Annotated in this window: 48 protein-coding genes (1 of these 48 running past the window's edge); 31 read left to right on the forward strand and 17 right to left on the reverse strand. The window is 59.4% G+C overall.

What is annotated here, in order from left to right; genetic code table 11:
- Both ABF757_RS03300 and ABF757_RS03305 read left to right on the forward strand, forming a co-directional pair.
- On the forward strand, positions 1 to 780 hold a 780-nt coding region (locus ABF757_RS03300), incomplete at its 5' end, for a DNA/RNA non-specific endonuclease (protein ID WP_415480891.1).
- 329 nt (positions 781 to 1,109) lie between these two features.
- On the forward strand, positions 1,110 to 1,850 hold the full coding sequence (locus ABF757_RS03305) for a YfdX family protein (protein WP_415480892.1): 741 nt from the start codon (positions 1,110 to 1,112) through the stop codon (positions 1,848 to 1,850).
- A gap of 348 nt (positions 1,851 to 2,198) precedes the next feature.
- Here the strand turns inward: ABF757_RS03305 and ABF757_RS03310 are convergent, their stop codons facing one another.
- Positions 2,199 to 3,620, reverse strand: coding sequence for a helix-turn-helix domain-containing protein (locus ABF757_RS03310; protein WP_415480893.1), 1,422 nt, complete (start codon positions 3,618 to 3,620; stop codon positions 2,199 to 2,201).
- 129 nt (positions 3,621 to 3,749) lie between these two features.
- Between ABF757_RS03310 and ABF757_RS03315 the strand changes: the two genes are divergently transcribed.
- The 9 genes from ABF757_RS03315 to ABF757_RS03355 all read left to right on the forward strand — a co-directional run bounded on the left by ABF757_RS03315 (position 3,750) and on the right by ABF757_RS03355 (position 15,511).
- On the forward strand, positions 3,750 to 5,309 hold the full coding sequence (locus ABF757_RS03315; RefSeq protein ID WP_415480894.1) for an MmgE/PrpD family protein: 1,560 nt from the start codon (positions 3,750 to 3,752) through the stop codon (positions 5,307 to 5,309).
- Between the two features lie 28 nt (positions 5,310 to 5,337).
- Positions 5,338 to 6,504, forward strand: coding sequence for a bifunctional 2-methylcitrate synthase/citrate synthase (prpC, locus tag ABF757_RS03320; protein ID WP_415480896.1), 1,167 nt, complete (start codon positions 5,338 to 5,340; stop codon positions 6,502 to 6,504).
- Entirely contained in the window at positions 6,501 to 7,433 is a 933-nt protein-coding gene (gene prpB / locus ABF757_RS03325; RefSeq protein WP_415480897.1) for a methylisocitrate lyase, read from the forward strand. Before prpC ends, prpB begins: the two co-directional genes overlap by 4 nt.
- A 66-nt stretch (positions 7,434 to 7,499) precedes the next feature.
- The gene (gene acs / locus ABF757_RS03330; protein ID WP_415480899.1) at positions 7,500 to 9,482 is read left to right on the forward strand and encodes an acetate--CoA ligase; all 1,983 of its coding nucleotides are present in this window, start codon (positions 7,500 to 7,502) and stop codon (positions 9,480 to 9,482) included.
- Positions 9,483 to 9,978: 496 nt separating this feature from the next.
- On the forward strand, positions 9,979 to 11,253 hold the full coding sequence (locus ABF757_RS03335; RefSeq protein ID WP_415480900.1) for an MFS transporter: 1,275 nt from the start codon (positions 9,979 to 9,981) through the stop codon (positions 11,251 to 11,253).
- An 80-nt stretch (positions 11,254 to 11,333) separates the two neighbouring features.
- Complete coding sequence (locus ABF757_RS03340; protein ID WP_415480902.1) at positions 11,334 to 11,894, forward strand: DUF1643 domain-containing protein; 561 nt, start codon at positions 11,334 to 11,336, stop codon at positions 11,892 to 11,894.
- Between the two features lie 178 nt (positions 11,895 to 12,072).
- Complete coding sequence (locus ABF757_RS03345; protein WP_415480978.1) at positions 12,073 to 13,293, forward strand: aminopeptidase; 1,221 nt, start codon at positions 12,073 to 12,075, stop codon at positions 13,291 to 13,293.
- A gap of 26 nt (positions 13,294 to 13,319) precedes the next feature.
- Positions 13,320 to 13,910: a hypothetical protein gene (locus ABF757_RS03350; protein ID WP_415480904.1), complete on the forward strand. Its 591-nt coding sequence runs from the start codon at positions 13,320 to 13,322 to the stop codon at positions 13,908 to 13,910.
- A 65-nt stretch (positions 13,911 to 13,975) separates the two neighbouring features.
- Positions 13,976 to 15,511, forward strand: a complete 1,536-nt coding sequence (locus ABF757_RS03355) for a hypothetical protein (RefSeq protein WP_415480905.1) — start codon at positions 13,976 to 13,978, stop codon at positions 15,509 to 15,511.
- A gap of 38 nt (positions 15,512 to 15,549) precedes the next feature.
- Here ABF757_RS03355 and ABF757_RS03360 read toward each other — a convergent pair whose 3' ends face one another.
- Positions 15,550 to 16,434, reverse strand: coding sequence for an EipB family protein (locus ABF757_RS03360; protein WP_415480907.1), 885 nt, complete (start codon positions 16,432 to 16,434; stop codon positions 15,550 to 15,552).
- A gap of 407 nt (positions 16,435 to 16,841) precedes the next feature.
- Between ABF757_RS03360 and ABF757_RS03365 the strand changes: the two genes are divergently transcribed.
- Entirely contained in the window at positions 16,842 to 18,650 is a 1,809-nt protein-coding gene (locus tag ABF757_RS03365; protein WP_415480909.1) for a diguanylate cyclase, read from the forward strand.
- A gap of 90 nt (positions 18,651 to 18,740) precedes the next feature.
- Here the strand turns inward: ABF757_RS03365 and aspS are convergent, their stop codons facing one another.
- On the reverse strand, positions 18,741 to 20,537 hold the full coding sequence (gene aspS, locus ABF757_RS03370) for an aspartate--tRNA ligase (RefSeq protein ID WP_415480910.1): 1,797 nt from the start codon (positions 20,535 to 20,537) through the stop codon (positions 18,741 to 18,743).
- A 198-nt stretch (positions 20,538 to 20,735) separates the two neighbouring features.
- Between aspS and ABF757_RS03375 the strand changes: the two genes are divergently transcribed.
- From ABF757_RS03375 to ABF757_RS03405, 7 genes are all read left to right on the forward strand, one after another.
- A complete protein-coding gene (locus ABF757_RS03375; protein WP_415480911.1) occupies positions 20,736 to 21,362 on the forward strand; it encodes a 50S ribosomal protein L25/general stress protein Ctc in 627 nt (208 codons plus the stop codon).
- A gap of 104 nt (positions 21,363 to 21,466) precedes the next feature.
- Entirely contained in the window at positions 21,467 to 22,048 is a 582-nt protein-coding gene (gene pth / locus ABF757_RS03380; RefSeq protein WP_025861032.1) for an aminoacyl-tRNA hydrolase, read from the forward strand.
- Positions 22,048 to 23,142: a redox-regulated ATPase YchF gene (gene ychF, locus ABF757_RS03385; RefSeq protein WP_415480913.1), complete on the forward strand. Its 1,095-nt coding sequence runs from the start codon at positions 22,048 to 22,050 to the stop codon at positions 23,140 to 23,142. Before pth ends, ychF begins: the two co-directional genes overlap by 1 nt.
- 81 nt (positions 23,143 to 23,223) lie before the next feature.
- Positions 23,224 to 24,540, forward strand: a complete 1,317-nt coding sequence (locus ABF757_RS03390) for a glutamate-5-semialdehyde dehydrogenase (RefSeq protein ID WP_415480915.1) — start codon at positions 23,224 to 23,226, stop codon at positions 24,538 to 24,540.
- Between the two features lie 55 nt (positions 24,541 to 24,595).
- Positions 24,596 to 25,297: a nicotinate-nucleotide adenylyltransferase gene (locus ABF757_RS03395; RefSeq protein ID WP_415480916.1), complete on the forward strand. Its 702-nt coding sequence runs from the start codon at positions 24,596 to 24,598 to the stop codon at positions 25,295 to 25,297.
- A gap of 89 nt (positions 25,298 to 25,386) precedes the next feature.
- Positions 25,387 to 25,839, forward strand: a complete 453-nt coding sequence (rsfS, locus tag ABF757_RS03400; RefSeq protein ID WP_025861067.1) for a ribosome silencing factor — start codon at positions 25,387 to 25,389, stop codon at positions 25,837 to 25,839.
- A gap of 31 nt (positions 25,840 to 25,870) precedes the next feature.
- Positions 25,871 to 26,326 carry a 23S rRNA (pseudouridine(1915)-N(3))-methyltransferase RlmH gene (locus ABF757_RS03405; protein WP_025861066.1) on the forward strand — a complete coding sequence of 152 codons (456 nt, stop codon included), beginning with the start codon at positions 25,871 to 25,873 and terminating at the stop codon, positions 26,324 to 26,326.
- Position 26,327: 1 nt separating this feature from the next.
- Here ABF757_RS03405 and ABF757_RS03410 read toward each other — a convergent pair whose 3' ends face one another.
- Positions 26,328 to 27,260 carry a LysR family transcriptional regulator gene (locus ABF757_RS03410; protein WP_415480979.1) on the reverse strand — a complete coding sequence of 311 codons (933 nt, stop codon included), beginning with the start codon at positions 27,258 to 27,260 and terminating at the stop codon, positions 26,328 to 26,330.
- A gap of 239 nt (positions 27,261 to 27,499) precedes the next feature.
- On the opposite strand from ABF757_RS03410, the gene ABF757_RS03415 reads away from it, so the two are divergent.
- The 6 genes from ABF757_RS03415 (at position 27,500) to ABF757_RS03440 (ending at position 34,382) form a co-directional block, all read left to right on the forward strand.
- Positions 27,500 to 28,993 carry an FAD-linked oxidase C-terminal domain-containing protein gene (locus ABF757_RS03415; RefSeq protein ID WP_415480918.1) on the forward strand — a complete coding sequence of 498 codons (1,494 nt, stop codon included), beginning with the start codon at positions 27,500 to 27,502 and terminating at the stop codon, positions 28,991 to 28,993.
- A gap of 20 nt (positions 28,994 to 29,013) precedes the next feature.
- Positions 29,014 to 30,213 (forward strand): FAD-binding protein, encoded by a 1,200-nt coding sequence (locus ABF757_RS03420; protein ID WP_415480919.1) that lies wholly within the window; start codon positions 29,014 to 29,016, stop codon positions 30,211 to 30,213.
- A 10-nt stretch (positions 30,214 to 30,223) separates the two neighbouring features.
- Positions 30,224 to 31,546: a glycolate oxidase subunit GlcF gene (glcF, locus tag ABF757_RS03425; RefSeq protein ID WP_415480920.1), complete on the forward strand. Its 1,323-nt coding sequence runs from the start codon at positions 30,224 to 30,226 to the stop codon at positions 31,544 to 31,546.
- A 105-nt stretch (positions 31,547 to 31,651) separates the two neighbouring features.
- Positions 31,652 to 32,395, forward strand: a complete 744-nt coding sequence (locus tag ABF757_RS03430; protein ID WP_415480980.1) for a (Fe-S)-binding protein — start codon at positions 31,652 to 31,654, stop codon at positions 32,393 to 32,395.
- Positions 32,392 to 33,795: a lactate utilization protein B gene (locus tag ABF757_RS03435; protein ID WP_415480921.1), complete on the forward strand. Its 1,404-nt coding sequence runs from the start codon at positions 32,392 to 32,394 to the stop codon at positions 33,793 to 33,795. The genes ABF757_RS03430 and ABF757_RS03435 overlap by 4 nt, the downstream gene beginning before the upstream one ends.
- A complete protein-coding gene (locus ABF757_RS03440; protein ID WP_415480923.1) occupies positions 33,792 to 34,382 on the forward strand; it encodes a LutC/YkgG family protein in 591 nt (196 codons plus the stop codon). Before ABF757_RS03435 ends, ABF757_RS03440 begins: the two co-directional genes overlap by 4 nt.
- Positions 34,383 to 34,451: 69 nt before the next feature.
- Here ABF757_RS03440 and qhpR read toward each other — a convergent pair whose 3' ends face one another.
- Positions 34,452 to 35,516 carry an AraC-like transcriptional regulator QhpR gene (qhpR, locus tag ABF757_RS03445; protein ID WP_415480925.1) on the reverse strand — a complete coding sequence of 355 codons (1,065 nt, stop codon included), beginning with the start codon at positions 35,514 to 35,516 and terminating at the stop codon, positions 34,452 to 34,454.
- Positions 35,517 to 35,764: 248 nt separating this feature from the next.
- Between qhpR and ABF757_RS03450 the strand changes: the two genes are divergently transcribed.
- From ABF757_RS03450 to fabG, 3 genes are all read left to right on the forward strand, one after another.
- On the forward strand, positions 35,765 to 37,039 hold the full coding sequence (locus ABF757_RS03450; RefSeq protein WP_415480927.1) for a class-III pyridoxal-phosphate-dependent aminotransferase: 1,275 nt from the start codon (positions 35,765 to 35,767) through the stop codon (positions 37,037 to 37,039).
- Positions 37,040 to 37,041: 2 nt separating this feature from the next.
- Positions 37,042 to 38,064 carry a phosphotransferase enzyme family protein gene (locus tag ABF757_RS03455; protein WP_415480928.1) on the forward strand — a complete coding sequence of 341 codons (1,023 nt, stop codon included), beginning with the start codon at positions 37,042 to 37,044 and terminating at the stop codon, positions 38,062 to 38,064.
- Between the two features lie 113 nt (positions 38,065 to 38,177).
- Positions 38,178 to 38,951, forward strand: a complete 774-nt coding sequence (fabG, locus tag ABF757_RS03460; protein ID WP_415480929.1) for a 3-oxoacyl-ACP reductase FabG — start codon at positions 38,178 to 38,180, stop codon at positions 38,949 to 38,951.
- A gap of 59 nt (positions 38,952 to 39,010) precedes the next feature.
- On the opposite strand, the gene murA is transcribed toward fabG, so the two are convergent.
- The 10 genes from murA to dxs form a co-directional block, all read right to left on the reverse strand.
- Positions 39,011 to 40,273 (reverse strand): UDP-N-acetylglucosamine 1-carboxyvinyltransferase, encoded by a 1,263-nt coding sequence (gene murA, locus ABF757_RS03465; protein ID WP_415480931.1) that lies wholly within the window; start codon positions 40,271 to 40,273, stop codon positions 39,011 to 39,013.
- A 4-nt stretch (positions 40,274 to 40,277) separates the two neighbouring features.
- Positions 40,278 to 40,832 (reverse strand): dCTP deaminase, encoded by a 555-nt coding sequence (dcd, locus tag ABF757_RS03470; RefSeq protein ID WP_415480932.1) that lies wholly within the window; start codon positions 40,830 to 40,832, stop codon positions 40,278 to 40,280.
- Entirely contained in the window at positions 40,823 to 41,080 is a 258-nt protein-coding gene (locus tag ABF757_RS03475) for a hypothetical protein (RefSeq protein ID WP_415480934.1), read from the reverse strand. Before ABF757_RS03475 ends, dcd begins: the two co-directional genes overlap by 10 nt.
- Positions 41,081 to 41,203: 123 nt before the next feature.
- A complete protein-coding gene (locus ABF757_RS03480) occupies positions 41,204 to 41,839 on the reverse strand; it encodes a MarC family protein (protein WP_415480935.1) in 636 nt (211 codons plus the stop codon).
- 213 nt (positions 41,840 to 42,052) lie between these two features.
- The gene (locus tag ABF757_RS03485; RefSeq protein WP_415480936.1) at positions 42,053 to 43,774 is read right to left on the reverse strand and encodes a carbohydrate porin; all 1,722 of its coding nucleotides are present in this window, start codon (positions 43,772 to 43,774) and stop codon (positions 42,053 to 42,055) included.
- 322 nt (positions 43,775 to 44,096) lie between these two features.
- Complete coding sequence (gene hpnK, locus ABF757_RS03490) at positions 44,097 to 44,954, reverse strand: hopanoid biosynthesis-associated protein HpnK (protein ID WP_415480938.1); 858 nt, start codon at positions 44,952 to 44,954, stop codon at positions 44,097 to 44,099.
- A gap of 166 nt (positions 44,955 to 45,120) precedes the next feature.
- The gene (gene hpnJ, locus ABF757_RS03495) at positions 45,121 to 46,548 is read right to left on the reverse strand and encodes a hopanoid biosynthesis associated radical SAM protein HpnJ (protein ID WP_025861050.1); all 1,428 of its coding nucleotides are present in this window, start codon (positions 46,546 to 46,548) and stop codon (positions 45,121 to 45,123) included.
- Between the two features lie 128 nt (positions 46,549 to 46,676).
- On the reverse strand, positions 46,677 to 47,855 hold the full coding sequence (gene hpnI / locus ABF757_RS03500; RefSeq protein WP_415480939.1) for a bacteriohopanetetrol glucosamine biosynthesis glycosyltransferase HpnI: 1,179 nt from the start codon (positions 47,853 to 47,855) through the stop codon (positions 46,677 to 46,679).
- A gap of 83 nt (positions 47,856 to 47,938) precedes the next feature.
- Positions 47,939 to 48,592 carry an ABC transporter substrate-binding protein gene (locus tag ABF757_RS03505; protein WP_415480940.1) on the reverse strand — a complete coding sequence of 218 codons (654 nt, stop codon included), beginning with the start codon at positions 48,590 to 48,592 and terminating at the stop codon, positions 47,939 to 47,941.
- Positions 48,593 to 48,596: 4 nt separating this feature from the next.
- Positions 48,597 to 50,663, reverse strand: a complete 2,067-nt coding sequence (dxs, locus tag ABF757_RS03510; RefSeq protein WP_415480941.1) for a 1-deoxy-D-xylulose-5-phosphate synthase — start codon at positions 50,661 to 50,663, stop codon at positions 48,597 to 48,599.
- A 373-nt stretch (positions 50,664 to 51,036) separates the two neighbouring features.
- Here dxs and hpnH point away from each other — a divergent pair, with 373 nt between their 5' ends.
- The gene (gene hpnH, locus ABF757_RS03515) at positions 51,037 to 52,248 is read left to right on the forward strand and encodes an adenosyl-hopene transferase HpnH (RefSeq protein ID WP_025861705.1); all 1,212 of its coding nucleotides are present in this window, start codon (positions 51,037 to 51,039) and stop codon (positions 52,246 to 52,248) included.
- A 279-nt stretch (positions 52,249 to 52,527) separates the two neighbouring features.
- Positions 52,528 to 53,826, forward strand: coding sequence for a hemolysin family protein (locus ABF757_RS03520; protein WP_025861704.1), 1,299 nt, complete (start codon positions 52,528 to 52,530; stop codon positions 53,824 to 53,826).
- Between the two features lie 96 nt (positions 53,827 to 53,922).
- Here ABF757_RS03520 and ABF757_RS03525 read toward each other — a convergent pair whose 3' ends face one another.
- Together ABF757_RS03525 and ABF757_RS03530 are read right to left on the reverse strand one after the other, a co-directional pair.
- Entirely contained in the window at positions 53,923 to 55,875 is a 1,953-nt protein-coding gene (locus ABF757_RS03525) for a transglycosylase SLT domain-containing protein (protein WP_415480943.1), read from the reverse strand.
- A 213-nt stretch (positions 55,876 to 56,088) separates the two neighbouring features.
- The gene (locus ABF757_RS03530; RefSeq protein ID WP_415480944.1) at positions 56,089 to 56,958 is read right to left on the reverse strand and encodes a uracil-DNA glycosylase; all 870 of its coding nucleotides are present in this window, start codon (positions 56,956 to 56,958) and stop codon (positions 56,089 to 56,091) included.
- A 155-nt stretch (positions 56,959 to 57,113) separates the two neighbouring features.
- Between ABF757_RS03530 and ABF757_RS03535 the strand changes: the two genes are divergently transcribed.
- A protein-coding gene (locus tag ABF757_RS03535) for a tetratricopeptide repeat protein (protein ID WP_415480945.1) crosses the window boundary here: on the forward strand, positions 57,114 to 57,671 show its 5' portion. 1,299 nt of this gene lie beyond the right edge of the window; 558 of the gene's 1,857 nt are visible here — the first part of the coding sequence; it begins with the start codon at positions 57,114 to 57,116; its stop codon lies beyond the right edge, outside the window.

Raw genomic sequence — 57,671 nt, forward strand, 5'->3', positions numbered from 1 at the left:
AGTGCCAGTGCCAGTGCCAGTGCCAGTGCCAGTGCCAGTGCCAGTGCCAGTGCGGAGACGGGGGCAGGGGCGGCGTGCGCCTTTCTGGCCCCGGGGGGGAGTCTGCCAGTTGTTACCCGGCCTTTCATGCTGCATGACACGCAGGTTTTGTGTAATCACGGTTATGCCGTGCTGGTTTCCGCTGTAACGCACACGCCCTTATGGGCGGCAGAGCATCTGTCGCGTGAGAGCGTGCGGTCGGCATCCCACCTGCATCGGGCGGGGTCGTTTTATGAAGATACCCGTTGGCCCGGTACTAGCCATTTGAGCGACTTCGCCCATTCAGGCTACACGCGCGGGCATCTGGCCCCCAGTGCGGACCAGCCCGACCCGACGGCACAGTTTGAAACCTTTGCCCTCTCCAATATCGTGCCGCAGACGGCATCGCTCAATCAGGGGCAGTGGGCACGGATCGAGCGAACGGTGCGAAGTCTGGCCCGTAAGGAAGGCGAGCTTTATGTGGTGACAGGGCCAGCCTTCCACACCAGTCCTATTCCTACCATCGGTCAGAGCGGTGTTTTTGTGCCGAGTTCGACCTGGAAAGCCGTTTATTCGCCCCGTCGCGGGCGGGCTGGGGTGTATGTATGTAAGAATGTTAAAGGCCCACCACGCTGCGATACGGTGTCGGTGGCAACACTGATCCGCAATACAGGTGTGAACCCTTTCCCCGCTTTGCCCGATACGGTGCAGAATACTTTCTGGCATCTGCCATCGCCCCGCCGTCTGGATGAGGGTGGCTGAGGCGACAGAACGAGCACACACGGTATCCACGTCGGATGTACCCGTTATTCACAGACTTACCCGCCGGAGTATCCACGGAATCTGTGGACGAATCGCAATGGGGCCCTACGACGCCGTAAAGGCATGGTAAATCACCGTGCATTGTGGTGAGAAGCGCTTGCAAAATAAAACTCAAATTGAGTTATAGAAATATTAAATAATGTCCCTGTAATATTTTTTTTAGATTGCACGCAATTGAATGGCGTGGGTCAGGACACTATGTTTTCACAGGGTGGGGTAGGGAGTTTTGCTGTCTGCTCCCGATTATATGCTGAGATGGAATAAATATCATGCGTCTTAAATTCTCCCTTCTGGCTGCGGCAGCTCTCATGGTTAGCGTTGTTCCGGCTCAGGCTGAAACCCTTCATGCCCGGTGGGAGGAATACAAGGCTGGTCGGGCCATGCGCCATCTCTCAGCAGACGGGCAGAAAGCCATGGCAGACGTTTTGCAGGCACGTGACCTTTTGAGTCAGGGCAAAACCGATGCGGCAATCCCGCTTCTGTATGACGCGCAGAAGCGCTTTGCAGCCGCGGCTACGGATAACCATCGTTTCATGGCGGCGGAAAGCCAGTTGCAGCCCGCGCCGAGCCACCCGACCGCAGCAGACCACAAGCCGGTAACCGGGTCGGTGACATGGGTTCCTGTCGGTGGAGAACTGGTCGTAACCGATACGCTCGCACCTGAGAAAAAAGCTGCAATCCAGACTGCTAACAAGCAGTTGAAGGCCGGGCAGACCCAGCAGGCACAGGAAACACTGGCCGTTGTTGGGCAGGATACGGATTTCATTATTGCTCTGGCACCGCTTGAGCCCTCGCAGGGCGCTCTGAACCGTGCGAAGGTCTTTACGGAAGGGCGCCTGAGTTCGCAGGCGGTTGATGCCCTGAACGACCTGCTGGATGGAGTCGTGTTTGTGTCTGATGACTTTGTGGAACAGCAGGCTGCTTCTCCCACGGCATCGGCCCCTGCCAACACAGCCCCTGCGACTCCTGCTGCCTCTGCTCCAGTAGCCGCTCCGGCTGCGGCTCATTAATTCAGTCAGATAAGGTTCAGGCATGCGGGCGTTATGTGCCTCATGCCTGAATACTGGCGGTTAATCGCTATTTTTTCACGACGAAATGGCGGTGTAACCAGGAATCAGGCCCGAGAAAAAGGGCCTGATTTTTTTTGTTGCATTAGATGAGAATGTTTCTTATTATCAAAAAGTCACGGCGATGATGGTATCAAGCTGGTGGGGCAAGGGGCATCGCCGTGACACGCCATCCCCGGCGTTTTATCAAGCGATCTCGTACCCCCGAACCCTGCGGTCAGGCTTGCATCCCCGTCAAAGCCGCAGGGGTGTTGCACTCTCCTTGCCCCACCAGATTTTCCTTTCAGTTTTTCAGCGTTTGCCTTCAGGCAGGGCGCGATAGGGCACAACGCCACGGGCATCATTGCCTGTATCGAGCGCGCGGCCCGATACAGGTAGCGAGCGGTGGCTGCAATTATCCCGCACGCAGGCCCGGCAACCGGGGCCGATTGGTACCACAAGGCTGTGGTCTTCCATGTTCAGGCCCGCCGCATAAACCGTCTCCTGACCATTGGCGATGGTGCAGCCCAGTACGATGGCAATCTGGCGTGGCTTGTCGGCATAGGTCAGGCCTTCGCGGCTGACGGTGCGAGCAATGTTGAGGTAGATCGAATCATCGGTTGTTTGGGAAAGCTGCACCTGTATCTGTCCCGGCGTGGCAAAGGCCCGGAAAACATTCCACAGCGGGCAGGGGCCACCAAAGCGGGCCAGTGCAAAACGGTTTCCTGAAAAACTTTTGAGAATATTGCCTGCTATATCCAGTTTAAGAAAATAGAACGGAATGCCTTCCTGCCCCGGCCTTTGCAGGGTGCTGAGCCGGTGGCTGACCTGCTCGAAGCTCACACCAAAATGGCGGCGGATACAGTCAATGTCGTGGCGGGTCTGGTCTGCCACGTGCAGGAGCCGCGTGTAGGGCAGCAGCAGCGCTCCGGCAAAGTAATTGCCCAGATAAACGCGGGCCAGCGCAATGGCGTTGGTATCTTTGGGGCCTTCGCGCCGTAGAATGCGCGTAATAAGGGTATTGTGCTCAAGCTGGCCGATAATCTGGGCCAGATAGAACAAGGTGCTTTCCGGTGGCTGGTTGGGGGGCAGCAGGATACGGCGCTTTTGCCGGTCTATGCGCCAGACCAGACCTCTGGCTTCCATATCGGCATCTGGTGCCAGTGTCAGGCCGTGCTGGCTGAGTAGGTGGGCGGCAAGGGCTGTGCCGAGTGAGCCATCTTCTATCTTCAGGTTTTCGTAAAAGAGTTCGGCGGCGCGGTCGAGTTCATGAAAGTAGTTGCGGTGCTCCTGCACCCAGTCGCCCACGGTTTCGTAAGGTTCCTGCGGAAGAGAAAACGTAGCTTCATCCTCGCGGCGTTCGCGTTCGGCGGCATAGGCACGGTAGAGAGACAAAAATGCATCGCACAGGTCTGGGCTCTGGCGTACGGCCTCAGCCATTTTGACCAGCGGTAGCGGGCTGTTCTTGAAAAGCGGGTCGGCCATGGTTTCGCGCAGGGCCTGCACCTTATGCGCCTCGCGGGTATCGCTGAACCATGCCGGGGTGATGGTAAAATGCTCGCACAAGGCCTGTAGCAGATGGTCGGGCACGGGGCGGTGGTCACGCTCCATCTGGTTGAGATAGCTGGGCGAAATATCAATAATTTCCGCTAAAGAGGCCTGAGTAAGGCTTTCGCGCTGGCGGAGCTGGCGCAGGCGCGGGCCTGCAAAGAGTTTGGTCTTGTTCCTGGGCATGGGACGGACTTCGCAGACTTTGCAAACGGGAAAATTCCCTTCGCCTCTTTTTACTCTTATCTGCCTCCTGTTCCACACAACAGTCTGCGACATTTGGCGTGTCGTCATACCAGACCAAAGGTTGGACCAATGCAGTATCATGATGTTCGAGTGCATCCGGAAAGTGATCGTCTGCCGCGCGCGGATCAGCTTGCGTGGAAGATTGCCGAGGTTGCGGCGGACCCCGTGGCGGTGGAAGAGTCTGTCACGGACATGATCATCAACCGCGTGATCGACAATGCATCGGTGGCGGTTGCCTCGGTCAACCGTCATCCGGTCATGAGTGCGCGGGCCGAGGCACTGGCGCACCGCCGGGCTGATGGCGCAACCCTGTTCGGTATGGGGCCGGATGTGCGCGTGCATGCCGAATGGGCAGCATGGGCCAACGGTACCGCCGTGCGTGAGCTGGACTACCACGATACATTTCTGGCGGCGGAATACTCCCATCCGGGCGATAATATTCCGGGTATTCTGGCCGTGGCGCAGCAGTGCCGCCGGAGTGGCGCGGATCTGATCCGCGGCATTGCAACGGGTTATGAAATCCAGATCGATCTGGTGCGGGCAATCTGCCTGCACAAGCACAAAATCGACCATGTAGCGCATCTTGGCCCGTCGGTTGCCGCGGGTATTGGCACGCTGCTGCGTCTGCCCCCCGCTATTGTCTATCAGGCAATCGGGCAGGCCCTGCATGTAACAACGGCCACGCGCCAGAGCCGCAAGGGCGAGATTTCCTCATGGAAAGCCTACGCTCCGGCCCATGCAGGCAAGATGGCAGTTGAATCCGTTGATCGCGCCATGATGGGTGAAACATCGCCCACCCCCATCTATGAAGGGGAAGACGGCGTGATTGCCTGGATGCTCGATGGTAAGGACGCCCGCTACAGCGTGCCGCTCCCTATGGCGGGTGAGCCCAAGCGCGCCATTCTGTCGTCCTTTACCAAGGAACATTCGGCCGAATATCAGAGTCAGGCGCTGATCGACCTTGCCTTCCGCATGGGCAAGAAGATCACGAACTGGGATGATGTCGCCGATATCCTGATCGAAACCAGCCACCACACCCATTACGTGATTGGCACTGGCTCCAACGATCCGCAGAAGTTCGACCCCGGTGCCTCGCGCGAGACGCTGGATCATTCGATCATGTATATCGTGGCCGTGGCGTTGCAGGATGGTGAATGGCATCAGGTGCGTTCCTATGCCCCCGAGCGGGCGCGCAGGCCGGATACGGTGCGGCTGTGGCAGAAGATCCGTACGGTGGAAACACCAGACTGGACGGCCCGCTATCATGAAGCCGACCCCAACAAGAAAGCCTTTGGCGGGCGCATCATCATCCGCATGAAGGATGGTTCCGTTCTGGAAGATGAACTGGCCGTGGCCAATGCGCACACGCTGGGGGCCACGCCGTGGGTGCGGGCAGATTATATCCGCAAATTCCGCATGCTGGCCGAAGGTGTCGTGCCGGAAGCGGAAGTGGCGCGGTTTCTGGAAATCGTCCAGCGCCTGCCTACGCTTGAGGCGGGGGAACTGCATCTGCTTGAACTGCTCATTCCCGCACAGGACATGCAGCAGAATACCGCGCAGGGCATTTTCAATTTCGGGCAGGTGCAGGGGGCTGCGGCCATCCGCCAGCCTGCCGAGCTGACATCCTGACACAGGAAAAGAAGAGGGGAGCAGAACAGTGACCGCCGAACTGCATAAAAAACCCAAGAAATCCGTGGCTCTTTCAGGAACAGCCGCAGGCAATACGGCGCTGAGCACGGTCGGCCATAGCGGTAACGACCTGCATTATCGCGGTTACGATATCCGCGATCTGGCCAGCACCTGCACGTTCGAGGAGGTTGCTTACCTGCTCATACACGGCTACCTGCCCAATAGCGCCGAGTTGGAAGGCTACAGGCAGCGCCTGTGCGGCATGCGCGATATTCCTGATATCGTAAGGGCTGCACTGGAGCGTCTGCCTGCGGCCACCCATCCTATGGATGTGCTGCGCACTGCCGTATCGGTTCTGGGCTGCGCCCTGCCGGAGCGGAGCGACTGCCCCGCCGCCGGTGCGCGAGAGATCGCGGACAGGCTGGTGGCCAGCACGGGGTCAATGCTGCTGTACTGGTATCACTACTCCAATCACGGCAAGCGGGTTGAAACCAGCACGGATGATGAGAGCGTAGGCGGGCACTTCCTGCACCTTCTGCACGGCAGAAAACCGCAGGAGGACTGGGTGCAGGCCATGCACACATCCCTCATCCTGTATGCCGAACACGAGTTCAATGCCTCTACTTTCACGGCGCGTGTGGTGGCGGGAACGGGGGCGGATATGTATTCGGCCATTACGGGGGCCATTGGTGCCCTGCGTGGCCCCAAGCATGGGGGGGCCAATGAGGTGGCGCTGGATATCCAGCAGCGCTACCACACGGCCGATGAAGCCGAGGCGGATATACGCCGCCGTCTGGCGGAAAAGGAAGTGATCATCGGTTTCGGCCATCCGGTTTACACGATTGCCGACCCGCGCAGCGATATCATCAAGGATGTCGCCCGTGACCTGTCGCGCCGCAACGGCAGCATGCGCCTGTATAACGTAGCGGAGCGCATAGAGCGGATCATGGCTCAGGAGAAAAGGATGTTTCCTAATCTCGACTGGTTCAGCGCCGTTTCCTACAACGCCATGGGTATCCCCACGGCCATGTTTACGCCTGTGTTTGTCATGGCGCGTGTTACGGGCTGGTGCGCGCATGTCATGGAACAGCGTGTGGACGGCAAGATCATCCGGCCTTCGGCCAATTATGTCGGCCCCGATGTGCGGCCATTTATTTCCCTGCGCGAACGCGATGGGTTGGAGAACGCAGCATGACCTACCTGATCGGAGCGGATATGAACGCAATCCCCGCGGGGAAGCGGTTTCGCGCTCTCATGAGCCAGAAAGGCATTATGCAGATTCCGGGTGCCCATAACGGGCAGGCGGCCCTGCAGGCGAAAGATAACGGGTTCAATGCCCTGTATCTGTCAGGGGCGGCTATGACCGCCAGCATGGGGCTGCCTGATCTGGGGATCATTACCGTGGAGGATGTCTGTTTTTTCATCCGCCAGATCGTGCGTTCAAGTGGGTTGCCGCTGCTGGTTGATGGCGATACGGGCTATGGCGAAACCCTCAACGTCATGCACATGGTGCGGGCTTTTGAAGATGCGGGTGCGGCTGCGGTCCATATCGAGGATCAGATACTGCCCAAGAAATGCGGCCATCTGAACGATAAAAAGCTCGTTTCGCCGCAGGATATGGCGCAGAAAGTGGCTGCTGCTGCAAAGGCCCGACGTGATATGGTCATTATCGCCCGTACGGATGCCGCAGGCTCCGAAGGGATCGATGGTGCGGTGGCCAGAGCCCGCCTGTATTACGAGGCCGGGGCGGATGCGATTTTTCCAGAAGCCCTGACATCTGTTGAGATGTTCAAGGAGTTTGTCAGACGTCTGCCTGATGTGCCGCTGCTGGCAAACATGACGGAGTTTGGCCGCACGCCTTACCTGAGTGCCAGCGAGTTTGAGGAAATGGGCTACGCCATGATTATCTGGCCTGTCAGCTCCCTACGGGCAGCCAACAAGGCGCAGGATGAGCTGTACAAAACTATTGCCCGGACAGGTGGCACTCGTGATATGCTTGAAAACATGCAAACCCGCGAGGAACTTTACAAGACTATCCGTTATTATGACTATGAAGCTCTCGATGCGGGTATTGTTTCTACCGTGTTGCCGCATATTGGTCAGCCTGATCGGAGTGCCGCCTGAATATCGGCTGACTGTGTAAACATTTTTTCTGTCCCGAACAAAAATAATAAAAAGGGGAACGGAGTCATGACAGACACAACAGTGATACCTAACGGTTTTTACGAAAGCTATCCCGCTCTCATGTCCGCTCAGGGGCTGGATTCCATGCGTGAGCATGCCAGCCGTGACCCTGACGGGTTCTGGCTGCAACAGGCCCAGCGCGTGCACTGGCATAAAAAACCCACGCGCGGGTTTAGCGGCAGCTTTACGGGTGATGTCTCAATCCGTTGGTTCGAGGATGGGCAACTCAACGTGTCCGTCTGCTGCCTTGACCGGTTCCTGACTGAAAAGGCCGATCAGGTTGCGCTGATCGCCCATCGCGAAGGGCATGGCCCGGCTGAAAAACTGACCTACACCATGCTGCATGAGCGTGTGTGCCGCCTTGCCAATGCCCTGAGCCATCTGGGGGTTGAAAAAGGCCAGCGCGTGGCGATCTGCCTGCCCATGTGTTCCGAGGCCGTTGTGGCCATGCTGGCCTGCGCGCGTATCGGGGCTGTGCATGTGGTGCTGTTCGGTGGTTTTTCCGCTGAAGGCATTGCAGAGCGGCTGGTGGACAGTCAGGCGGTGGTGGTCATTACCGCCAGCACCGCACGCCGTGGCGCGAAAATGGTGTCGTTCAAGGAAACTATGGATGCAGCGTTGCAGCGGGCTGGTGCGTCCAGTGCCGTACATTCCATGCTGGTGGTGCGCACATCGGACGAACCGGTGATGATGCTGCCGGGGCGTGACCATGACTATCATGGTTTTGTCGATCATTTCGAAGCGGATTTCGTGCCGGTGATCATGAAGGCGGAAGACCCGCTTTTCATGCTTTATACCTCTGGTAGCACCGGCAAGCCCAAGGCCGTGGTGCATAGCTGTGGCGGCTATATCGTGTGGGCAGCTTACACCATGGGCATGGTGTACACCTTCCGCCCTGACGATGTGCTGTGGTGCACGGCGGATGTGGCATGGATTACGGGCCATACCTCGGTTGTGTACGGGCCGCTGGCCAATGGCGGTACCACCATGATTTCCGACAGCCTGCCCGGCCACCCTTACCCCGGCCGGTGGTGGGATCTGGTGCAGGAAAACCGGGTGACCATGCTGTTCACGGCCCCGACAGCCGTGCGGAGCATGATGGCCGAAGGGGATGAGGTGGTGAAAAAGCGCGACCTCAGCTCGCTGCGTCTGCTCGGGGTGGCAGGCGAGCCGATCAGCCCGGATGCTTGGCTGTGGTACCATGACGTGGTGGGCCAGAAGCGCTGCCCCGTTGCTGATACATGGTGGCAGACCGAAACGGCAGGGGTGGTGCTGGGGCCGGTGCCGGGTGCGCAGCCGCTCAAGCCGGGTTCTGCCAGCACGCCACTGCCCGGTGTGGCCATGCGGGTGATCGACCCGCAGGGCAAGACTGTGGAAGGAGCCGGGGAGGGAGCGCTGTGCATTGCCCGTTCATGGCCCGGTCAGGCGCGGACAATCTGGGGGGATCATGCACGGTTCGTGCAGACCTATTTCAGTGCTGCTCCCGGCCTGTATTTTACAGGGGATGGCGCGCGGCGTGATGCGGACGGCTATTACTGGATTACCGGCCGTATGGACGACGTGATCAATATTGCAGGCCACCGTCTAGGCACGGCAGAGGTGGAAGACGTGCTGGGTGAAGACCATCGTGTGGTGGAGAGTGCCGCGGTGGGGATTCCTCATCCCGTCAAGGGCGAGGCGCTGGTGGTGTTCGTCATTCCGCGTAAGGATGCGGCGGGTGAGCTGACGGAAGACGGCATAGGGCGTTTTGTGGCCAAGCAGCTTGGCCGCTATGCAGCACCCGAGGCGGTCTATCTGGTACCTGATCTGCCCAGAACGCGTTCGGGTAAGATTGTCCGCCGCCTCCTGCGTAAGATCGCACAGGGCGAGACGGAAAATTTTGGCGACCTGTCGGCACTTAACGACATGGCGGTGGTCAAGATCCTGTGCGACAGGGTGTGGGCGCAGTCCACTTTTGGAATGGGGGTTCCCGAGCAGGCCAGGGCTTGAACCTCAGCTAAAGTCCTGCATGACGGGCTTGCCAGGCGCGGCAAGAGTGAAAGGTCAGGGAGTGTTCCCTGGCCTTTCCATTTATGCGGTGTTCAATCCTGTAATGTAGCGATGTCCAGGCGGCGCACGGATAGAAAAGGCGGGCGAACGTTTTTTTTGGTGGCGGGCAGGGGCGGTAGTATGTCCAGCACACTGTCCCGTGGGGAGTAGCGCGACCCCACCATGACAGGAAGTTGACTGGAACTGGGAACAGAGCCCAGTGCTATAAGTGTCGAGATAGCTGGTAGAAGTCGGAACATAAAGCACGCCTTTTCGCTGCCGCTCGTCCATTCTGCGCGTTTATCATTTAATGAAGCATTAAAAATGTTTTTGTGAAACTATTTCCATCGGTTTTGTTCTGCCTATTCAGTAATACGCTTTTTACAATTCGTGTTCAGGCAGGGCAGAGCGGGTGCGCTCCGTCTTTCAGGCTACAGGGGCGGGAGGAACTGGTGTAATGGTGCTCTCACTGCCAAAACCGGACGAGCGTAGCACGGCCCGTCATGTCGTTATCGCCTCTTTTCTGGGGTGGATGCTTGATGCCTGTGACTTCTTTCTTGTGCTGTTCACGCTTGATAATGTCGCACATGGCTTTGGTGTATCCCTTGAAGCCATTCTGCTGGCCCCCACGCTGACACTGGTGACAAGGCCTATAGGGGCCTTTCTGTGCGGGCGTGCAGCGGACCGCTATGGGCGCAAGCCGGTATTGCTGGCAACAATCTGTGTCTATTCGCTGATTGAACTTCTTTCTGCTCTGGCACCGGGGCTGGGGGTGTTCCTGTTCCTGCGCGCGCTGTTTGGCGTGGCGTTGGGAGGGGAATGGGGTGTCGGGGCTTCGCTGATGATGGAAAGCGTGCCGCCCGGCTGGCGTGGCACGGCTTCAGGCATTTTGCAGGCGGGGTATCCTGCTGGCTACCTGCTGGCCTCGTTGCTGTTCCTGCTGCTGCCGGTGATTGGCTGGCGTGGCCTGTTTGTGCTGGGAAGCTGCGCTATCTTCTCGGCGCTGTATATCTGGCTATGCGTGCCGGAGAGCCCGGACTGGCTGGCCCGCCAGAAAGCCGGTGCTGGCGCGCCGGCAGGTGAGCGCGCCCCCGGATTGCTGGCCGTGGTGCGTAACAATGCCATGCTGTGCGTGTTCGCCGTGGTGCTGATGTCCGCCTTTAATTTCATGAGCCATGGTTCACAGGATTTGTACCCCAAGGTCTTCCTGGGGCTGGAACGGGGCCTGCCTGCCCCCACCATTACCCTTATGGTGGTGCTGTACACGCTAGCGGCCATGGCGGGAGGCCTGTGTTTTGGCATGCTTTCACAGCGCATAGGGCGGCAATACGCCATTGCTCTGGCGGTCTGTCTGGTGTTGCCGGTTCTGCCGTTATGGACCTTGCCGCATTCAGCTCTGTGGCTGGGTGTAGGGGCGGTGTGCATGCAGTTCTGTGTGCAGGGAGCATGGGGGGTGGTGCCTGCTTATCTGAACGAGCTTTCTCCGGCTTCGATCCGGGCGACGTTTCCGGGGCTGGCCTATCAATGTGGCAACCTGTTTGCTGCCAGCACACCTTTGCTGCAAACGGGCATAGCCCGGCTGTGCGGTGTGGGGCTTGCTCCTGCGCTGATGGCGGTTGTAGGCGGTGGCGCGCTGGCCGTGCTGGTGCTGACCTTGCTCAATGCTCGGAGGCAAAAGGCTGAATCGGGCCTGTATGAGGGGTCACCCTTTGCTGATAGTGCGGAGGTTTGAGGGATGGTGCAGGCTGCATTTGTGCCGGTGGTCCAAGCCGCCTAAACAGGGGGCACTGGTAACGCTCGGCATGGGAAGTCATGAAGGATCTGTTTGAAGGACATCATGTAGGGACCTCGCGCCCGCTGAAACTGTCTGATGATGTCGTGAGTACGGCCACGTATGGCGGCCCGGAAAAATGTTACCGCTATACGCTCCGGCGCGTATGGGACCCGACACGGCCCCTGCTGATGTGGTTGATGATGAACCCTTCCGTGGCGACAGAGCAGGGGGATGACCGTACGGTGGCCAAGTGCCAACGCTATGCCCGGGCCTGGGGGTATGGAGGCATGCTGGTGGGCAACACCTTTGCCTATCGCTGCACGGATCAGACACGCCTGCTGGAAACGCCGGACCCCGTGGGGCCGGATAACGATGCCGCCCTGCTGGCCATGGCGCGCGAGGCCGATAAGGTGATCGCGGCTTATGGTTCGCCACATCATCGGGAATTGCGCGCGCGCGGGCCTGAGGTTGTGCACGGCTTACAGGCCCATGGCATTGCGGTTTATGCGTTGCGGCTCAGCACATCGGGGCGGCCGTGTCATCCGCTCTATCTGCCCGCCAGCCTGACACCGGTTCTGCTGCCTGAACAGGTAGGATAGGCACAGGCCCGATATGGCCCGTGTTGACGGCAACGGCGCATCGGTATCGGATGGGGCATGTAATGATGATGGGTAACAGAAGGAACGCAGGATCGTGACGGAACAGGGCAGCGCGCAGAGTGAAAACGGGCAGGGTGTGGCGCAGGGTGGCTATCTGGCCTCGGCTGAGTTCAGCACCATGCTGGACCGGCTGGGAGCCGTGGCCGCGCGTACCGGGCTGAATGTCGCGCCGGGCCAGCAGGTGATCCTGACAGCGCCACTCAGCGCCGTGCCGCTGGTGCGCCGGATTACCGAACACGCCTACAAGGCCGGTGCTTCGCTGGTTACGACTTTCTACTCGGATGATGAGGCCACGCTGGCCCGCTACAAATATGCAGCGGAACCCACTTTTGATACGGCCGCAGGCTGGCTGGCGCAGGGTATGGCGGAGGGCTTTCGTGCCGGGGCTGCGCGTATGGCGGTTACAGGCTCTAACCCGACCCTGCTGGCAGGCCAGAACCCCGATCATGTCTCTCGCGCCAGCCGTGCGGCCTCCGCAGTTAATCGTCCGGCCATGGAAATCATCACCAATTTTGATGTGAACTGGTGCATTGTCGCGGCGGCGACTCCGGCTTGGGCCAGTCAGGTTTTTCCCGATATGGCGCCAGATCAGGCGCTGGAAGCCCTGTGGCAGGCTATTTTTTCTGTCTCGCGCCTGACCGGGGCTGACCCGGTAGCAGATTGGGCTGCCCATAACGCTATCCTGCATAAACGTGCATCCGCGCTGAATGATGCCCGTTATGCGGCGTTGCATTTTTCGGGGCCGGGCACGGATCTGACGGTAGGGCTGGCCGATGGTCACGACTGGGCCGCAGGTTCGGAACTGGCGGGCAATGGCGTGTTGTGTAACCCCAATATTCCTACCGAGGAAGTCTTTACCACGCCGCACCGTCTCAAGGTGGAAGGTACGGTGTGCAGCACCAAGCCGCTTTCCTATCAGGGGTCGCTCATAGACGGGATTCAGGTGCGGTTCGAGCAGGGGCGCATTGTGGACATGCACGCAGCACGCGGGCAGGAAACGCTCATGCGGGTACTGGACACGGATGAAGGGTCGCGCAGGCTGGGCGAGGTGGCCCTTGTGCCGCATTCCTCTCCTATTTCGCAAAGCGGTATCCTGTTCCAGAACACCCTGTTTGATGAAAACGCCGCGAGCCATATTGCGCTTGGGCAGGCCTATACAAAGTGCATGCGCGATACGCAGGGGCAGGATCAGGCAGCCCTTGCCGCGCGCGGTGCCAATAGCAGCCTTATTCATATCGATTGGATGATTGGCTCAGGTGCCATTGACGTGGATGCCCTGACGGCGGACGGTACGCGCGTGCCGCTCATGCGTAAGGGTGAGTGGGTTTCAGACGTTTGATGGAACAGATGAAAGAGGGGGTGGGGATGTCTTTTCTCCGTAAGGCAATGCAGCAGCGTCAGGATACTGGGCGTGGTTTTGGCCGGTTCTGCCGTGTGGCGCTGGGTGTAACCGTGCTGGCAGGGAGTGTGGTTGCAGGCGCGGCGCAGGCGCAGACCACCGCACCGGTAGGCGCTGGCGGGCAGGCTTCGGGCCTGACCCCCGAGCAGGTTGCCACCATGCAGCATGATATGGAAACGGCGCTGCATTATCATCTGGCACCCGATGTGCTGCCACGCCTGTCGGCCACCCTGCGGGGTATTCAGGCAGCGGGTATTCTGCCCCCGGCGCGCTATGGCATGTCGCTGGACCAGCAGGTGGGGCTGGTGGAGCAGGTTCCGGGGCTGGAGGCCATTCTCAAGGCGCACGGCTTTACGGCACATGACTTTGTCATGAGCCTGACCTGTGTGGGGCTGACCACCAATTTCATGAATGTTCCGCCCTCTCAGGCCAAAGGCAACATGCCCACGCCTGATGCGCAGAATGTCGATCTGCTCAAGAGCAACCCCAAAGCACTTCAGGAGTTGGTAGGGGTGCTGCGCGGCGCACGACAGAGTAGCAGCACGTCCGTGCATTAAAAAAACGACAAGCGGGGTGTTAGCCTGTTCTTAACATCTGTCTGGTCTGATCCAGACAGACCCCCGTGTTCGTTGGCACTCAGGTGGAGGATGCGACAGTGACCGGTTTTACCTCCGCCGATTCCACCGCTGCCGTTATGCGGGCCACCGCCTATTCCGGGCAGGTTGATGCAACCGACCGCGTAGGGGCTGTCACCCCAGTCAGCAGCGCCACACAGGCTAAAACAGGCAACGATACGGTTGTGCTCTCCAACCTGGCTCTTGAAGCGCTGGGTGATCTGGGGGCGACGGGCACGGTGTCTTCCAGCACGCTGGATAGCGTTCTGTTAGCCGCCACCCGCTTTACAGAGGGTGCGGTGCTGGTTGATGCGCTCAATAGTGCCCAACGCTCTGAAGCCACCGCCCTGTTGCAGGCCATGCCGCAGCCCACTGTCAGTATTGGAGATGCGGTGGCGCAGCTCGTTCAGGCTACCCGTCTGGCGGGGCTGGAGCAGATGCTTTCCTCCGGGCTAGGACTGGCGGCAGAAACACAGCTTTTTCCCGCTCTGGCTGAAACGGACAGCGTTGCTCTGCTGTTGCAGGCCATAGCGACTGACACTTCCGCTACCAGCACGCAGGGCACACAAGGCGGAGGGCAGACACTTCCAATCCAAACCGGGCAGGCCCAGACTGCCGCGGCTTCAACTGCATTACAGGCTTTGGCGGGTGCGCAGGCCAGCGCGGAGGCCGCAGCGGTGGTTGCACTTCTGCCCGCCTTGCTGGAAACGGTTGCCCTGAGCGAAGACAGCTTTCTGTCATCAGTTTTTTTTGCATCGGGGCTCCGGCCTTCGATTACCCTGCCGGGGCTTATGCTTTCAGGTACGGCACTGACATCGGTTGCCACAGCACTGGAAAATGCCCTGTCCGGCACGGAACTGACTGATACACAGAAGGCCGTTTTGCTGAACGCATTCAACATGATGCAGGCAGAGGCCGAAACCGGCGGCGTAATCGGCGGGCCGGGAGGCGGTGCGCAAACCGGTGGACTTTATGCTCCACCGGCTCTGTATCACCCGACTGGCACCAACTGGCCCCTGTACAATCAGGTATCGCAAGCCGGGCTCTCTTTGCCCGAAGGCCCGGCAGAACTTGCCGCCAGCATGACCATGGAGGCCGTGGCGTATGAAAATGCCCTGCATCCCGGCCTTGCGGGCGAGGTGCGGCGGCATGATGGCACGCTGTATGCACAGACCCAGCAGGGCTTGCCCCTGTCCAGCCTGGAAGAAATGGGTCGGAGTGCCTCTAGCGCTGCTTCCAACGAAATGAACAGTTCCGTGGCGCTGGCAGCACTTATGTCTGGTCTGGGTGGCAGTGGTGCAGAGATGGAGGCAGCGTCTTTCTCTAACGCCATGTTGAATAGTACCGCCCTTACATCAGTTATCAATGCAGGCTGGACGGTGCTGCTTTCAGGTTATCAGTTCCGCCTGTATCCGCCCTATGTCCGGCGCAGGCCAAGCTGGTGGCGCAGGCTGCGGGTTTGGCGGACTTCGCCAGCTGACCCCAACCCGCAGGATGATGCCTTTTATGGCGGTGGCACCCATTCGGGTGGATACACGGCCTAGAACATTCGTTTCGACCGCCTGGTTCGTCAGAAGTCGGGTCAGGGAAGCGCCTTTGGCGCGGTTTCAGACGGTTGTGGGCAGGTTGGCTCCGGGGGCAGCTCGAGGCTGCGCAGGGTGCCGTTCATGCGGAAATCACCAAAATCCAGATCCAGCCTGTCCACGACCCCATTGGCGTAGGAATGCATGCCAATGGAGTAGGTTGGCGTCATATCCTGCCGGGAGCGATCATAATACGCGACATGGATATGCCCCGCAGGCAGCATGCGCAGGGCAGGCGGGCTGTTGGGCGCGGGAGTAGCTGCCCAGCCTACCAGCGTTGCGTAGCTGTCCTGCGCACCATCGGGCAGGGTGCCGTCAAAGAGCGGGGTGGCCAACTCGCTCTGCTGTGCCATTGCTGCGCTGATCAGTGCACCGGTATGTGCCATGGGAAACATGGTGCCGGGTGGCAGGTTGAGTTTTTTGGACAGTGGGCGGTCATAGGTCACAGAACCGGAGCCATCGGTATTGATCTGGGCCTGCCCGCTAACGGTTTGCAGGATATGGCCATTCACCTGTTCCTGCGTATGGAATGTCAGATGCCGTCCGTCCAGACTTTCGCTGGTGGTGTAATCGGACAGCATGTGTTCGGGGCCATGTTCGCGCGTAATGCTCTGGATTTCCAGCTTCTGCACGGTTTCCCATGCGGCGCATGTGCGGTGGACGGAATAGCTCATGCTGCCAGAGGCATCGGTTGTGCCGCCCCCGGCGGTTTCCACCAGATCGAGGCTGTACCGCACATTCTGTGATGCGAGTGAGGCAGGCCGTGCGGCCGCGCACACGGCGGCGGGCAGAAAGAAACAGGATGCAAGCAGCAGGCAAAGGGCAGGCGTAGCGGAAGAGCGGGCCGTAAACAGGTAAAAAGTCATGAGGGCAAGGGAAAGCATCTGACGGTTTTATGCAACCGTAAGGTGTATAAAAAATCGCGTGAGACATATGGTGTCTGGCTGGAAATGCTGCGTCTAGAGCGGATATCGCTAATATGGTTGCGAGTTGTCGTGGCCATTACTGTTGGGTGTATGGCCCCCTGTTGAGCAGCGCAGAGGCGTTGCGGTCATGAAGGTGCTTGTATTCTCAAACGTTAATAGTGTGCTGAACAGACTGTCCTGAATGAAGTGCAGGATAAGTTTTTCTGTACAAGAGTATTTAATACCAAAACAATTGAGACTCTCTGGTTGCTAGGTTAGGGGAATTTATCAATTAATTACGGATAAAAAATGTATTTATACATATTTTTCTATTATCACGTTTTTCGGAGCATGATAAATGTTAAAAAAGTGATAGAGAGTGTAAAATGCTAGGTAATAGCAAGCGATATATTTCTATAGAAAAAACAAAAACATATATTTATTTTTTGTTTTTATATGTCGTTATTGCATCTCTTTCCATTACTTACACATCGTATCGGGTCGGACACGCTACGATATGGCCAGCGGATGCTCTCATGCTGGCTTCCATTTTTTCAAGAAAAATAGATAATATACAAAGCGCTACGCTGATCACCTTTCTGGCGAGCCTTATTGCCCAGACCATCTGCGGATACCATGGTTTTTATATGGTTCTGTATGCTTTGGTCAGTTCAATCCAGATTTTTCTCTCATGCCATGCTTATAGAATTTATATCAGAAAAGGCCTGATTTTTTCGGACTACAAGTCCATTTTGGTTTTTAATATCAGTTCAGGAGTCATTTTTCCGTTTATCTGCGCGATACTGGGCGGCACATTTAATGCCCTTGAGGCTGGTAGCCCTTTTCTAGGTGATTTTGTGGACTGGTTTTTCAGTCTGTCTCTGGGTAACGTAACATTTGCACGGCCCTTTACTTATATTCTCAGCGGTGCACTGCGCGACAATATCAGAAATGCGTTTTCGACAGAAAAAGGTATTTTTGTATCCTGTCTGTCCATTCTGATTGCGGTTGTCTCGTCATATCTCGTGTTCAACCAGAGTGCTTATCCTTTTCTGTTCATTCCCACGTCATTAGTTATTGCAAATTCACTGCTCTGTGGTGAGGTTCTGGGTTCCAGCACGGTCATGCTCGTGTCTATGCTGGCAATTCATTTCACGTTCAGGAATTCCGGCCCGATCGTGCTGATGCATATCGGTTACCTGGGGCAGGAAGCCATTTTGCAGATCTATCTGCTGTTTCTGGTTTTCACTGAGCGCGCGGTGTCCATCATTTTCATGCGCAATGAAAGCCTGATGCAGGGTGTGGCCGCCAGAGAGCAGATGCTCAATGTGATGATGTCAAACGCAACGGATAGTATTGTCAGTATTGGTTGCGATGGTCTGTGCCGCTGGGCAGGTGGGGCTTCGCTCGATCTTCTGGGATGTAGTGCTTCGGATGTCGTGGGGGAGAACATCATTCATGTTCTGGGTGCGGATGAAGTGAATGAAGGGGTTCTACGGTCATTTTTTGAAGATGACAGTAAGACTATCTATACGTTCTCCTACCGTTCCGCTTACAGGAAGATGCTGGTTCTGAATGTCAGTTTTAGAAAATTCTGGACAGGTGGTGTCGTGTCAGGGGCAATCGTGACCGTGCATGATATTACCAAGGAATCAGAAAAACTGGCCGATGCGATACAGCGTTCTGAAAAAGATCAACTGACAAGGCTGCTGAACCGCGCGGGTTTCAATGAAAAAATGAAAACCCTGATCGGTTCGAATATCAAAACTTTCTGTCTGTCTTATATCGATATTGATCACTTCAAGACCATCAATGACACCTATGGTCATGAAGTCGGTGATCTTGTTCTAACCAAAATATCCAAACTCATGCTCACGGAAATGCGCGAGGTCGATATCGTTTCCCGTTTTGGGGGAGATGAGTTTGTTATTGCCGTGCTGAGCGATGAGGAAAAGGCGGGCGAGGTTTTTGAACGTCTTGCTCAGCGTGTAAGTGACGAGACTTTTGAAATCAGCCCGGCTCAGAACATCAAAATTACAATAAGCTGCGGGTTTGCCAGATACGCGCGGGGCAAAATGCTCGATCTTCTGATACAGGAGGCCGATACCGCCCTGTATGATGCCAAACGCACCGGGCGTAACCGGGTCTGTGCCTTCAATAATCAGAAAATGGTGCTGCAACCGCTGGAGGCATGATCCGGCCCGAGAGGGCGGAGGTGTCTATGCGGTCAATGGCGCGCGGGCCAGCGTCCCGCCCTGTTTTTACAGGGCGGGGTATTGTTGTCTTCAGTCTTTGACAGTGACTGGCTTGGGCTTGGGAAGTGCGAGCGCAAGTGACAGTTCCTTGATACGCTCGGCAGGCACCGGGGCAGGGGCGCCCATCATCAGATCTTCGCCCTGCTGGTTGAGCGGGAACAGGATGACTTCGCGGATATTGGGTTCATCTGCCAGCAGCATGACAATGCGGTCCACACCGGGGGCGGAACCACCATGGGGCGGCGCACCGTAGCGGAAGGCGTTCAGCATGCCGCCAAAGCGGGCTTCCACTTCGCTTTCGGGGTACCCTGCAATTTCAAAAGCCCGCACCATGACTTCGGGTAGATGGTTACGGATCGCGCCGGAAGACAGCTCAATGCCGTTGCATACGATATCATACTGGTACGCCAGAATATCGAGCGGGTCTTTGCTGTTCAGCGCATCCAGCCCACCCTGAGGCATGGAGAAGGGGTTGTGCGAGAAATCGACCTGCTTGGTTTCCTCGTTGAGTTCGTACATCGGGAAATCGGTAATCCAGCAGAACCGGAAGGCATTTTTCTCGATCAGGTCGAGTTCTTCCGCAAGGCGGGTGCGCACAAGGCCGGAGAACTTGGCCACGTCATGCCCTTTGCCTGCGGCAAAGAAAACGGCATCGCCCGGGTTTAGGCCCAGTGCGGTGCGGATGCTTTCCACGCGGCTGGCCTCAAGGTTTTTGGCAATGGGGCCCTGACCACCGTCTTCATTGAAGGTGATGTAGCCAAGCCCGCCCGCGCCGTTTTCACGCGCCCAGGCATTGAGCTTGTCAAAGAAGGAGCGCGGACGGTCGCCTGCACCCGGTGCCGGGATAGCGCGGATTTCGCCACCATCTGCGGCAATTTTTGCAAACAGCCCAAAGCCCGAACAGTCAAAGGCTTCCGTGACGTCGGTAATCAGCAGCGGGTTGCGCAGGTCAGGCTTGTCCGAGCCATACACTTTCATGGCGCGGGCATAGGGAATGCGTTCGAAGGGGGCGGTGCTAACGGTGCGGCCATTGCCGAACTCCGTGAACAGACCGCTCATGACCTCTTCCATCACGGCGAAAATTTCGTCCTGTGTGGCGAAGGCCATTTCAAAATCGAGCTGGTAGAACTCACCGGGGGAGCGATCCGCGCGGGAGGCTTCGTCACGGAAGCACGGCGCGATCTGGAAGTAACGGTCGAAACCGGCCACCATGGCAAGCTGCTTGAACTGCTGCGGGGCCTGCGGCAGGGCATAGAACTTACCGGGGTGGTTGCGCGAAGGCACCAGAAAGTCGCGAGCCCCTTCGGGGGATGAGGCGGTCAGGATCGGGGTCTGCAGTTCCACGAAGCCCAGCTTGGTCATGCGGTGGCGCATGCTGGCGATCACGGAGGCGCGCAGGCGGATGTTGCGGTGCACTTTGTCGCGGCGCAGGTCGATATAGCGGTAGCGCAGGCGCAGTTCGTCGGAATAGTGTTCCTGTCCGGCCACCTGCAGCGGCAGCACGCTGGCAGCGGACTGGAGCACGAATTCACGCGCCCGCACCTCGATATCTCCCGTGGCCAGATCCGGGTTGCGGGTGCTCTCTTCGCGCAGAACCACTTCGCCAGTGACGGTTATCACGCTTTCAACGCGCACATGTTCGACCGTTTCCATCACGGGAGAACCCGCGGGGATAACAATCTGGGTAATGCCGGTCTCGTCGCGCAGGTCAATGAACAGCAGCCCGCCGTGGTCCCGCTTGCTGTGTACCCAGCCGGACAGGCGGGTTGTGGCGCCCGCATCGTGCGCGCGAAGGGCCGAGCAGCTATGGGAACGGTAGGGGTGCATGGCTGTGTCCTGAACTCTGGCCCGTTGTGCGGGCATGGCTGTGACCGGAAAAAGAGAATGCTCTAGAAGGCGGAGGAAGCAGGGGCGGGGCCGATATGTCAAGGCTGCATTCGGCTGTAATGGCGCGCCAAGCTTGCTTTGAGGGGGCTTTTCCTGTAAGGCGCAGCCACCACACGGGCACCCCTGGAGGCACGTGTGATGACAAGTTCTTTAGGAGAGACCAACGTGTCCAAGATTACATCGATTGAAGCTTCGGCGCGCGCGAGGGCTGGTAAGGGGGCAGCGCGGGCGACGAGGCGTGAAGGTCTGGTGCCGGCTGTTGTTTATGGTGGCAACCAGGAACCCGCTCTGATCGCGCTTGATCCGCGCGTTATCGTCAAGGGCCTGCAGACGTCCGGCTGGCGTTCACGCGTGTATGAAATCACGGTGGACGGCAAGGTTGAACGCGCCCTGATCCGTGACGTGCAGCTGCACCCGGTGAAGGATTCGCCGGTTCATGTCGACTTCCTGCGTCTGGCCGCTGGCTCGCGCGTGCATGTTGAAGTGTCCGTGCATTTCGTGGGTGAAGACAAGTCCCCCGGCATCAAGCGCGGTGGCATGCTGAACGTTGTGCGCCACACGGTTGACGTGGAAGTGGAAGCGGATCGTATTCCCGAGTTCTTCACGGTTGATCTGTCCGCGCTCGACATCAACGACAACGTGCGTTGGGAAGACGTGAAGGGCACCGAGGGCGCGAACCCGGTCTCTCACGAGCCTAACTTCGTGATCGCCAGCATTGCCGCGCCGAGCGTGGACACCACGGCGACCGAGGAAGCCAAGGCCTGATTGGTCCGGCTTTTTTAAGGTCACTGGCTGAATAGCACGAATGTGGGGGCATGCGCGGTGCGTATGCCCCCCGTTGTGTTAAGGATATGAGGTAAAAGCAGGCTATGCTGCTCTGGGTCGGACTTGGCAATCCCGAGTCCTCCATGCGTCGGCACCGGCATAATGTCGGTTTCATGGCGGTGGAAGCCATCGCGGCGCGTTACGGGTTTTCACCCTGGCGCAACCGCTTCAGGGGCGAGGTGGCCGAGGGCCGCGTGGGCGGGCACAAGGTGCTGGCGCTGCTGCCCATGACTTATATGAACCGTTCGGGTGAGAGCGTGCAGGACGCGGCTGCGTTCTATAAAATCCCGCCTGAGCGGATCACCGTTTTCCATGACGAACTCGACCTTGCGCCGGGCCGGCTGCGTATCAAGCAGGGTGGCGGGGCCGCTGGGCATAATGGCCTGCGCTCGACGGATCGCATGCTGGGCACGCCCGAATACTGGCGTGTGCGGATCGGCATTGGCCATCCGGGCGAAAAAGCGCGGGTGCATGGCTGGGTGCTGGGAAATTTTACGGACTCTGACCGCCAGGAATGGCTGGACCGGACGCTGGAGCGCATGGCGGATGCCGCGCCCCTGCTGGCCGATGGCCGGGCGGATCAGTTTATGACGCGTGTTGCATTACCGGATGGGAGCAAGGGCTGATGGGTTTCAACTGCGGGATCGTGGGGCTGCCCAATGTGGGCAAGTCCACTCTGTTCAACGCGCTGACGGCTACGGCCACGGCGCAGGCGGCCAATTATCCGTTCTGCACCATAGAGCCCAATGTGGGCCGTGTTGCCGTGCCTGACCCCCGGCTGGATGCGCTGGTGCGTATCGGCAAATCGCAGCGCGAGATACCGACCAGCCTCGAGTTCGTCGATATTGCCGGGCTGGTGCGTGGTGCCTCCCGTGGTGAAGGGCTGGGTAATCAGTTTCTGGCCAATATCCGCGAGGTGGATGCGGTCATTCATGTCCTGCGCTGCTTTGAGGATGACGACATCACCCATGTCGAAGGTGGTGTGGATCCGGTGCGTGACGCTGAAATCATTGAAACCGAGCTGATGCTTGCGGATCTGGATTCGCTGGAAAAGCGTCTGCCCAACCTGCAGAAACGCGCCCGGAACCGTGACGCCGAAGCTATGGCCCAGATCGAAGTCATGGAACCGATCATGGAGGCCCTGCGCGAAGGGCGGCCCGTGCGCGCCGTTATTCCGGCGGGGCAGGAGGAAACGGTGCGCCGCCTCCAGCTTCTGACCAGCAAGCCGGTTCTGTATGTCTGCAATGTTGAGGAAGATTCAGCGGCTGAAGGCAATGCCTTTTCGCGCAAGGTGCAGGCTATGGCCGAGGCGCAGGGTGCTGCGGTCGTGATCGTATCTGCTGCGATTGAGGCGGAAGTCAGCCAGCTTGAAGATGCAGAACGCCGTGAATTCCTTGAAGGGCTGGGCCTCAAGGATAGCGGGCTGGACCGCGTGATTGCGGCCGGTTACGGCCTGCTGGGGCTGCGGACCTATTTTACGGTCGGCCCGAAGGAAGCCCGTGCTTGGACCATTACGGCAGGCACGAAGGCACCGCAGGCCGCGGCTGTCATTCACAATGACTTTGAACGCGGCTTCATTGCCTGTGAAACCGTCGCATACGAAGATTATGTTCGCTATGATGGCGAGGCCGGGGCGAAAGAAGCCGGGCGTCTGCGTATTGAAGGGCGTGAATACGTCGTGCAGGATGGTGACGTGCTACTGTTCCGCTTTAACGTCTGAAGCGCGCAGCCTTATTAATTTTACTGGAACAGGGCCGCAGGGTGCGGCCCGCCAAACCGGAATGGAGATAGGAACACCGTCATGATCACGGAGGGAGACAGTCTGCAGCATGTGGCGCAAGGGGCCGTACCTGTTCAGCAGGGTAACGGTTTGCCAGATGCGGGACCGATGATCGCACTTGCCCGACGCGCCCGGCATGCGTCGCGGGTGCTGGCCCAGAGTTCTTCTTCTGATCGAGACAAGGCGCTCTGGGCTGCTGCCGCAGCCCTGCGCGAGATGGCCCCAGCCATTCTGGAGGCCAATGCCCGTGATCTTGACGCTTCTACCGCCACCGCTGCTTTCCGTGACCGCCTGACCCTTACCCCCGAGCGGGTGGAGGCCATGGCGCAGGGGCTGGAAGCCATAGCGGACCTGCCTGACCCCGTGGGGCAGGTTCTGGAAGAATGGACACGCCCGAACGGGCTGCGCATTCGCCGTGTGGCAACCCCGGTTGGGGTGATTGGCGTTATTTACGAAAGCCGCCCCAACGTGGGGGCTGATGCCGCAGGTCTGTGCATTAAATCTGGCAATGCGGTGCTGCTGCGTGGTGGTTCTGAAAGCCTGCAGAGCGCGCGGGCCATTCATGCCGCTGTTCAGGCTGGCCTGCGTGCTGCCGGTCTGCCGGAAGACGCGGTGCAGATTGCTCCCGATGCAGACAGGGGGCATGTGGCCGATATGCTGGGGGCCGCTGGTCTGGTGGACCTGATCATTCCGCGCGGCGGGCGTTCGCTGGTCGAGCGGGTGCAGGCCGAGGCCCGCGTGCCGGTGCTGGCCCATGCGGAAGGGCTGTGCCACACCTATGTGCACGCGGCGGCAGACCCGGCCATGGCGCGCCGGATTGTGCTGAATGCCAAGATGCGGCGCGTGGGCATTTGTGGTGCCACGGAAACCCTGCTGATTGACGCGGCGATAGCTCCCTCTCTGCTGCCGCAGATTGTGGCGGATCTGGCTGATAAGGGCTGCACGTTCCATGCAGATGAGCGCGCACGCGCCATTGTGCCGGAACTGCCCGCCGCGACAGAAGAGGATTTCGCGACGGAATGGCTCGATGCGGTGCTGAATGTGGCGGTGGTTGATGGCGTGGAAAACGCGCTTGATCATATCGTGCAGTTTGGCTCATCCCATACCGAAGCCATTGTGACATCGGATGAAAGTGTTGCCATTCGCTTCATGAACGGCGTTTCCAGTGCTGTGGTGATGTGGAACGCTTCCACCCAGTTCTGCGATGGCGGGGAGTTCGGGTTCGGGGCCGAGATCGGTATTGCCACAGGGCGTTTCCATGCCCGTGGGCCGGTGGGTGTCGAGCAGTTGACGACCTTCCGTTACGAAGTGATCGGGAACGGTCAGGTCCGGGCCTGAAAGCCCCGGCCTGGCGGATAACACAAGCGGGCAGGCCGTGCGGCAGGGAGTAGACATGCCTTCTGATCTGCTTCCGCCTGCGTTGTCCGCTTCTGTAGGGCGTTCCATTCCTACATGGGGTGATGGGCGTCGGGCGCGGATCGGCCTGCTGGGGGGGTCTTTTAACCCCGGACATCTGTGGCACCGCACGATTGCGCGGCGCGCGTTAAAGGTGCTGGGGCTCGATCAGGTGTGGCTGATGGTCTCGCCGGGCAATCCGCTCAAGGCAGGGCAGGCTATGGCCGCGTTCGATGCCCGCATGGCCACTGCCCGCGCGCTGGGTGATGGCCGGAAAATTGTGGCAACGGATATCGAGGCACGACTCGGCAGCCGTTATACGGTGGATACAGTTGGGCTCTTGCGGCGGCGTTTTCCGCATGTGCGGTTTGTCTGGCTGATGGGGGCCGATGGCCTTGCCTCACTGCCACGCTGGAAAAGCTGGCGCGTTCTGGTGCATGATCTGCCCATAGCGGTGTTCCCACGGCCGGGGCAGAACGCACCAGCACTAAACGGGGCTGCCGGTCGGGCCATGGCGCGCTGGCGGGTGCCCGCGCGCAGGGCCAGCGCACTCGCGTTACTTTCTCCCCCGGCATGGGCTTTCCTTGCAGGGGCACAAAACAGTATATCAGCAACGGCCATCCGAAAGCGCGGCGGTTTTCCCGCAAGCGCACGCTCCACGGCGGGGCAGGATGGGCAGAAGACAGGAGAACAGTCATAGCCATAAAGCCCCCCGCCGATACCCCGGCGCGCCCCCGTTCGTCTACCGCTTCCAGTCGGGCGGAAAAGGCGGCCTCGTCCCGTGCCGCTGTGTCCGGCGCGACTGCAGCACCGGGCTCGGTGCGCAAGAAAGCGGCCGCCGCAGGCCCCAAAACCCGTGCCAAGCGCGCGGTGGTGGCTCCCGACCTGCTTGAGCAGTCGCTTGCGATCATTACGGCCAGTCTGGATGACGATAAGGCAGAGAATATCGTCGTAATCGATCTGGCCGGGCGTGCGTCCTTTGCGGACAGGATGGTGATTGCCACCGGTCTGGCAGACCGGCAGATTGCCGCCATGGCCCAGCATATCGAACGCAAGCTGCGTGATATCGGTATCAAGCGCGTGCTGGTGGAAGGGGCGAATGGCTCCGACTGGGTGCTGCTCGATACGGGCGATATTGTCGTGCATCTGTTCAAGCCCGAATCCCGTGAGCTGTACGGGCTGGAAAAAATGTGGGGCGCGGAGCTGGATGACAGCAACGAAGAGAGCGTAACCCGGCTTTGAAAAAAGCCGGTTCCGTTAAAGGTCAGGGCTGATGCGGCTTGTGGCGGTAGGCCGCATGAAGGACAAGGCCGAACTGGCGCTTGTTGATCGGTACCGCAAACGCCTGCGACCAGCGCTTGATATTGTGGAACTGCCTGATGGTCGGGGTAGTGCCGAGGAAATCAAGCGGCGTGAGGCACAGGCCATTCTGGCGGCCTGCCCGGCGAACAGTTTTGTGCTGGCGCTGGATGAAGGTGGACAGTCATGGGGTAGCCCCGCGCTGGCCAGCGCCATGCAGGGCTGGATGACCGATGGCCGGCAGCCCTGTTTTGTTATTGGCGGTGCGGAAGGGCTGGATGCCTCCGTGCTGCGCCGGGCCGATGCCACGCTTTCGCTCGGGGCTCTTACCTGGCCGCATATGCTTGTGCGCATCATGCTGGTGGAACAGATTTACCGGGCACAGGCCATTCTGGCTGGCCACCCTTACCATCGTTCCGGCAGGCCCTGATTTACTCCGTTTCAAAAAACGATTCGGCAACCAGTTGTTTTTCCCATGCTTTGCAGGCGCTGCGCAGAACGTGTACCAGCCGGGTCACCAGTGGCATGTTCTGTCCCGCCCGTATGGCCACGGCCAGCGTGGCACGTGGGGCGGGTGCGCTGATGGCATGAAAGGTTACGCCGCCAGCATGGATCTGGCTGAGTGAACGCGGCACGACACTGACACCAAGCCCTGCGGCCACCAAGGGCACGGTGCCAGCAATCTGCGGCGCCTGTTGGCCGATCACAGGTGTTACTCCCGCCGACTGATAGGCGGAGAGAATGGCGTCATGAAAACCCGGCCCCAGTTCTCGCGCGAAAATGATCAGAGGCTCGTCGGCCACCATATCAAGGCTGATGACCGGGCAGGTTGTCAGCCTGTGCCCGCGCGGCAGGGCAATGACGGTGGGTTCGTCCAGCAGGTGAAAAACCGAAAGCCGTGCCGGGTCAGGGGCAGGGGGACGGATAATGGCCAGATCGACCGTGTGGTCATGGAGTGCTGCGCACAGGGCGGGCGTATTACTCTCTTCCAGCGAGAGCGTGACATTGGGCACCATTTCCCGAAAACGGCGGATAGTCAGCGGAATAACCGGCAAAAGCGGCACGGCTCCGGCAAGCCCCATGCGGATATGCCCGGCCTCGCCTCGGGCGAGTTCCTGCGCGGTTGAGAGAAACTGCCCTTGCAGGTCTAGGATCGTGCGGGCGCGGGGCAGGAGGGCTTGCCCGATATCCGTCAGCCGCACACCGCGTGTCTGGCGTTCAAACAGCACGACACCCAGATTGCGCTCCAACTGGCGTATCTGCTGGCTGAGCGGGGGCTGTTCCATGCCGAGTGCTTCGGCAGCACGGGTGATGCTTCCATGCTCGGCCACGGTTACAAAATAGCGCAGGTGCCTGATATCCATCACCCATACGTATAGCATATGGCAGTTGTCTTGAAGATATAGTGGCAGGCGTGGCGTTCTTGTTATATCAAAAGCGCGCCATGGACGGGTCGCTGGCTGGCATGCTGATCCGGCTGTGATATTTCGTTTGTCATGGCAAATTGAAGACTGTAACCGAACCGGGGGCAGGTGCGGGAAAAGCGTCATGTCTTTTCCCTTTTTTGTGCCCTGTGGCGGTTCAGAACGGAAGAGATGACGCAATGCAGATGCCCGAGCCCAGTCAGGACATTATGAACCAGCGCGAAGCTCTGGCGGTGGCGCTGCGCCAGATTGTCGGGCAGGAATGGGTCATTTCCGATGAGGCGGAAAGGCGGCCCTATCAGTGCGATGGTATTACGGCTTACATGGCCATGCCGTTGCTGGTTGTCCTGCCCGGTTCGGCGGCGGAGGTGCAGCAGATCCTGCGCTTCTGTCATGCAAAAGGTATCAAGGTGGTGCCGCGCGGTTCTGGCACGTCGCTGTCCGGCGGGGCGTTGCCGCTGGAAGATGGCATTCTGCTGGTAACATCACGCCTGTGCAACGTGCTGGAAGTAGATGCCGCCAACCGCGTTGCGCGTTTGCAGCCTGGCGTGCCCAATATCAAAATCAGCGAGGCGGTGCAGCATCTTGGCCTGTGTTACATGCCTGATCCGTCCAGCCAGCTTATTTCCACCATCGGTGGCAATGTCGCGGAAAATGCCGGTGGTGTGCACTGCCTGAAATACGGTGTGACAGCCAACCATATTCTCGGTCTTGAAGCCGTGCTGATGACGGGCGAGGTCATTCGCCTGGGTGGTGCCTATCTGGGTGCTGCGGAAGGTGAAATGGATCTGATGGGCGTGCTCACAGGCTCCGAAGGGCTGCTGGCCATGGTGACGGAAATTGCCGTGCGGCTGGAGCCGGTGCCTGAAGTCGCGCGCGTGATTTCCATGAGCTTTGCATCGGTAGAGGAAGCCTGTGCCTGCGTAGGGGCCATTGTCGGGGCGGGGATTATTCCAGCGGGGCTCGAATTCATGGACCGCAAGGTGCTTGATGCCGTGTCTGTGCTGATCCGTGAGACCTTTGACAGCAATACGGCGGCCCTGCTGCTGTGCGAACTTGACGGCACCGCCGTAGAGGTGGACGCGCTGGTGGATGTGGTGAGTGACGTGGCGCGCACTCAGGGGGCGATTGAAACCAAGGTCAGCACCACGGAAGAGGAACGGCAGAGAATATGGAGCAGCCGCAAGCTGGCTTTCTCGGCCATTGGCAAGCTGTGCCCGGACTATTACTGCACGGACGGCACCATTCCGCGTAACAAGCTCCCTGAAGTGCTGAACAAAATGGCCGATATGTCGGTCAAATACGGGCTCGATTACGCCAATTGTTTCCATGCGGGTGATGGCAACCTGCATCCGATTATCATGTATGACGCCGCCAAACCCGGTGACCTTGAAAAAGCCGAGGCTTTCGGCGCTGATGTGCTGATCGCCTGTGTGGATGCGGGCGGTGTGCTGAGCGGCGAGCATGGGGTGGGGGTCGAAAAACGTGACCTCATGACACACCAGTTTACTGACATCGATCTGAACCAGCAGCAGATGGTCAAATGCGCTTTTGATCCTGCCGAACTGCTGAACCCCGGCAAGGTGTTTCCCACCGCATGCCGGTGTGCCGAGTTCGGGCGCATGCATGTGCGCAATGGCGTTGTCCGTTTTCCTGATATCCCGCGTTTCTGAGCGAGGCGGAGTTTTCTGACATGACACAGACAGAGACAGCATGTTTGCGGCCTTCCACCACGCAGGATGTGGCGGATATCATTATGGATGCCGCAGCGGCCGGGCACACGCTGGCGGTCACAGGCAATGGCACCCGGCGGGGGTTTGGCAACCCTGTTGCCGCCAGCCGGGAACTGACACTTGGCGGGCTTGATCAGGTCGCATTTTATGACCCCGAGGATCTGGTGATCCGCGCCGGGGTTGGCCTGACGCTGGATGAGCTGGAAAGCATGCTGGCACAAAAGGGCCAGTATCTGCCGTTTGAACCGCCCCGCTATACTGGCCTGTATGGAACGGACGGACAGCGCAGCACGCTGGGTGGTGCGGTTGCCACGGCCCTTTCCGGGCCGCGGCGTATTCTGAGCGGTGCCGTGCGGGATTTTGTGCTCGGGGTTGAGGGCGTTAACGGTCAGGGTGACGTGTTCAAGGCTGGTGGCCGCACCATGAAAAACGTGACCGGTTACGACCTGAGCAAGCTGGTGACAGGTGCCTGCGGCACGCTGGCGGCGCTGACGACGGTAACCATCAAGGTACTGCCAGCCCCCCGTGCGGAGTTGACGCTTGTTCTGCCTGCCAGCACGCTTGAAGAGGATCGCGCCCTGTTTGAAAAAATCCGCGCCCTGCCTCTGGGTGTCGGTGGGCTTGCCCGCCGGGTGGCTGTGGATGGAAAGTGCGAGGTCGTGATCCGGGTGGAAGGGACGGTGCCGGGCGTTGCCGGTAACCGGCAGGTGCTGGAAGCCCTGCTGCCCACGCCACCCCACGTGGTCGAGCAGGAAGAAAGTCAGGCCCTGTGGCGTGACATTCGCGAGTTGTCCTGCCTAGCACCAAAGGCGGATGAGCTGGTCTGGCGGGTAAACCTGCCGGCTACCGCCATGCCCGCCTTTGTGGATGAAGCCCGCAAGGCTGGCTGCATCAACCGCTTTTTTGTGGACTGGGCAGGGGGCGTTGTATTTTCCACCATGCGCGGAGTACAGCCGGAGGTGGACGCCCTGCGTTATCGCAAAATGGCGGAAAAAATTGGTGCGCGGGCAATGATCCTGCGTGCACCGGATGCCATACGCAGCCAGCTCGGCGCTTTTCCGCCAGTGGCGGCAGGCGTTGCAGCGCTTGAACAGCGCACGCGTGCTGCCTTTGACCCTGCCGGTATTTTCAATCCCGGTCGCATGACAGTGCAGGCATAGGAGACGCACAATGCTCAGCCATATTCCCGAGGCCGCGCAGGATGCGGATGCCAATATCAAACTGGCAAAAGAGATTATCGGCAACTGCGTGCATTGCGGTGTCTGCCTGTCACGCTGCCCAACCTATGCTGTCCGTCATGAGGAAAATGATAGTCCGCGCGGGCGTATTTTCCTTATCAAAGGCATGTATGAAAAAGGGGGTGTGCCGGATGCCCGCACGGTCGAACATCTGGATCGCTGCCTGACCTGTCTGGCCTGCGAGGCCATTTGCCCGTCCGGGGTGGAATATTCGAAGCTGATTGCCCATGGGCGCGAATATGTCGAGCAGCATTACCGCCGCCCGCTGTTTCAGCGTGTGGTGCGCGAAAGTCTGATAAGGCTGCTGCCCAATGCCGGGCTGTTTCGCAAGGCGATTGCGCTGGGGCGTCTGGCGCGGCCTGCGCGGGGGCTGTTTTCAGGCACATTGCGCGCCATGATGGATATGGTGCCTGCCAGCCCGCTGCCAGCACCCAGCCCGGTGGATCGGCCCCAGACATTTACCGTCACACCTGGCACGATACGGCGCAAACGCGTGGCGCTGCTCAATGGGTGCGTGCAGACTGCTCTGGATACGGCCATTAATGAGGCGACAATCCGCCTGCTCCAGCGCCATGGGGTGGAAGTTGTCGTGGCGCAGGGTTCAGGCTGCTGTGGCGCACCTGCCGAGCATATGGGCGCAGAGGACAAGGCCCTGCCGTTGGTCAAGGCCAATATTGATGCATGGCTGCGTGAGGCCGATGGTCCCGAAGGGCTGGATGCTGTCATTATCAACACCTCGGGTTGCGGAACATCGGTCAAGGCTTATGGCCATGCCATGCGGCTTGACCCGCAATGGGCGGACAAGGCGGCCCGCGTATCGGCCATGGCGCGCGATATCAGCGAATTCATGACCGAAATCGGGTTGATGCCGCCTGCACGCCCCACCGGCCAGCGGATTGTCTATCACTCCGCCTGCTCCATGCAGCACGGTCAGCGTATTATCAACCAGCCAAAAGACCTGCTGCGCTCAGCCGGTTTTACGGTTCTGGATGTGCCTGAAGGCTATCTGTGCTGTGGCTCGGCGGGCACGTATAACCTGCTCCAGCCCGAGATTGCGCAGCAACTCAAGGAGCGCAAGGTGCGCAATATCCGCTCGGTTAACGCACTGGTTGCGGCTAGCGGTAATATTGGCTGCATGACACAGCTTGCCGGAGATGTTGGGATTCCGTTTGTGCATACAGTCGAACTTCTGGACTGGGCGACTGGCGGCCCCGAGCCCGCAGCACTGGCGAAAGCCCAGATTGCAGCCGGGTAAGAGGGGTGTGAGACCCGCGCGTAAGACTGATCGCGGGTTTCAGGTTTTTATTTGTGAGTGATTTATTCGATTGCGGGCATCGCTATGCCCGGCACGGGGGTGCGTATGAAAATCGGGTTGTTTGTTCCTTGTTATATTGATGCGTTTTATCCCAAAACAGGGATCGCTACGCTGGAACTTCTCGAAAAACTGGGACAGGATGTGGAATACCCGCTGGACCAGACCTGCTGTGGCCAGCCCATGGCCAATTCCGGCTGCAACAAGGACGCAGCGGCAGCCGAGGCGCTGTTTGTGAAAAATTTTGCGAAATATGATGCTATTGTCATGCCTTCAGGCAGTTGCGCGCATCATGTCAAAGACAATTTCGACGCCATTCCCCAGACGGATGAAGTGCGTCATGTTCGCAAAAACACCTATGAACTCGTCGAGTTCCTGCATGACGTGCTGAAGGTTGATGCGTTCCCGTGGGCTGAATTTCCCCACAAGGTCGGGCTGCATAACAGTTGCGGCACGCTGCGGGCTCTGCGCACTGCCAGCATGTCTGAACTGGGTGAGCCGTTTTTTTCCAAACCCATGGACCTGCTTTCCAAGGTTCGGGGCATTTCCTTTGCCACGCCACGTAGGCCGGATGAATGCTGCGGTTTTGGCGGCACGTTTTCGGTAACGGAAGAGGCGGTTTCAGCCAAAATGGGTGTGGACAAGGTGCGTGACCACCATCAGGCAGGGGCGGAATACATCGTGTCGGCCGATACGTCGTGCATGATGCACCAGCAGGGCTGCGCGGAGCGGGCAGGCGTGCCAATCCGCTTTATTCATATTGCCGAAATCCTGAACGGAGCACGGGCATGAAGGTCAAGCCAGTCAATCACGCGCGGGCGGCGGAGGCGTTCATAAAGGACACGCCGCACCTGACATTCCATGATGAACGTCTGTGGGATTTGCGCCAGAAGCGTGACCAGCAGATGCACGAACTGCCCGAATGGCAGGAACTGCGGACTCTTGCCTCGCAGATCAAGGAACACACGCTGGCTAACCTGCCCGACTATCTCGAGCAGTTTGAAACCAACGCGAAAAAGAATGGCATTCATGTCCACTGGGCAGCCGATGCCGCGGAACATAACCGGATCGTGGGCGAAATTCTTGAAAAGCATGGCGTAAAGTCGCTGATCAAGAGCAAGTCCATGGTGACGGAAGAGTGCAACATGCGCGAATATCTGGAGCCGCGCGGCGTTGTCGTTACCGAAACCGATCTGGGCGAGCGTATCCAGCAGCTTGATAACCAGATGCCCAGCCATATCGTGGTGCCAGCAGTGCATAAGCTGACGCCTGATGTGGCCAAGATTTTTGCAGAACACTACCATACCGACCCCAATGATGATGATCCGCAGTCCCTTGCGTGGTCGCAGCGTCTGGCGGCGCGGCCGGTTATTCTGGCGGCGGATGCGGGCATGACGGGCGGTAATTTCGTGGTGGCAGAAACCGGCTCTTTCGTGGTCTGCACCAATGAAGGCAATGCCGATCTGAGCGCTACCGTGCCGGGCCTGCATATTGCAACGCTGGGGATCGAGCGTCTGGTGCCGCGCATGGCCGATCTGGGTGTGTTCGTGCGCATGCTCTCGCGCAGTGCGCTGGGTTCGCCCATTACGCAATACACAACGCATTTCCGTGGCCCGCAGGATGGTAGCGAAATGCATGTGGTGCTGGTCGATAACGGGCGCTCGCACCGGCTGGGCATGGAAGATTTCTGGACTTCGCTCAAATGTATCCGTTGTGGGGCGTGCATGAATACCTGCCCGGTGTACAGGCGTTCGGGCGGACTGTCCTATGGGGCGGTATATTCAGGCCCTATCGGTGCGATTATTGATCCGACCTTCAATGAGCGTAAATACAGCACATTGCCTTTTGCCTCGACCATGAACGGCAGTTGCACCAATGTATGCCCGGTCAGGATCAATATTCACGACCAGCTTTACAAATGGCGGCGCGTGTTGGCCGAGCATCATGAACTGCCTTTCGTCAAACGTGAGGTCATGAACATGGCCGGGCGGCTGATGGGCCAGCCCAAGCTGTACCGTGCGGCCATTAGTGGCACGGAAACAGCGCTGGGAGTGTTGCCACGTTTTGCGCTGTATAACTGGCTCAACCCATGGGGCAAGAACCGCGAACTGCCTCACCCGGTCAAACAGACATTCCATAGCTGGTATAAGCAGAACCGCCTGAAGACCAAAAAGAAAGGGGAAGACGCATGAGTTCGCGTGATGCCATTCTGGCCCGCCTGCGTGACAACCGGCCTGACCCTGCGGCCCATCCCCTGCCGCCTGTTGCACGGCTGGGTAATATGGATGCAGGCCGCGCACGCTTTGAAAAAAGCCTGGCCCTGCTGGGCGGACAGGTGCTTGAGCCGCAGGTCGGTGAAAGCCTGAGCGCTGCTATTGCCCGCCGCTTTGCCGATGCGAAAATCATCTGTTCGGCTGTGCCGGATTTTGAAGGCACGGTGCGGATAGAAGAACTGGGCACCCCACAAAAAGCTGCCGAAGTGGATGTGCTGGTTGTGCGCGCGCCATTTGGCATTGCGGAAATGGGTTCTATTTTCCTGAGTGAAGCACAATTGCCGACGCTGAATTCCGCAGCACATCTGACGCAGCATATTGTGGTGATCCTCTCGGAAGCTACGCTTACGGCCAATATGCACACTGCCTATATCGAGCGGCCTGAATTTCATACCGCGCGTTATGGGGTGCTCATGAGCGGGCCTTCAGCCACAGCCGATATTCAGGGTGTGCTGGTGCGCGGCGCGCAGGGTGTGCGTACGCTCAGTGTCTGGTGGGAACCATAAGCGCCCGTAGCAACCGGGTGGGGGTTGCCTGCTGTTCGCGCTCTGATTGTATCGGGGCCGGGTGGCAGGTCAGTCCTGTGGGGTGACGCCCGGCAGTAGGCTGCTGGGTGCGTGGCCATGCCAGCGTGTGAAGGCGCGGGTAAAGGAGCTGCTTTCCGCATAGCCCAGCATGAAGGCGGTCTGGGCGACGGAAAAACGGCCTGATTGCAGGTAATGCACGGCCTGTTGCTGGCGTGTTTCCTCAACAAGCTGGCGGTGGCTGGCATTTTGGTCTGCCAGCCGCCGCTGGAGTGTCCATGGCGGGCAGCCCAGTTCTTCGGCTACGGCGGTAATAGATGGATATCCCTGCGGCAGAAGGTGGATAATAACCTGCCGCGCCGTTTCCAGAATATTGCGTGTTTGTGTGCGTGTAGTTTTTTCCGCCTGAATGTTCAGCAGGCTGCTTCTGGCAGTGCAGAACAGGATACTATCCGCATCGGGCATGGGGGTGCTGAGCACCGATGCCGGAAACAGCAGGGCGTTGGAACGCCTGCCGAAATGCACTGGGCAACCGAAAGCCTGCCCGTGGTCCTGCCTGTCCTGTGCTGCGGCTTCGTGGCGGAAATGCACCTCGGTGGGGGCCCATGTCGGGCCCATGGCGGCTTTGATCAGGTTGCAGAAAACCGCCAGAGAGAGTTCGCTATCATGGCGGTGGTTGCTCAGGTTGGGCGCGTCCACACTATATTCCAGCACACAGACCCCGCGCCGGATCTGGCTGCTGACAGTGCTGTTGTCCTGATGAACGGAAAAGAAGCTGGCCAGATTGTCCAGCGCATCGCCCAGAGTGGGGGCTGACAGGGCCAGATAGCCCAGCAGGCCCAGACGGCTGGGAGCAAACTGGTGGCCGAACCACAAGCCAAAATGAGTCGTGCGCGTGCTGTGTGCCGCGTAGTCCAGTGCCTGACAGTAGGTGTCCAGAAAGACCATGTCCGAGGGGGCGCACTGGCGCGGAACAGCCAGTCCGGCTTGACCGAAAACGTCAGTCGGGTTTCCGCCACGCTGGCGGATGAACGTGTCGAACCCGTGAACAACGGAGGCCAGAACAGTGGTGGAAAACCTGTCCGGGCCAAAGGGGGCCTGTGCCAGTTGTGTCATGTTCAAGCCTGCAAGGTCATGTCTGCCTGATGCAAGGGACAGGCATGCAGGATAGCGCATGAGAGGCAGGCTGCGTCAAATCATTTCTATCATGGAACATGTGGCGGCGTGGCAGAGGGTCATAGTCACCGGCATTCTGTCATCAAATGGCATGAGATTGTGACCGTCTGCCATTAAATGCCAGCACGGCGGAGGCATACACTGAATGCATCATCAGCCTCATTACGGGGCAAGGCAGGGAGTGTAAGATGACCGATCCGTATCTGGCGGGATTCAGCGACAAGGCAGCGGTTCTCGCGGCCTCGGAACGGTACTGGAACCCGGACAAAACCCGTTTCTGGCAGGAGGCTGATGTGCCGCTCGTAATCGGGCGGCGCGAAGGCTATGTCCTGACCGATATCAACGGGCATGAACTGATCGATGTGCACCTTAATGGGGGCACCTATAACCTTGGCCACCGTAATCCCGATCTGATCAAGGCGCTGACAGACGGGCTGGCGTATTTTGATATCGGTAACCACCATTTTCCATCGCCCTCGCGCACCGCGCTGGCTATGAAACTGCTGGCCCTGTCAGGGCAGCCTTTCGAGCGTGTGGCCTATGCCACAAGTGGGAGCGAGGCGATTGACCTTGCTATTAAATCCGCGCGGTTTGCGACTGGACGGCGGCGGATCATTTCCATCCGCAAGGCCTATCATGGCCATACAGGGCTTGCCGTTGCCACGGGCGATGAGCGCTTCAGCCGCCTGTTCCTTGCGGACAGGCCAGAAGAGTTCGAGCAGGTGCCCTTTAATGATCTTGACGCCATGCGCACGGCCCTGCGGGCGGAGCCAGCCGCGGCTGTCATTATGGAAACCATTCCGGCTACCTACGGTTTTCCGTTGCCTGAGCCGGGTTACCTCGCCGCGATCCGCGCCCTGTGCGATGAAACGGGTGCATTGTACATTGCCGATGAGGTCCAGACCGGGCTGATGCGTTCTGGCGCGTTGTGGGCCATTTCGCGCCAGAATGTGCAGCCTGATATTCTTGTGACATCCAAAGGGCTAGGTGGGGGTATCTACCCGTTTGGCGCACTGTTGATGACAAAGGCAGCCGGTGGCTGGCTTGACCGTGACGGCTTTGCCCATATGTCCACCTTCTCCGGGTCTGAGGTTGGGTGCCATGTGGCATCCGCCGTGCTGGATATCACCACCAGTGAGCAGACCGTGGCCAATGTGCATGCTGTTATCAAGCAGTTTGCGCAGGGGCTTGCGGATATCCGTTCGCGCCATGCGGACTGGTTTGTTGGTATTCGTCAGGAAGGGCTGATTATCGGTCTGGAATTCAACGATGCGCAGGGCGCCAAACCCGTCATGCGCGAGCTTTACAAGCGCGGGGTCTGGGCCATTTTCTCCACGCTTGATCCGCGCGTCTTGCAGTTCAAGCCCGGCTTGCTTCTGACATCCGGGCAGGTGGGAGACATTCTGCAACGGCTGGAAGATGCCGTGGTGGCCAGTGCCCCTGTCATGAGCGAAAGGGTGTGAGCATGAGAGACGCCGCTTGGCAGGAAACATCATGGAAGTGGTATGAAAACACGCAGGCGTTTTTGCCGCTCTATGGTTTGCATGAAAACTCACGCTGTACATTGCTGAGCTTTTCTGAAAATGCCGTCTACCGGGTAGAAGGGCCCGGTGGTGTGGTGCATGTATTACGCCTGCACCGGCCACATTACCGCGAAATTGCTGAAATTCAGGCTGAAATCACGTTTATCGACCGCCTGATAGAAGACCGCGTGTTGCAGACTCCCCCGGTTTTGCCCGCTGTGGACGGCAAAAAACTGGTTATTATCGGGAGTGGTGAGCGCGAACAGCATGCGGTTCTGTTCCGGTATTTTGAAGGCCATATGCCTCAAGCCGATGGTCTGGACAGGGATTTTTTCAGACTTGGGATCATTTCCGCCCGGCTGCATGACTATACGTATGCCAATGCAACCCTTAACAGCCTTGAGCGCCCGCAATGGACGGTCGCTACCACCATTGGCGAACAGGCCATGTGGGGGTGCTGGAAACATAACCATGCCATGAGTGCCGAGCAGCATCAGGTTCTGGAGGCGGCAGACCAGATGGTGCGCCGCAGGCTGGCCGCCTATGGCAGGCCGGATAATCGCTGGGGACTGCTGCATGGGGATATGCGTCTGGCCAATATCCTGTCCAACAAGGAAGAGATGTGCCTGATCGATTTCGATGACTGCGGGTTTAGCTGGCACATGTATGAGCTGGCCTGTGCCTGCACGTTTAACGAATACGGGCCGGATATAGAAAGCCTGTGCAGCAACTGGGTGCAGGGTTACCAGAGCCAGCGCGCACTTGATGATGCGGATGTGGCCATGATCCCGACCATGCTCATGCTCCGCCGGCTGCTGATGGTTGGCTGGTTTGCAACCCACCGCCATTCGACCGAAGCACAGGCGCTGGAAGATGGTTTTGTGGAAACATCGGTGGTTATGGCGAAAGACTATTTGAGCGGTGGTTTTCTGTCGGATCTGGTGTCGAGATCCGCCGCAGCCTAGAGCATATGTTTTTTGTTATGCATTATATTTCCATATCGTAATAATATGTGACTGTCGGCAGGCATGCTGCATCATTGGCCATGCCTGCGGGGTTTGTGCGGCGGAGGGTAAGCATGTTCAGGTCTCTCGAAGGGCGTACGGTGCTTGTTACAGGCGGCACCCGGGGCATCGGGCGCGGTATTGCCGAGCGTTTCGGGCAGGTAGGCTGTCAGGTGGCCGTTGTTTCGCGCAAAGCGGAAGATGCGCAGGCGGTTGCCGCTGCCATTGGGCCAAAAGCCTTGGGATTTGGTGTGGATGTATCGTCCGGCGCTGACTGTGAAACGCTGGTCGAGCAGGTTGTAAATGCTTTCGGGAGTGTGGATATTCTCTGTGCCAATGCGGGGATTTTCCCATCTGCCACGCTGGAGACCATGACCGAGGAAGACTTCGATCATATCATGGCGGTCAATCTGCGCAGTTTGTTTACCTGCACGCGCGCGGTGTTGCCGGTCATGAAGAAAAAAGGCTGGGGGCGTATCGTCGCAACATCGTCTGTGACTGGCCCTATCACCGGTTTTCCGGGCTGGGCGCATTATGGGGCGTCCAAGGCTGGGCAGATGGGTTTTTTACGCACGGCAGCGATAGAACTGGCCCCGCATGGCATTACCATCAACGCGGTCATGCCCGGTAATATCCGTACCGAAGGGCTGGATAGTCTGGGTGATGAATATCTGAGCGCCATGGAGGCATCCATTCCCATGGGGCGTTTGGGCTCGGTTATGGATATTGCCAATACCGCGCTGTTTCTTGCCTCGGAGGAGGCAGGCTATATTACCGGGCAGGGTATTGTTGTTGATGGTGGGCAGGTTTTGCCGGAATCTGCCATGGCTTTACCTCAGCATCCATAACCTGTTACGCGCAGGCCACGCTGCGGGGCTAACCCGCGCCGCGTGGTCTGCGGAGTGTATCAGTCGCGCACGCGTTCGATTTGCGCACCGCAGGCTGCGAGTTTGCGTTCCACAGCTTCATAACCACGGTCAAGATGGTAAACGCGGCTCAGGATTGTCTCGCCATGGGCGGCAAGGCCCGCGAGAATGAGCGAGAACGAGGCCCGCAGGTCTGTCGCCATGACAGGAGCGCCCGAAAGCCCATGCACGCCACGGATAATGGCGGATGATCCATGCACGTTGATGCGCGCGCCCATGCGGTTGAGTTCAGGCACATGCATGAAACGGTTTTCAAAAATCGTTTCCGTGATCATGGAAGCCCCGTCCGCCACAGAAAGCAGCGCCATGAACTGGGCCTGCATGTCCGTGGGGAAGCCGGGATAAGGCTCGGTCATGATATCGATACCACGCAGGGCGCCGGTGCGCCGCACCCGCATGGTGTCGCCTTCCTGCGTGACTTCCACGCCGGTTTCTTCCAGTGCGCGCACCACAGCACCCAGATGGTCGACATGCCCACCCACCAGACGCAGGTCACCACCGGTAATGGCGGCAGCGCAGGCATAGGTGCCGCACTCGATACGATCAGGCATGATCCGGTGCTCGGCCCCGTGCAGTGCTTCCACCCCTTCGATGGTGATGGTACCGCTGCCAGCGCCCTGAATACGCGCGCCCATGGCGTTCAGGCAGTTAGCCAGATCAACCATTTCAGGCTCGCGCGCGGCGTTAATGATTTCCGTGCGGCCTTTTGCAAGGGTCGCGGCCATCATCAGGTTTTCGGTCGCCCCGACAGAGGCAAAGGGCAGGATAATGCGCTCGCCCTTCAGACCGTGTGGGGCGCGGGCGTTGATATAGCCGTTTTCGAGGGTGATTTCGGCCCCGAGCGTTTCCAGCCCTTTCAGGTGCAGGTCAACCGGGCGGGTGCCAATGGCGCAGCCTCCGGGTAGGGACACCCGCGCATGGTGGCAGCGCGCGAGCAGCGGCCCCAGCACGAGAATGGATGCCCGCATTTTGGAAACAATGTTGTAAGGCGCTTCTGTATTCGTAATATCGCCACCCACGGACAGGGTGGAGCCATCGCCCTTTACGTCTTCCACGCTCAGCCCATGCTGTACCAGCAGGGCGCGCATGGTGGCGATATCGGCAATATGCGGCACATTGGACAGCACCAGCCGTTCAGGCGTGAGCAGCCCTGCGACCAGAAGTTTCAGCCCCGCGTTTTTGGCCCCACCAATCACGATTTCCCCATGCAGGGGGCGACCACCATGGATAATGAAACGATCCATCGGGTTACATCCGGGGCGTGGCAACGCCACGCTGGCCCATATATTTGCCGGCCCGGTCCGCATAGCTGGTCTCGCACGGAGAGTCGCCCTTGAAGAACAGGAACTGGCAGATGCCTTCATTGGCGTAGATACGCGCGGGCAGGGGGGTGGTGTTGCTGATTTCTATCGTAACCTGCCCTTCCCACTCGGGCTCAAGCGGGGTCACGTTCACGATAATGCCGCAGCGCGCATAGGTGGACTTGCCCAGACACACCACCAGCACATCGCGTGGGATACGGAAATATTCGATCGTATGCGCCAGCACGAAGCTGTTGGGTGGGATAATGCACTCATCAGCCTTGCGCGAGACAAAGCCTTCAGGGCTGAAGTTCTTGGGGTCGACAATGGCGTTGTTCACGTCGGTAAAAATACGGAAATCATCCGCCACCCGCGCATCATACCCGTAGGAAGACAGGCCGTAGGAAATCACGCCCTCGCGCTTCTGGTTTTCCACGAAGGGTTCAATCATCCCGTGGTCGGTGGCCATTTTGCGGATCCAGGTATCAGGCATCACGGGCATGGTTTGGGCTTTCCTGTTTCAGGGCGGGCGGAAGAAGTGGGGGCGGCGGCGCTGTCGTTTTCCTGCCTGCTGCGGGCCTGCGCCTTGCGGCGGAGCAGGTTGGCGCGCAGGGCGGCGGCCTGTCTGTCCAGACGTTCAGCGTGGGCGGCCTGTCCTCTGGCGGAAAGGCGCGAAGTCGTATCACGCCCGGTGGATGGATCGCTGCTTGGGGCCGCTGCGGGCGCTGTTTTGTCTGTGGGTTTGCTCATGAAGGGAGGCGGCAGGCCAGTCGCGCGCGGTTAAAGGGAAACAGTCTGCTGAGTAGCAGAGGTGGCCTGCCATGCCTAGAGCGTGTCGTGTGTTGTCCTGTCGGGTACCATGTTCTGCGCGGTTTAGTGCGCAAGCCCCGGAAAGGTCGCCTTAAGCCCGGCAATGACCATGCCAACGGAAATGGCTAGCAGGATCATCCCCATAAGCCGCGTTGTAATCGTGCGCATTGTCTCGCTCATGACCCTGCCGATTGCGGCGGCAAAAAACAGCGTCACAAACAGGATCAGCAATATGCCCGCGATAATGCCGCCTATTTCCATCATGTCGGTTACGGAGCTGCCGGACCCGGTATAAATGATGGTGGTAGCGATGGTTCCCGGTCCGATCACCAGCGGGAAGGTAAGGGGGTAAAACGCCAGACTGGACAGGTTTTGTGCCTGTGCCTGCTCGTGATCACTACCCTGATGGGACGTAATGGTGCTGCCATTGAGCATGGACCACGAAATCTGTGCGAGCACGATCCCTCCCGCCACGCGGAACTGGTCAATGGTAATGCCAAAAAAGCCAATGATCTTTTGCCCGGCCAGCAGAATGATCAGACACATGATGGCGGAATAGACCGTAACCTTGAAGGCCAGAGCGCGCTGCTGGCCCGCAGAAAACCCCGCCGTCATGGCAAGAAAGACGGGCAGACTGAGAAACGGGTTCATGACGGCCAGAAATGTGCCGAGCGCCTTGATAATTTCCGTATGATCCAAGGGTACGTATCTTTCGCGTTCTGTGTTTACGCGCTGGACGATGGCATAAGATACGTATGAGAGACCACCCGCTTTGTGCGGTGTGGCGCCGTTACATGGCTCTCTGGCAGGGCCGGATAGGCTGCGGATCTGTCTTTTGGCCCTGCACTAGCCCATTGCCGGGCATGGTGCAGGGTTTTGTGGCCCCGGGTGGAAAAACCCGGAGCATGGTGTTTACAGGTTGGCGATAACTTTCAGCCCCATAGCGGCGGAGTTGGGAATGTTATGCGTCTCGCCGGGGTGGATCATGTACTGGAATTCCGGCTGGATGATCAGGCCCGGCAGCGCGTCAATGCTGTAATAGGCTTCAATCACGTGAGAGTCGTTCTGCACGCCATGTACCCCCAGAGAAAGGTTCATGTCCTGCGCGATCATCTGGCTTTCACGCCGGCGGTCGCTGACCTTGTACCAAGAATACAGCACGCCAAACCGGTCCGTCAGGCGTGAGGGAATGACCCCCACCATCGAAAAGCCGCCATAGACTTCGTCAGACACGTTTACGGCGCGTGGTGTCACATGCACATAACCGGCCATCAGATACCCACCGGCCATCTGGTTACGGCCACCAAGGCGGTAGACCATCTGATCGGTTTCAAGCCAGAACATGTCGCTCGGCCCTGAGTGGACACCGGGCATGCTGTTCACCACGGCGGCAGGCAGCGCGGTGCTGATCTTGTCCGCATAGCGGGTCGTGTCATGCGCGTAACCCAACACGTAATGTCCGGGCAGACGGTTACGTGTGAGGAAGGGTTCCCATGTGAACTCAATCGGCAGCGACAGGCCGGTTGCATTTTCAGCACCCCATGCCCAGCCCGAAGGGTTGTCGCTCAGCGCGCTTACAGAATACGCACCCACCTGCAAAGCCGTATCCCGCGTGGGGCGGAAGCGCAGCCGTGCGCCCCATGTAGCCTTGGGATACACGCTGAAACCGGGGTTCTGCTTCAGAGCCACAGGGGCCGAGCAGGTGACCTGGAACGAGCACAGCAGTGGCGATGTCGCAAACACATGGGTGAGCGACATACGACCAAAGATCAGGTCCATGGTGTTGTTGCGGAATTTTTTCTCGGCATACATGTCCACCAGATGGGCGGCCACGTTGCCTGAGAGGGTATACACTTCCTGCAAAGCCACGAACTGCTCACCCACGCGGTTCTGGTAAGCCTTGCCCGCGCGTTCCATGACGAGCGTATGCACGGACCAGCCGTTCAGGCTGGGTGCCATCTTGCCGAGGTCGAACGTGCTCTGCAGGGTCAGTTCATGCACATAGCTGTTGCCGTGTTCGTTCGGCAGCCCGCCTGAAAACAGCCCCATCCATTCACCCTTGTAGGATAGGGAGAAGGAAAAGCCCTTGTCTTTCAGTCGGTTGCGGAACGGCATCAGCGGTTCCACAAGGTGGCCGGTACCTGCGGTGGGCACGTAGTAGGGGTCGTCCAGATCCTTGTCGCGCTGGGCGTCGAGCCATGCGGGCAGCAGGGCGGAAGGCCCTTCACCCTTGGAGATGGCGTCGAGTTCGATCTGGTGGAAAGAGTGCTTGATTTCAGATGGCACGATCGGGAGCATGCCAAATGGCGACTGACCGCTGATCGGCAGCACGGGCACGCCGCTTGGCGGAATGGGCGTATTGGCCGGGCGCTTGATAGCGGCGGGGTCCGGGCCAAGCATTTCCGCATCAAGCGGCGCTGCGGTGACGTGCACAATGCTCACTGGTTTGCCAGATGCCGCGGTGGCTGCCTGTGTTGTTGTGGTGGTCGCCAGAGGTGCCGTAGGTGCGGCAAAGGCAGCAGGCATGTGCCACAGGGCGGCCAGCGCCAGTGAACTGCAGCCTGCGTTACGTGTTGAAAAAGCACGGGGAGCAGCCGCGCGCCGAGCAGCGCGGCTTGAGAAGAAACGAGACATTCCGCGTCCTGTTGCTATCTGCGTCTGATGAAAATCGAGGGCGTTCAGAACCGTCTAGGCTGACGGCAAACAGACAGGGACGACACCGGCAGGTGCCGTACACAGAGTGAAGAGTAACGGGCGGAACAAAAATACCTGAGCCATGGAACCAACTTTCATTATTGTTTTTTTGGTATGTCGGCCCTCAGAAAAAACCAGAACTCCGGGTATGGGTCAAGGGGAGTTGCGCAATAATATTACAAAAAACAAAAAAATAAGGACATAAAATTAAAAATATTACGCTAATTAGGTTTTTATGGCAAAATTACAACAGTCGGCGTGACTACCCTGCACGGGCCAGATCCTGCCAGCCGCACAATTGCGTGTGCGTGCGCGCCAAAGCCTGCCGAAAGCCATCCGAACAGAGGGCTTCCAGTTCCTTGTCATGTTCATAGGTGGGCATCAGCCGTTGCAGCAGGGTATTTTTATGCGTGGCGGGATGGAAATAGATCTCGGACACGCCTTCTGGCAGGTGCATTGCCAGTGCCGCCATGCGCTCGGGGGTCATATGCCCACTCCAGGCCAGACCAAAGCACCAGTCATTGGTCATCATGCCCGCTTTGCGGGCCTGATAGCGCAGGAGCTTTGTCCAGCGACGCAGGATGGCATCGCCCAGCGTATCAGGCTGCGTGCCGGATGCGAAAGCTAGCGGGCCGGGGGGTTCAATGGGAATGCGCACGGCATTCAGCCCGTAGCCTTTGCCAATCTCGATCATCAGGCGGCCAACAGTCGGGTGCAGGTGCATGTGCTTGTGGGCGTTGGCATGGTCCAGCCGCAGGCCTGTACGCCTGAAAGCTTCAAACTGGGCGGTAATTTCGCGCCTGAGTTCCCGCCGGCCCTCGGGGAGAAAGAAATACTCGACTCCCAGCCCCAGTTGCGAGGAAGACAGCCACCCGTCCGGGCCGGTAATCAGGGGGAGTTCGGCATGGCTGAGCGTGGCCGGGCCTTCGATCGTGACAAGGTGCAGCCCGACATTAAGCGTGGGCAGGCGCTTTGCGCGCTCCACGGCGTCCTGTGCGGCAGCACCGGCGACCATCAGGCTGGCAGTGGAAAGCAGCCCCTGACGATGTGCGATTTCAATGGCTTCATTCACTTCGACAGACATGCCGAAGTCATCAGCGGAAATAATGGCGCGTTTCATGGCGGGAACTCCGTGCGCCCGCTATGGGGGGCAATGAGAGGCGCCGGGTAGGGCGGGCCGATCCGCGCGCCTGACAGGGGGGCTGGGCATGAACTACGCCACGCAAACGCCTTGCTACAAAATAAAATCCCCCACAGACCTTGCGGTGTGTGGGGGGGCAGTAACCTCAGGCGGCCTTGCGGTCCTTGAGGAACTGGAAGAACTCGACGCCTTCGCGCAGGCGGCGCTTGAGCATCTGCGGCGAGGTGATCATTTCCCCAAGGATGGAGGCGATCTTCGGCGCGCGGAAGTAGAACTTCTTGTAGAATTCTTCAACGCTGTTGAAGATTTCCGTGTGGGAAAGATGGGGGTAGTGCAGCGGTGCGATCTGCACGCCGTTTTCGTCCAGCAGTTCGGCGTTGCTTTCGTCCAGCCAGCCGTTTTCGGTGGCCTGCTGGAACAGGGCCGTGCCGGGATAGGGAGCGGCCAGAGAAACCTGCAGCGTGTGCGGGTTGATTTCCTGCGCGAAGCGGATGGTTTCCTGAATGGTTTCCTGCGTTTCGCCCGGCAGGCCCAGAATGAAGGTACCGTGGATCTTGATCCCGAGTTCATGGCAGTTCTTGGTGAACTCGCGCGCGACTTCAACGCGCATGCCCTTTTTGATGTTGTGCAGGATCTGCTGGTTGCCGCTTTCGTAACCGACCAGCAGCAGGCGCAGGCCGTTGTCACGCAGCACCTTCAGGGTGTCGCGCGGCACATTGGCCTTGGCATTGCACGACCAGGTAACGCCCAGCTTGCCCAGTTCGCGCGCAATGGCCTCGGCGCGGGGCAGGTCGTCGGTGAAGGTGTCGTCGTCGAAGAAGAATTCCTGCACCTGCGGGAAATACTGCATCGCCAGACGGATTTCAGCCGCCACGTGCTGCGGGCTGCGGGTGCGGTAGCGGTGGCCACCCACGGTCTGCGGCCACAGGCAGAAGGTGCAACGCGATTTGCAGCCACGGCCCGTGTAAATGGAGATGTAGGGGTGCTTGAGGTAACCGATGAAGTAGTCTTCAATCCGCAGGTCGCGCTTATAGACTTCCGTGACGAAGGGCAGGCTGTCCATGTCTTCGATCATGGCGCGGTCGCGGTTGGCGACAATCTCACCGTTCTTGTTGCGCCAGGTGATGCCGTCCACATCCTTAAAGTCCATGCCGTCGGCAATGTCCTTGATGGTGAAGTCGAACTCGTTGCGGGCAACGAAGTCGATAGGCGCACCCTTGAGCATGCTTTCTTCAGGCTGCACGGCAACCTTCGCGCCCACCATCCCGATCTTCAGGTTGGGGTTCACGTCCTTGAGCATCTGCGCCACCTGCACATCCTTGGCAAAGGACGGGGTGGAGGTGTGCAGGATCACCAGATCGCGGTTTTTCACGTCTTCAAGAATGGGCTCCATGCCCATGCGTGCGGGGGGGGCGTCAATCAGGCGGCTGCCAGCCACCAGCGCCGCAGGCTGTGCCAGCCAGGTCGGGTACCAGAAGGACTTGATTTCGCGCCGGGCCTGATAGCGTGAACCTGCCCCGCCATCAAAGCCGTCAAAGGTGGGAGGCTGGAGGAAAAGGGTTCTCATCGTCATCTGTTTGTGTCCTGACAGGAAAAGGCTGTGTAGCGGGCTGCGGCCAGTTGGCCGGAAAGACCTCGGTCTGCTTTGGGTAGGGAATTACTCTGGCCCGTGAGGGGAAAGCAAGTCCTGCGATGCCAGCCCTAGCGTCCGGTGGAGAGACTCCGCGGGGCTGGAGCCGATGCGGCAGGGTGGGGAGCGACGTGCATGGTCTGCCCGCGCCAGTGGACTTCAGTGCCGCTGGCACTGCCGACCATGATCGCAGCGGAAAGCCAGTCTCGCAGGGGGAGCAGCAGCATTGGCCAGAGCGCGCGTGCCCCCACGGAGCGGTCGATCAGGTATGAAGTCAGCGCCCGCACGGCCCAGATTGCCCAGAAAAAAGGCAGGGACCACGCCGCATGTGGCTGAAAAGCCACGCAGAGCAGGGCCCAGAAAAGCGGGAGTTGGATGGAAGACGCAGCATAGCCCGCTGGGGCCAGTGCGCAGACAGTCCGGCCCCAGCGCAGTTCATGGCGTAACAGGTCTGTCACACTGGATTCGGCAATGGTGGTCCAGGTCATACATCCGGCAATGGCGATGTTCTGGCCATGCCGCAGGATAAGCCTGCCCAGCAGGGCGTCATCCGCCACATGGGGTAGCAGGGCTTCCAGCCCGCCCACGGCTTCCAGCGTGGTGCGCCGCAGGGCCATGGTGGCCCCAAGGCAGTCCTGCCTGCCCAGATAGCGCGAGAGCATGACGCCGGGCAGGAAGTTGTGGTTGATCTGGCAGGCGGCCAGCTTCTGCACCACGGTATTGGCCGAGGTCAGGCCCGCGTACAGCGTTGTGACCAGCCCCGTGCGGGGGGTCTGCAACGCTGCGACAATCTGGCGCAGATAGTCCGGGCTGACATGGATATCGGAGTCGGAAATCACCAGCACATCATGCCGCGCATAGGGCAGGATGTTCATCAAGTTGCTGATTTTGCGGTTCAGCCCGTGCAGGACGGGGTTGACCACCAGCCGCATGTCCAGCCGCGGGTAGCGTGCCTGTAAACGCTGGACAATGGCCACTGCGGGGTCATCTGCCTCGCGCACGCCGAACAGGATCTGCATATGCGGGTAGTCCTGCGTGCAGAAGCTTTCAAGTGCTTCTTCCAGCAGGGGCTCCGAGCCGTATAGGGGCTTGAGAACCGTAACAGGTGGCAGCACTTCGGTCAGGGGGGCGCTGCGCTCACGCTGGCGGAAGCGCGCCAAAAGGCCTGCCCCCAGAGCGGACTGGACACAGCCCGTGACGGCCAATGCCGCGCTGACAGCCGCCAGAACAGGGAAGACACCGGTTGTCATGCCTGTGCCTCTTCCTGCCCGACGTTATATCCTGCCTTGTGTCTGCCACACCGCACGCTGGTGGTCCTGTCCGCTGTTGTGACTCAGTTGCTCGAGTAATTCTGAACCTTGCGCTCCAGAACGGCAATCAGCCCCGCTACACCGCCAGAGGCCAGTGTGGAACTAAAATCCGCGCGCTGGGCGGCTGCCTGACTGATATGGGCGTCACTCAGCAGAACGTCCGTAATACGCCAGCTACCGTTTTCCTGATGCACGATATAGCTCAGTTCGGTCGGCGCGGAACCATCATCGCCACCAACATGGGTCACGACAATCTTGCCGCCGCCCGCCGGGGCATCCGCAATGGTGGGGGAAACGGAGAACTGGACATCCGAACCGGGCTTGAAGCTCGAGACGTAACGCGCAACCGTGTAGTTGCGGAAAGCCGCCAGAAGCTTCTGCTTTTCATCGTCGTTCAGGGCGTTGTAGCGCAGGCCGACCGATGCCTTGAGCACGGCTGTCAGGTCATAGGACTGGTCAATGGCCGGAGCCACGATCTGGCTACGCTCAGCGAAGCTGCTATGGGCTTTCTGGACTGTGTCCAGTGCCTTGTAGAGAATCTGGACAGGAGCCGCAGGTGCGTTATCCGCGGCAGATTGCGCCATGGCAGCAGGGACGGAAACTCCATGCCCGGCCACCGGAAGGACTGCGATACCAAGGCTGAACGCCAGGGCCGCACGGAAGGAAATGCGTGTCATGGTTTTAAGATGTCGTTCCCGTAAGGCGGTTTGGCAAGTTCGCTGCAAGCATGCCACCGATGTTTCCCGTGTTTAGGCCGTTTTGGGCTTTCAGGTCTACGCCGAGCGCTGCGAGAGCGGTAGCGACGATATGGGGTGCGTCGAGGCCGGCCTCGGCATACTGGGCTGGCTGTGTGTTGTGGTCGATAAAGCGGTCTGGCAGGGTCATGGGGCGGAAGCGCACCTGATCCAGCAGGCCGGTGCGCGCCAGATGGTGGCACACCAGCGAGCCAAAACCGCCTTCAGACCCTTCCTCGATCGTAATCAGCACCGCATGGTTGCGGGCGAGGTTTTCCAGCAGCGCCGTGTCCAGCGGCTTGGCAAAGCGTGCATCCGCAACCGTGGGGGCAAGGCCCTGAGCAGCAAGAATATCCGCCGCCTGCAGGCAGTCCGCAAGCCTTGGCCCGAGCGAGAGAATGGCAACGCCACCCTTTTCCGCACCGGACTGGCGGCCCATCTCGCGCACGATCCGCCCACGCCCGATTTCCAGCACCGTGCCAGCAGCAGGCAGATCCAGACCCAAACCATTGCCACGCGGGTAGCGCAGCGCCAGCGGGCCTTCGTCAAACGCAACGGCCGTGGCCGTCATGTGCAGCAGTTCAAGCTCGTCAGACGGCGCCATGATGGTCATGCCCGGCAGGCAGCCCAGATAGGCAATGTCGAACGACCCCGCATGCGTGGCTCCATCCGCCCCCACCAGACCGGCACGGTCGATGGCAAAGCGCACGGGCAGGTTCTGCAGCACCACATCATGCATCACCTGATCATAGGCGCGCTGCAGGAAGGTGGAGTAAATGGCGCAGAACGGCCGCAGCCCTTCGGAGGCCATGCCCGCCGCAAAGGTGACGGCATGCTGCTCGGCAATACCCACATCGAAAAAGCGCTCGGGGTAGTTCTTGGCAAAGGCGTCCAGCCCCGTGCCCGAAGGCATGGCGGCGGTAATGGCGGCAACCCGCTCATCCTGCCCGGCAAGGCGCACCAGCTCACGCGCAAACACAGATGTATAGCTGGGCGGGCCAGCAGGTCCCTTGCTCTGCTCGCCTGTGACCACATTGAACTTGGCAACCGCGTGATACTTATCGCCCGCGTTTTCAGCGGGGCGGTAGCCATGGCCTTTTTCCGTGATCACATGCAGCAGGATCGGGCCGTTATCCGTATCGCGCAGGTTGCGCAGGATGGAAATGAGCTGCGGCAGGTCATGCCCGTCCACCGGGCCGACATAATACATGCCCAGTTCTTCAAACAGCGTGCCGCCGGTGATCATGCCGCGGGCATATTCATCCGCCTTGCGGGCCGTGCGCTCTACCGGGGCAGGCAGCTTCTTGACGAAACGCCCGGCCAGTTCACGCAGGCCCATGAACTTGCGCGAGGACATCAGCCGCGACAGGTAGTTGGACATCGCCCCCACAGGCGGGGCGATGGACATCTCGTTATCGTTCAGGATCACGATCAGCCGTTCCGCACCCGGCCCGGCAACGGAGGCGTTGTTCATCGCCTCATACGCCATGCCAGCCGAAATCGAGCCGTCGCCGATCACCGCGATCACGTTGCGCTCACGGTAGGAGGCATCGTCCTTGGCGCGCAGGTGGTGCGCCACGGCCATGCCCAGACCGGCCGAAATGGAGGTGGAGGAATGGGCCGCGCCAAACGGGTCGTATTCACTCTCGGAGCGGCGGGTAAAGCCCGACAGCCCGCCGGGCTGGCGCAGGGTGCGGATGCGCTCGCGCCGGCCGGTCAGAATCTTGTGCGGGTAGGCCTGATGGCCCACATCCCAGATTACCCGGTCATCGGGCGTATCGAACACCGCGTGCAGGGCTACCGTCAGCTCGACAACACCCAGCGATGCACCAAGATGCCCGCCCGTGGTCGAAACCGCGTCAATCGTCTCCGCACGCAGCTCGTCCGCTACCTGAACAAGCTGGTCAACCGAGAGGTTCCTCAGGTCAGACGGATACCGAACGCGATCCAGACCAGAAAAACGGCCAAACGTCGGAATCCGCTCAAACGCGTCCTTGTCCTGCGCACTGTCCATGTGATCGCTTCCATCTTCTTGTTGTTGGCAGGGACGGGCCTGCGTAGTGTTCTGGGTTAATGGCTACCCGCGAGCCTGTATCTGTTGATGCGGGATTTATGGTTCTGGTTTAATGTTTCTGCCAGAAACGCAAGCATAGAAGTAAATCTGGCGGATGAATGTGTCTTTTTTGCAACGCTCTGTGGAAAACACTTGAGCTTGACAAAACACCCCACCTATATGCAGGCCAGTATCTTCAATGCAGGCGGTACCGTGTCCCATGGCTGTTTCCATCAGGCAGCATGGGGCGGTACGCCGTGTTACTTTGACACACTGAACGAGTTTTCCTGAGTTACGATAAGGGTGTCCGGTTAAGGCGCCGAAGCGGGGGTTTATGGCTGTACCGATAATGCAGGCCGTCAGGGTCGGCAGCTACGTTGTCAAACAGCATATTACAGGACGCAAGCGTTACCCGCTTGTACTTATGCTTGAGCCGCTTTTCCGTTGTAATCTGGCCTGCGCGGGCTGCGGCAAGATCGATTATCCGGCGGCCATCCTCAACCAGCGCATGACGGTGCAGGAATGCCTCGATGCTGATGCCGAGGCAGGCGCGCCCGTTATTGCCGTGGCCGGTGGCGAGCCGCTGCTGCACAAGGAAATGCCGGAAATCATCCGTGGCCTGATCGCCCGGAAGAAATACGTCTATCTGTGCACGAACGCGCTCCTGCTTGAGAAGAAGATGGACGAATACGAGCCGTCTCCCTTCTTCTCGTGGGATGTGCATCTCGATGGCGACAAGACCATGCACGATGCCTCCGTCTGTCAGGATGGTGTGTACGAACGTGCCGTGGCCGCCATCAAGAAGGCGAAGGCGCGCGGGTTCCGTATTTCCATCAACTGCACGCTGTTTGACGGGGCTGATCCCAAGCGCGTGGCCTCCTTCTTTGATGAAGTGATGGCCATGGGTGTGGACGGTATCATGACCGCGCCGGGCTATGCTTACGAGCGCGCGCCTGATCAGGAACACTTCCTGAACCGCCAGAAAACAAAGCAGCTCTTCCGCGATGTTTTCCGTCTGGGCAAGGGCAAGAAGTGGCGCTTCACGCAGTCCCCGCTGTTCCTGAACTTCCTGGCGGGCAACGAGCAGTATCACTGCACGCCGTGGGGCAAGCCGCTGCGTAACGTGTTCGGCTGGCAGCGTCCTTGCTATCTGCTGGGTGAAGGTTACGCCAAAACCTTCAATGAGCTGATGGAAGACACCAAGTGGGACGACTACGGCACCGGGAACTACGAAAAATGCGCCGACTGCATGGTGCATTCCGGTTATGAGTCCACGGCTGTCATGGATGCGGTGCGTCGGCCCTGGCACATTGCCAAGGTGGCACTGTTCGGGCCTGAAACCGAAAAGCCGATGGCGCCGGAAATCTCGCTGGCTAACCAGCGTCCGGCCCAGTACGTCTTCTCCAAGCAGGTAGAAGAGCAGATGGACGCCATTGCGGCCCGCAAGCCCGCCAAGGCGCCGCGCGTAAAGGTGATCCGCACCGAAGGTGCCAATGACGCCGAAGTGAAAGCCGAAACCTCTGCGGAATCCACCGCAGCGGACTGATACGCTGGCAGTATTGCTCGCGAATCGCGCGGATTGAATAGGGCGGCTCCGATCTGGAGCCGCCCTTTTTCGTGTCGGGTGGATAAAAGCATACCATTTTTGTCCGCTTTATGGTTGGGGCAGGCATACAATCCCCGCATGGGTTTTTGCCCCGTCGCTCTGCAGGCGTGTCGCAGCCTCGGGGCTTCGTAGCTGGTATCCTGCCGGATCATCTCTTATCGTGGCGCAGCTTCGTGTGATCGCACGGGGTGGTTCTGTGCTGGGGTGTGGTTTCGGTTCATGCTTGTCTCTCTTCTTGTCATTCTGTTTCTGGTGGTGCTGAACGCCATTTTTGCCATGGGTGAACTGGCGCTTATTTCCGTTCGGAAACCACGTCTGGCCAAGCTTTATGAAAATGGCGTGTATGGGGCGGACCGGGCGCTGCGTCTGGCGGAAGACCCACAGATATTTCTGCCCACCGTGCAGATCGGCATGACGCTGGTCTCGATTCTCGAAGGAACCTTCGGCGGGATCAAGATCGAGGCGCGCCTGACACCCGTTCTGGAGCAGATCCCTGCCTTGCGGCCCTTTGCCCCCCAGCTTTCCATGGTGCTGGTGGTTATGGTGATTACGGTGCTCATGCTGGTGCTGGGTGAGCTGGTGCCCAAGCAGCTTGCCCTGCGTGAGCCCGAGATTGTCGCAGCGCGACTGGCCCTGCCGCTCGAAATTCTGGCGAACGTTACGCGCCCGGTCGTGTGGCTGCTGCGGCAGTCATCCAATCTGGTGTTGCGTCTGGTAGGGGCGGCGGATGCCGTCAACCGGACCCTGACGGAAGATGAGCTGAAAGCCTATATTGCCGAAGGTGCTCGTCTGGGCGTGCTGGAGCATGAAGAGCGCACGATGATCGAGCGCATGCTCCGTCTGGCAGACAGGCCCGTGCGCGCGATCATGACCCCCCGCACCGAGCTTTACTGGATAGACCGCCATGCCGGGCGTGAGGCGCTTGTCAGAGCGCTCAAGCAGACAACCTATGCCCGGATTGTCGTATGCGAAGGTGGGATGGATAATCCTGTTGGCGTGGTGCTGGCCAAGGATATGCTCGACCGTATGCTTGATGGCATGCCTGCTTCCATTGAGGCCGGCCTGCGCCCCATGGTGGTGGTGCCGGACAGCATTTCCGCCCTGGACATGCTGGCACGTATGCGGGGCATTCCGCTCGGCATGGCTTTTGTGTTCGATGAATATGGCGCGTTTGAAGGGATTGTTACCGCATCCGACCTGTTTGACGCCATTGTGGGGGAAACAGGGCACGAACCCCAGCAGATGGCGCATGCCACCACCCTGCCGGAACAGGATGCGGTGCTGACGCTCGAAGGTACGGAATCGGCGGATGAGGTGAAAGACAGGCTGGGCCTGCGTATGCTGCCTGAAGAAGGGAGCTACCACACACTTGGTGGGCTCATTCTGGCCCTGTTGCGGCGCGTGCCTGCTGCGGGCGACAAGGTGGCGTATGAAGGCTGGCTGTTTGAGGTGCTGGAAGTAGAAGGCCGCAGGGTAACCCGTGTGCGGGCCAGCAGGCAGGCGCTGGCGGAAAACTGAAAGCAGGAACTGGAGCCGTAAAACGCAGAAGGCGGGCTGGGTGTAACAGGGGAGAACCCCCGCTACATCCAGCCCGCCTTCTGGCGTTTTAGCCGTTCAGTGCACGGTGTGGGCTAGTGCCCTTTCCTGTGCGAAGCTGGGCCAGTCGCCTTTTGACAGGGCTGTCAGAGACGGGGCGGGAAGCTTCATCTTGCTGGCGTAGCGCCACAGATAGGTGAGGGTGCGGTGCACGTAGTCGCGTGTTTCCACATTGGGCAGCAGCTCGATATACAGCAGAGGATCAGCCGGTGCGGCCCCTGTGTTTTCCCAGTGGGCAAGGGCTGCGGGGCCGACATTGTAGCTGGCCAGCAGGCGGATCATGTCGCCACCTTCCGCATCCGTATGGCTGGTCTGGTGGGTAAGCTGCGCCAGATAATGCACATAGCGCTGCCCGATTTCCAGATTGATACCCGGATCATGCAGCGCGGAGGAGGTGCGCTCATAGTAGTGGGTATTGCTGGAGGGGGAGCTGCTGGTCACGAAATCCGCCGTGGTGGGGCGGATCTGCATCAGCCCCTGTGCGCCAGCACCGGAAACGGCCCGGGGGTCGAAATTGGATTCAACACGGGCCAGCGCGTAAACCAGAGCCGGGTCCATGGTAAAGCCATGGCGTGGATGGAATGGCGGCAGTGGCGCATCATCCGCCGTGCGGGTATGGGTATCCCCGGCCCGCAGGGCTTCGGCCATTTCGTTGGAAAGATCGTGCAGGCCCGCACTGTTGGCGACGAGCTGGAAGGCTCGGGCCAGAGTGACATCATGCAGGTCCGGCCAGACACGTCGGATCACATTTTCAGCCTGTGCGTTCTCACCGACCTGCAGGAGCGCAAACACGCGCCGCCCGGCATCGGTAGCCCCTACGGCTTCGATATCGATTTCGGTCAGCACCGGGTTGGAAACGGCACCGGTATTGGCGGCTTCCATGGGGGCGAAGCCCGCAATATGCCCGCTTTCAGCCGGATGGTCGGTATCCCCCCGCTCTTCGGTCAGGCTGGTGCGCTGGAGTATGCCAGTGCCCAGAAGGCCGTAGAACGTGTGCGGGAAGGCAGCAGCCCGTTGCAGCCACAGGTGGCGGTTATGGGTGTTGCCGAGCTTTTTGTAAGCGCGTGCAGCCCAGAAAGCGCCAGCCGCTTTCATGTCGGGCTCGGCATGGGAGGCACGTGACGTGTTCTTGAAGAACTGGGCGGCTTCGGCCCATTCGCCTTTCTGCCACAAAGCGAGACCCGCCATGAAGGCGGCCAGGGCGTTATGTTCGTGTGATTCTTCAAAGGCGTTGCGGCTGATATCTAGCGCGATATCGGTTTCGCCTTCGGCCAGCAGGGCCTGAGCGGTTTCCGCCTGAAGCTGCGAGGCATAGGCCGGCGTGATGCCCGGCGTGATGCTGATAAGGTGCAGGGCGCTTCTGGCTCCCTTTAGACCGGCATTGGTGCGTTCATGCACCGTGCGGTCCAGCAGGGGATTGCGCGAGAAGTCCTGCGTTCTGGGGGCGGAGGCCAGCGCCATATGCTGCGGGGCCAGCCTTTCGGCGGGCGGCGCAGGGGGCAAAGGCCCACCACGATCCGGCAGGGCGGCCAGTCTGGCCCAGATAGCAGGTGCATCGGCATAGCCGGTGTACTGCTTGAGCCAGTTCCGCAGTTCGGTCGCGCTGGGGTGGTAGGCCGGGTTGAGATAACGGTCGGCTTCCAGCTCACCCAGCAGGGTTGAATCTGTCAGATGGGTTGTGGCGTTGATCGCCTCAGCAAAGGAACCCTGATGTTGCAGGCGGAAAATAGCGCGGATTTCTGCCGCTATTTCAGGGGGAAGAGGTTTTGGTAGGGCAAGATCATCTCCTTCTGGAAACGCCGGACGTGGCACGACCATGGCCAGCTGCTCATCGCTGTATGGCTCGTGCCCGTTTTCCGGGGGCTTGGCATTGGCTCTCGTCATGCCGACGGAAGCGCTGGCCAACAGGGCGGCACTGGCCAGTATGGCCTTTGCCGCGATCTGATGGGGGATATGACCTATCGCTCGCATAGCAGGCGCGGTCTAAGCGCTTCGCGTTCAAAAAGCAAGTTTCATGTTTGTAAGCATCAAAAAGGGAGCGCGTAACACTCATTTCGAGACTGGTTGGAACAGTCAGGAAGGCATTGCAGGAATTCTTTGTTTTACTCAGGTATTCTGGAAAAATGAATGTGGCAATTCTTTGTGCTGGGGGTGGCGTTATTGCATGGGGCGGAATGGCTGTTTTTAGCCGCCGGTGTGGAGGCTTTGCATCACCATCATAAGGGCTTGCCATATTTCGCGCCGGGCGGTGGCGCTGGCCTGCAACTGAAGCGGATGACGCATGGCCAGCACTGGTCGGGCAGGCTGGCCGGGCTGTTCAAAAGACAGCCACTGGCGGCGCGGGGGTACGGTTTCAGGCCCCAGCAGCATGTGCGTGGCCAAGCGCCCACATAATATAATGTGGCGTGGTGCCAGCAGGGTTATGGCCCGTTCCAGAAAGGGGCGGCACAGGCGCTGTTCCAGATCGGACGGGGGGCGTCCGCCGGGGGGGCGCCACGGCAGGGCCGGGGCCAGCGCCAGCGTGTCGCGCGCAAGCGGTAGCGGGGCCAGCATTTCGTCCAGCGCGGCACCACATCGGCCCGAGAAAACCTGGCCACTCCGGTCTTCATCGGCATCGGGGGCATCACCAATAAAGAGCAGGGGGGCATTGAGCGGGCCGCGCGGTGGAACCGTATGGGTGGCGGTGGTGCGCAGGGGGCAGCCGTCAAAGCTGTTCATGGCGGCCAGCAGGGCTTCCAGCGTATCGGCTTTGGCTGCGATCTGTTGGGCCTGTTCGAGGGAATCGCCAATGGGGATGGGAGTCCCAGCCGGGGCGCGAGCCCGCGCCGGAAGGCGCGTAGTACCACCGCCCGCCTGTGGGTGTGGCGCGCGTGGTGTAGGGGGAGAGCGGTGCAGGGCCGTGGGGAGCGAGGCCGTGTCCGGCTGGGGTAGGCGCGGGAGTCGCAGGCCGGTTTCCTGCGGGGCGCGGACGGCGCGCGGCAGGTCGGCCATGGCGAAATCCACGCCCCATTCGGTATAGAGACGCAGCAGGGACAGGTGGGCTTCCATCCTCATTGCTTTACCATAACCTGTTCTGGCGGCCACACGGTTTGGCGGATTGGCCGGGCCGGGGTAGAGAATAAGGCAGCCATTCGCGTTGTTCCCCCATTCGGGTGGGGCGGTTGCAGAGGCCAGCCCGGTATCGCCGATCCAGCCTGATAAGGGGTCTTATGCTGTTCTGTCGTATTCTGCCTGCGGTTTTTCTGCTGTCCGCCTCCTTATGCTGTGCTTCGGCGCTGAGTACACCAGCAAGGGCTGCTGGACCGGCGCAGGATGGGGGCAAAACCCACAAGGAAACGGGGCATATCGATTCGGAGGCGTTCCTGCGTGCGATCGTGGCTGTGCGTTTCGAAGATGACGCAGAAGCCGCGAAGGCCTTCCAGCAGGCACTGGCGGCTGATCCGGGTAATGCCGAACTGCTGCGGCAGGCCTTGGTGCGCAGCATCATGTCAGGCTCACCCGATGCGGGGGAGCTGGCGCGCCGGGTGAATGAGCTGCCCGCCAGCCGTAATCAGGTTTCGGTGCTGGCGCTGGGTAACGAGGCCGCCCGGCAGGGGCGATGGACAGCGGCGCTCGGATATTACCGTATGGCCGAATCCGATCTGCTGACTCATCTGATCATGCCGCTGCTGATGGCGTGGGGCGAGCAGGCGCAGGGGCATGCCGGGCAGGCGGTCAATGCCCTGCTGGCGCAGGCACAGGATGCGGGGGGGCTGACGCCTTTCTAT

It is taken from the genome of Acetobacter papayae, assembly GCF_047721125.1.
Classification (GTDB): Bacteria; Pseudomonadota; Alphaproteobacteria; order Acetobacterales; family Acetobacteraceae; genus Acetobacter; species Acetobacter papayae.

Coding starts and splice junctions, on each gene's coding strand:
- ABF757_RS03520 (WP_025861704.1), top strand. CDS start 52,528: ATGCTTGTCTCTCTTCTTGTCATTCTGTTTCTGGTGGTGCTGAACGCC.
- ABF757_RS03505 (WP_415480940.1), bottom strand. CDS start 48,592: ATGACACGCATTTCCTTCCGTGCGGCCCTGGCGTTCAGCCTTGGTATC.
- fabG (WP_415480929.1), top strand. CDS start 38,178: ATGTTCAGGTCTCTCGAAGGGCGTACGGTGCTTGTTACAGGCGGCACC.
- qhpR (WP_415480925.1), bottom strand. CDS start 35,516: ATGACACAACTGGCACAGGCCCCCTTTGGCCCGGACAGGTTTTCCACC.
- ABF757_RS03430 (WP_415480980.1), top strand. CDS start 31,652: ATGAAAATCGGGTTGTTTGTTCCTTGTTATATTGATGCGTTTTATCCC.
- ABF757_RS03335 (WP_415480900.1), top strand. CDS start 9,979: ATGGTGCTCTCACTGCCAAAACCGGACGAGCGTAGCACGGCCCGTCAT.
- ABF757_RS03530 (WP_415480944.1), bottom strand. CDS start 56,958: ATGAGGATGGAAGCCCACCTGTCCCTGCTGCGTCTCTATACCGAATGG.
- ABF757_RS03455 (WP_415480928.1), top strand. CDS start 37,042: ATGAGAGACGCCGCTTGGCAGGAAACATCATGGAAGTGGTATGAAAAC.
- acs (WP_415480899.1), top strand. CDS start 7,500: ATGACAGACACAACAGTGATACCTAACGGTTTTTACGAAAGCTATCCC.
- aspS (WP_415480910.1), bottom strand. CDS start 20,537: ATGCACCCCTACCGTTCCCATAGCTGCTCGGCCCTTCGCGCGCACGAT.
- ABF757_RS03310 (WP_415480893.1), bottom strand. CDS start 3,620: ATGCCCAGGAACAAGACCAAACTCTTTGCAGGCCCGCGCCTGCGCCAG.
- ABF757_RS03315 (WP_415480894.1), top strand. CDS start 3,750: ATGCAGTATCATGATGTTCGAGTGCATCCGGAAAGTGATCGTCTGCCG.
- ABF757_RS03415 (WP_415480918.1), top strand. CDS start 27,500: ATGCAGATGCCCGAGCCCAGTCAGGACATTATGAACCAGCGCGAAGCT.
- prpB (WP_415480897.1), top strand. CDS start 6,501: ATGACCTACCTGATCGGAGCGGATATGAACGCAATCCCCGCGGGGAAG.
- pth (WP_025861032.1), top strand. CDS start 21,467: ATGCTGCTCTGGGTCGGACTTGGCAATCCCGAGTCCTCCATGCGTCGG.
- ABF757_RS03365 (WP_415480909.1), top strand. CDS start 16,842: ATGCTAGGTAATAGCAAGCGATATATTTCTATAGAAAAAACAAAAACA.
- ABF757_RS03405 (WP_025861066.1), top strand. CDS start 25,871: ATGCGGCTTGTGGCGGTAGGCCGCATGAAGGACAAGGCCGAACTGGCG.
- murA (WP_415480931.1), bottom strand. CDS start 40,273: ATGGATCGTTTCATTATCCATGGTGGTCGCCCCCTGCATGGGGAAATC.
- glcF (WP_415480920.1), top strand. CDS start 30,224: ATGCTCAGCCATATTCCCGAGGCCGCGCAGGATGCGGATGCCAATATC.
- hpnK (WP_415480938.1), bottom strand. CDS start 44,954: ATGAAACGCGCCATTATTTCCGCTGATGACTTCGGCATGTCTGTCGAA.
- ABF757_RS03410 (WP_415480979.1), bottom strand. CDS start 27,260: ATGGATATCAGGCACCTGCGCTATTTTGTAACCGTGGCCGAGCATGGA.
- ABF757_RS03485 (WP_415480936.1), bottom strand. CDS start 43,774: ATGTCTCGTTTCTTCTCAAGCCGCGCTGCTCGGCGCGCGGCTGCTCCC.
- ABF757_RS03525 (WP_415480943.1), bottom strand. CDS start 55,875: ATGCGAGCGATAGGTCATATCCCCCATCAGATCGCGGCAAAGGCCATA.
- hpnJ (WP_025861050.1), bottom strand. CDS start 46,548: ATGACGATGAGAACCCTTTTCCTCCAGCCTCCCACCTTTGACGGCTTT.
- ABF757_RS03375 (WP_415480911.1), top strand. CDS start 20,736: ATGACAAGTTCTTTAGGAGAGACCAACGTGTCCAAGATTACATCGATT.
- ychF (WP_415480913.1), top strand. CDS start 22,048: ATGGGTTTCAACTGCGGGATCGTGGGGCTGCCCAATGTGGGCAAGTCC.
- ABF757_RS03340 (WP_415480902.1), top strand. CDS start 11,334: ATGAAGGATCTGTTTGAAGGACATCATGTAGGGACCTCGCGCCCGCTG.
- ABF757_RS03435 (WP_415480921.1), top strand. CDS start 32,392: ATGAAGGTCAAGCCAGTCAATCACGCGCGGGCGGCGGAGGCGTTCATA.
- hpnI (WP_415480939.1), bottom strand. CDS start 47,855: ATGACAACCGGTGTCTTCCCTGTTCTGGCGGCTGTCAGCGCGGCATTG.
- ABF757_RS03350 (WP_415480904.1), top strand. CDS start 13,320: ATGTCTTTTCTCCGTAAGGCAATGCAGCAGCGTCAGGATACTGGGCGT.
- ABF757_RS03305 (WP_415480892.1), top strand. CDS start 1,110: ATGCGTCTTAAATTCTCCCTTCTGGCTGCGGCAGCTCTCATGGTTAGC.
- ABF757_RS03475 (WP_415480934.1), bottom strand. CDS start 41,080: ATGAGCAAACCCACAGACAAAACAGCGCCCGCAGCGGCCCCAAGCAGC.
- ABF757_RS03440 (WP_415480923.1), top strand. CDS start 33,792: ATGAGTTCGCGTGATGCCATTCTGGCCCGCCTGCGTGACAACCGGCCT.
- ABF757_RS03390 (WP_415480915.1), top strand. CDS start 23,224: ATGATCACGGAGGGAGACAGTCTGCAGCATGTGGCGCAAGGGGCCGTA.
- ABF757_RS03450 (WP_415480927.1), top strand. CDS start 35,765: ATGACCGATCCGTATCTGGCGGGATTCAGCGACAAGGCAGCGGTTCTC.
- dcd (WP_415480932.1), bottom strand. CDS start 40,832: ATGCCCGTGATGCCTGATACCTGGATCCGCAAAATGGCCACCGACCAC.
- ABF757_RS03360 (WP_415480907.1), bottom strand. CDS start 16,434: ATGCTTTCCCTTGCCCTCATGACTTTTTACCTGTTTACGGCCCGCTCT.
- ABF757_RS03420 (WP_415480919.1), top strand. CDS start 29,014: ATGACACAGACAGAGACAGCATGTTTGCGGCCTTCCACCACGCAGGAT.
- hpnH (WP_025861705.1), top strand. CDS start 51,037: ATGGCTGTACCGATAATGCAGGCCGTCAGGGTCGGCAGCTACGTTGTC.
- ABF757_RS03395 (WP_415480916.1), top strand. CDS start 24,596: ATGCCTTCTGATCTGCTTCCGCCTGCGTTGTCCGCTTCTGTAGGGCGT.
- ABF757_RS03345 (WP_415480978.1), top strand. CDS start 12,073: ATGCTGGACCGGCTGGGAGCCGTGGCCGCGCGTACCGGGCTGAATGTC.
- dxs (WP_415480941.1), bottom strand. CDS start 50,663: ATGGACAGTGCGCAGGACAAGGACGCGTTTGAGCGGATTCCGACGTTT.